Source organism: Polaromonas sp. P1_H6, from assembly GCF_056405195.1.
The window spans coordinates 109,947-160,613 of the sequence record NZ_JBFUCN010000008.1 but is presented as its reverse complement, the minus strand read 5'-3'; the positions used below and the strand labels follow the sequence as shown (position 1 = coordinate 160,613).

The following is a 50,667-nucleotide window of genomic DNA, read 5'->3' as shown; positions in this document are numbered from 1 at the left end:
GTCCTGGCTGGGCCGAGGAGCGCAGACGTAGGCGGATCAGGGATCGCGCTTGTTTGAGCGAAGCGAGTTTGCGCGAGACCCCGCCGTAGTCGAGCACCGCAGGTTGCCCGTAGCGAAGCGTAGGGACCCAGACTGCGGGTCGCCTTTTCTTTGGTGACTTTCTTTTGGCGAAGCAAAAGAAAGTTACTTGCCGCCGGGCAACCCCGGCCAGCCGCCCTCAGCAGAGACCGCCCAGCTGGATAGCAAAAAGAGGCTTTCACGCAAGAACCTCTTTCTTGCGCCCAAACCTCCGCCCCAACCGATCAAACCCAAGATAAATAACCGGCGTCGTAAACAGCGTCAACATCTGGCTGACAATCAAGCCGCCAAAAATCGACAACCCCAGCGGCTGCCGCAATTCAGCCCCCTCACCAAACCCCATCATCAAGGGCACAGCGGCGAACAGCGCCGCCAGCGTCGTCATGAGGATAGGCCGGAAGCGCAGCAGGGCCGCCTGATGGATGGCCTCTTGCGGAGACTTGCCTTCGTTGCGTTCGGCGTCGATGGCGAAGTCGATCATCATGATGGCGTTTTTCTTCACGATGCCTATCAGCAGGATGATGCCGATGATGCCGATCACCCCGAGGTCGGAGCCGCTGATCATCAGCGCGAGCAGCGCACCCACGCCGGCCGAGGGCAGGGTGGAGAGAATCGTTAGCGGGTGGATGTAGCTTTCGTACAGCACGCCGAGCACGATGTAGACGCAGATCACGGCGGCCAGGATCAGCCACAGCTGGTTGGACAGCGAGGCCTGGTAGGCGCCGGCGGCGCCCAGGAAGTTCAGGGTCACGCTGCCGGGCAGGGCGATGTCTTTGGCGGCCTGGCGGATTTCGTCGACGGCACGGCCCAGCGACATGCCGGGTGCAGTGTCGAAGCCCAGCGTCGTGGCCGGGTACTGGGCAACGCGGGTTATCTGCAGCGGCGCGGGCTGCTCGCGGATGCTGGCAATGGCTGAGAGCGGCGTGGTGCTGCCGGAGCCGGTTTTCAGCTGCAGCGCGCCCAGCGACGCCGGCGTGGCGAGCGGGTCGGGCATGGCCTCGAGGATCACGCGGTACTGGTTGGTCTCGGTGAAGATGGTGGAGACGATGCGCTGGCCGAAGGCGCTGTAGAGCGCGTCGTCGATCGAGGACGTGGTGACCGACAGCCGCGAGGCGGTGTCGCGATCGACGTTGATATACGCCGATGCGCCGCTGGAGCCGGCGTCGGAGGCGACGTTGCGCACGCCGGGCAGCTGCCGCATGCGCTCGGCGAGCTTGTTGGCCCAGAGCACCACGGTGGCGTTGTCCGAGCCTTCGAGCGAGACGCGGAACTGCGTGGGGCCGGTTTCGGCGTCGATGGTCAAATCTTGCGTCGGCTGCAGGTAGAGCGTCACGCCGGCCACCTTGCCGACGCGCTCCTTGAGCCTGTCCATGGTCTCCTGCTGGCTGCCGCTGCGGCTGGACTTGAGGTTGATCAGCATGCGGCCGGTGTGCAGCATGGTGTTGTTGGCCGCGTCCACGCCGATGAAGGAGCTCAGCGTTTCGACGTCCGGGTCTTCGAGGATGGCCTTGGCGGCCGCCTGCTGCAGGCCGGCCATGCGGGCATAAGACACCGACTGCGCGGTTTCGATGCGGGCCTGCAGCTGGCCGGTGTCCTGCGTCGGGAAAAGCCCCTTGGGGATCAGCACGTACAGCAGCACCGTGAGCAGCAGCGTGGCCAGCGCCACCAGCAGCGTGAGGCCCTGGCGATTCAGCACCCAGGTCAGCCAGCGGTCGTAGTGGTGGATAACCTTGTCGAAAAAGCGCTGCATGGACTGGCCGAAGCGGCCGCCTTCGGCCTCGCCTTCGGGGTGGCGCGTGAGCCACCTGGCCGACATCATGGGCACCAGCGTGAGCGACACCACGGCGGAGATCAGGATGGTGATGGCCAGCGTGACGGCGAACTCGCGGAACAGCCGGCCCACCACGTCGCCCATGAAGAGCAGCGGGATCAGCACGGCGATCAGCGACACCGTCAGCGAGATGATGGTGAAGCCGATCTGCGTCGCACCCTTGAGGGCGGCGGCCATGGGTGCCTCGCCTTCCTCGATGTAGCGCGAGATGTTTTCGATCATCACGATGGCGTCGTCGACCACAAAGCCGGTGGCAATGGTGAGTGCCATCAGGCTCAGGTTGTTCAGGCTGTAGCCCAGCAGGTACATCGCGCCGCAGGTGCCGATCAGCGAGATCGGCACGGCCAGGCTGGCGATCACGGTGGCGCGCAGGCTGTGCAGAAACGCAAAAATCACCAGCACCACCAGCAGCACGGCCAGCACCAGTTCTATCTCGACGTGCAGCACCGAGGCGCGTATGCCGGTGGTGCGGTCGCTCAGCACGTCGACCTTGAGCGCGGTCGGCAAGCCGGCCTGCAGCTCGGGCAGGCGCGCCTTGATGGCGTCCACCGTGGCAATCACGTTGGCGCCGGGCTGGCGCTGCACGTTGAGGATGATGGCCGGCTTCAAGCCTGACCAGGCGCCGAGCTTGATGTTCTCGGCGCTGTCCACGACCTGCGCGACGTCCGACACGCGAATGGCGCCGCCGTTGCGGTAGGCAATGATGAGGCGCTGGTAGTCCGCTGCCGCCACCAGCTGGTCGTTGGAGTTGATCGAATAGGAGCGCGTGGGTCCGTCAATGCTGCCTTTGGCGCCGTTGGCATTGGCGGCGGTGATGGCGGTGCGCAGTGAATCCAGGCCCAGGCCGTAGGAGGCGAGGGCGCGCGTGTCGGCCTGTATGCGCACGGCGGGGCGCTGCCCGCCGCTCAGTGACACCAGGCCCACGCCGTTGACCTGGCTGATCTTGAGCGCCAGGCGGGTGTTGACGATGTTCTGCACTTCGGTGAGCGGCAGCGTGTCGGAGGTGATGGCCAGCGTCAGCACGGGCGCATCGGCCGGGTTGACCTTGGCATACACCGGCGGCGCGGGCAGGTCGGCGGGCAGCAGAGAGCCGCCGGCGTTGATGGCGGCCTGCACTTCCTGCTCGGCCACGTCGAGCGTGATGCCCAGACCGAACTGCAGCGTGACGATGGACACGCCGGCCGCGCTGGTGGAACTCAGGCGCTGCAGGCCCGACATCTGGCCGAACTGGCGCTCCAGCGGCGCGGTGACGGTCTGGGCCATGACCTCGGGGCTGGCGCCGGGGTACAGCGTCTGCACCTGGATGGTCGGGTAGTCGACCTGCGGCAGGGCCGACAGCGGCAAAAACTTGAAACCCACCAGGCCGGCCAGCACGATGGCCACCATCAGCAGCGAGGTGGCGACCGGTCGCAGGATAAAGGGACGTGAGGGGCTCATGCGGGGAAATCCCTGTTCGTCATTGCGCCGGCCGTTCGCCGCCCTGGCGTTTCTCCCTCATGCTGCGCCAGCGCTCCAGCGCGGCGGGGTCGCCGGCGTCGAGCGCCGCGAGGAAGCGCTGGCGGCGCTCCAGGGCCGCCGGGTCGTCCTTGACCTGGTCCAGCATGCGTTTGCGCTGCTCGGCGGTGGGGCCTTCGCTGGCGGCTGCTGTAGCCGCTGCCGGGGCAGAGGCGCCTGACGCGGGTGCGGCAGCTGCCGGTGCGGAAGACCCCGCGCCCGGTGCGGAGGCCGCGCCGCGTTGCCGCTTGCCGCCGCCGGGTCCGCGCGGGCCGCCGGCGGGCGCATCGCCGGGCAGCACGATGGACGCGCCGTCCTTGAGGCGGTCGGCGCCTTCGGTGATGACGCGCTCGCCGGCTTCCAGGCCGGAGGCGATCACGACCTTGTCGACCGTGGCCTGGCCGCGTTTGACGGGGCGCAGCGACACCGTGCGTTCCTTTTCGTTCACCACATAGACATAGTCGCCGCTGCTGCCCATGCGCAGGGCCGTCACCGGCACCACGATGGCGTTGTCGATGGTGCGCACCTGCAGGCGCACGTTGACGAACTGGCTGGGGTACAGATTGAGCTGGCTGTTGTTGAAGCGGGCCTTGGCCTTCACGGTGCCGGTGGTGATGTCGACCTGGTTGTCCAGCGAGGCGAAGCTGCCGGTGTCCAGCGTGACGGCGCGGGTCCTGTCGAGCGCGGTGACCTGCATGGCGACGCCTTTGGCGGCGTTCTGCTGCAGCTCGCCGACCTGGTCCTGCGGGATCGCGAAGACCACGTCGATGGGCGTGATCTGGGTGATCAGGGCGATGCCGTTGGCGTCGCCGTTACTCACCACATTGCCGATGTCCACGGTGCGCAGGCCGACGCGGCCGCTCACCGGCGCGACCACGCGGGTGTAACCGAGGTTGAGGCGGGCAGCGCCTTCGTTGGCCTTGTCGACAACGACCGTGCCCTCGAGCTGCTTGACCAGGGCAGCCTGGGTGTCGACCTCCTGGCGGGCGATGGAGTCCTGTTCCAGCAGGGTCTTGAAGCGCTGCAGCTGCACGCGCGCGCTGTCGAGCTGGGCCTCGTCGCGCTGGCGCTGGCCGCTGGCCTGCATCAGCGCCATTTCAAACTGGCGCGGGTCTATGGTGGCCAGCAGTTCGCCGGCCTTGACCATCTGGCCTTCCTTGAAGAGAACTTTTTCCATCACGCCCGTAACCTGCGGCCTGACCCTGACGGTGGCCTGCGGGGTGACGGTGCCCAGGGCGTCCAGGACGATGGGGATGCTGGCCCGCTCGGCGGTGGCCACGCCGACCGTGGTGGCCGGTGCGCCGCGCCTGCCGCCCATAAAACCGCCCGCGGTGGCGTCGGCGGAGGGGTGCGTGAGGTGCCAGGCCAGCCAGCCTATGCCGGCGAGGGCGACCAGGGCAATGACGCTGCCGATGATGGACGCGCGGCGGCTGATGCGTTTGCGGGTTGGAGTTTCGGCGCCGGTCTGCGGCGTGTCGGCTTTCGGGTCCATCGGCTGTCCTTGGGTGCCCGCCGCGCCCGCCGGGGAGGCGGATGCGGCATTTTTTTGTGTTGGATGCGGGTCTTGGCCGCTGTTGGTGCCAAGCCCTGGGGCCTGTTCAAACAGCGCTCAGGAATTATCACTGCAAGCCTGTGGGCGCAGGTATACGGCCCGAAAGAGGCCGGTAAACGTACGGTAAAGCGGCGCCCGGCCTACACCGCGGCGGGCATCATGTCGTGGCGGTTTTGCGGACTATTGTTTTGATAGCGCCGCGACTTCGGCGTGGCGCGGGATGCCGTCGATAGCGCCGTGCCGCGTCACGGAGAGCGCCGCCGCCGCGTTGGCCCATTGCATGGCGATGCGCAGGTCCTCGCCGCGTGCCAGCGCGGCGGCGAGCGCGCCGGTGAAGGTGTCGCCCGCGCCTATGGTGTCGCGCACGGCCATGGGGCGGCCCGGTATCGAATGCGGTGCTTGCCCCGCCTGGTAGAGGCGGCAACCGGCCGCGCCCAGCGTGACCAGCACGGCGCGGGCGCCTCGGCTGAGCAGGCGTGCGGCGGCCTGGTCGGCCGAGCCGGCATGCGCCTGGCCGGCCAGCAAATAGAGTTCACTCTCGTTGGGCGTGAGCACGTCCACCAGCGCGAGCAACTCGTCGCTGAGCGGGCGCGCGGGCGCGGGATTGAGCAGGGTCAGGGCGCCGGCCGCGCGGGCCAGGCGAAAGGCCTCAAGCGTGGCTTCGGCCGGCACTTCGCAGGAGGCCATCACGACACGGCAGCCGGCCAGCAGCCCGGTAGCGGCCTGTGCGTGGCGCGCGCCCAGGCCGGCGCCGGCGCCGGGGTAGACGGCGATGCTGTTGTCGCCGTCTTCATAGACCAGGATTTGCGCGACGCCGCTGCGCTCGCCGGCGACTTGCTCGACATGCTGGGTGGCTATGCCCTCGGTTTTCCAGAGTTCCATGCCCATGCGACCGAAGTCGTCGTCGCCGATGCGGGCGATCAGCGCCACGCGCGCACCCTGGCGCGCGGCGGCCACCGCGGCATTGCTGCCCTTGCCGCCCGGGCCGATGCTGAAATCGGAGGCCATCAGCGTCTCGCCGCGGGCAACCGGACGCGCCACCTTGGAGATCAGGTCGGCGTTCCAGCTGGCGACGCAGACAACGTCGGCGGCTTCCGAGGCCTTGGCACTCATTTACTTCGCTCCATAGCCCATGGTTTGCGGCAGCCAGAGGACGATCTGCGGAAAGCATGTCATGGCCAGCAAGAGCAGCAGCAGCATGACCAGGAAGGGCCAGCCTTCCTTCATCATCTCGCCGATGGGAATGCCGGTGAGCGCCTTGGTCACGAACAGCAGCATGCCGAAGGGCGGGTGGATCAGGCCGATCATCATGTTGAGCACCACCAGCACGCCGAAGTGCACCAGGTCCACGCCGAGCAGCTTGGCCGCGGGCAGCAGCATGGGCACAAAGACCAGCAGCAGCACCGAGACGTCGAGGAAACAGCCCAGCACCAGGAACATCACGTTCACCATCAGCAGGAAGCCGATCTGCGAGAAATGCATGCTGTCGACCCAGGTGGCCATGGCCTGGGGCACACCTTCGGCGGTGAAGGCGTAGTTGAGCATGAAGGAGCCGGCCAGGATCATGGTGATCACGGCGCTGGCGCGTGTCGATTCCATGACCACGCCCCAGAAGCTGCGCCAGGTCAGGGCCCGGAACACCAGGGCCGCGAGGATGAGCGCGTGCAGCGCGGCCACGGCGGCGGCCTCGGTCGGCGTGAAGATGCCCGAATAGATGCCGCCCAGCAGCACGATGGGCATGGACAGCGGCAGGGCGCCGCGGAAGATCAGGCCGGCCCACTCGGAGCGCGGCACGGGTTCGTCGCGCGGCATGTTGCGTTTTTTGGCGATGACGGCCACCACGCCCATCATGAGCCCGGCCATCAGGAAGCCCGGCACCACGCCGCCCAGGAACAGCGCGCCCACCGAGGCGCCGGAGACCAGCGCGTAGATCACCATCGGGATCGAGGGCGGGATGATGGGGCCCAGCGTGGCGCTGGCCACCACCACGGCGCCGGCAAAGCCGCGTGTGTATTCGGGCTTCTTGAGCATCTGGCGAATCGTGACCAGGCCGGGGCCGGCCGCGTCGGCGATGGCGCTGCCGCTCATGCCCGAGAAGATCACGCTGACCAGGATGTCGACCTGCGCCAGCCCGCCGCGCATGCGGCCCACCAGGATGCGGCAGAAGTCGAAAATGCGCTCGCTGACCGTGCCCGCGTTCATGATGTTGGCGGCGAACACAAACAGCGGTACGGCCAGCAGCACATAGCTGTTGTAGAGGCCGTTGCCGATCTGCTCGGCCACCAGGCCGACGTCCTGGCCCTTGGCCACGAGGTAGCCGATGCCGGCCGCGACCATCGAAAAACCGATGGGCATGCGCAGCAGCATGCCGCCCGCCAGTACCCCCACCAATACCCAGATACCGCTTGTCATATGCGCAACTCCGCTTCAAGACCCTTGCCACGGATCGCGTTCCAGATCGCCCAGGCCGAGCGCAGCGCCAGGGCGGCGAGCAGCAGCACAAAAGGCATGAAGACCCACTGGAAGGACATGCCCAGCACGGGCGTTCCCTCGCGGGCCATGAAATGCACGTAGTCCCAGCAACCCGGGATGCCCCAGGCCGCCAGGCCGCCGACCAGCAGGTTGCCGACGATGGCCATGGCCTGGCGCACGCGGTAAGGCATGTTGTTCCAGACCAGATCGAACACCACATGCTCGCGCTCGGGCACGACCACGGCGGCGGCCCACAGGATGACCCAGACATACAGGATCACCGCGGCCTCATCCGTCCAGGCCAAGGGCTTGTTGAAGAAAAACCGCGCCGTGATCTGGATCACGAAGACGATGAACAGGGTCAGGAAGAGTCCGCCGCCAATCACATTGGCGGCTTTCTGGGGCCAGCTTTTCATGGGAATTGTGGTGCTTGCCGCCGGACTTACTTCGTCGCGTTGATGCGCTCGAGCAGGCCCTTGGGCCAGACTTTTGCGTACTCGGAGTTCAGGTAAGTTGTCTGCACGGTTTTGCGGAAGGCGTCCACGTCGGGCGTGGTGACCTGCAGGCCTTCCTTCTTGAAGAAGTCGACCAGCTGGCCTTCTTCCTTGATGCGGTTTTCATTGTTGTAGACGGCCGCGGCCTGCGCCGCCGCTTTGACCTTGGTCTTTTGCGCCGGGTTCATGGCGTTCCAGGCCTTGTTGGAAATGGAGATGAAGATGCCGTCCACCAGGTGGCTGGTCATGACGATCTGTTTGGTCACCTCGTAGAACTTGGCGGCGCGCACCGAGGGCAGGGGGTTGTCCTGGCCGTCGATGGTGCCGGTCTTCAAGCCCAGGTAGACCTCGCCGAAAGCCAGCGGCGTGGGCGTGGCGCCCAGCGCCTCGCCAAGGAACAGCCATTCCTTGGAGCCGGGCATGCGCAGCTTCACGCCTTTGAGGTCGGCCGGCACCTTGACGTTGCGGGCTTCGCGCAGGTTGACCTGGCGCGTGCCGAGGTAGACGGTGGACAGCGGCGTGACTTCCATCTTTTCGGCCACGGTCTTGAACATTTCGGTGCCTATGGGGCCGGAAAACACCTTTTGCTGATGGTCCGGGTCGCGCACGATGTAGCCGGCGGTGAAGATCGAGAACTCGGGCACCAGCTTGGCGATGTCAAAGGCCGAGATGGAGGAGAGCTCGAGATTGCCGCGCGCCATGGCGGTGGGCTCGGTGCCCTGCTTGAACAGCGAGGCGTTCAGGTTGATCTGCACGTCGAATTCGCCGGGCGCGCTTTTTTCGAGGTTTTCCTTGAAGACCGTCCACATCTTGGCGTGCCAGTCGTCGGGCACCGCGGGCGTCGAAACGCGCAGCACCATCTTGTTCTGGGCCTGGGCCGCGGGCAGCAGCGCGCCCATCAGCAAGGTGGCGGATGCGGCGGCCAGCAGGCTGCGGCGAAGGGTGGACGAGAGGGAAGTCTTCATGGTTGTCTCCTTTTTTAGGTCAATCGTTTTTGGGGGTGGTGCCCCGGGTCAGCGTTCAGCGGTCATTCAGCAATCACTCGGATTTTGTATCAATCGCGAAAGCGCCGATGGTTTTTTCCAGCGCCTTGTATTCGGAGTCGGTCAGGGCCACCAGCGGCGCGCGCACGCGCAGCCAGGCGGCATCGCCGCTCAGCATGGCCATGATGCCCTTGAGCGCGGGCATCAGCGAATAGCCGTCCAGCAGGCCGATCAGCTTGACCACGCGTTCGCGCTCGGCGGGTGTGGCCGCAGCGCCGGGCTCGGTCACCAGGCGCTTGACGAGGCGCGGCATGAAGTTGGCCAGGCCGCTGATGGCGCCGGTGCTGCCGCGTTTGCCCATCTCCGGCAGGTCGGGTTCAAAACCGACGTAGACCGTCATGTCCTTCATGAAGGCATTGGCCAGGCCCACCGAGTGTTCGGTGCTGCAGGCGCTGTCCTTGATGCCGACGATGGTGTCGGGGTATTGCTTCTTGAGCGTGGCGATCACGTGGTGCGACAGCGGCACGCCGGTGACCTGGGGGATGTGGTACAGGTAGAGCTTGAAGGGCGTGCCGGCCATGCCGTCGATGACGTAGCGGTAGCTGTCAATGATGCCCTGGTCGGACACACCCTTGAGGAAAAACGGCGGCAGCATCAGGCAGCCGTGCACGCCGGCTTTCACGGCGTGGCGCGTGAGCTCCAGGGTCTCGGGCAAGGCGGCGCAGCTGGTGGAGACCATGATCTGCGCGGCGGGGATGCCGTTCTTGATGAGCTGGTCGATGGCTTCCTTGCGCTCGGCCAGCGAGAAGGACGGGCCTTCGCCCGTGGTGCCGAAGGCCGTCACGCCGGGGCAACCGCTGGCGATCAGCGATTTGCAGTGGGCGGCGAACTTGGCGTGGTCTATGTCCAGGCCGGCCGTGAGCGGCGTCAGCAGGGCGGGCCAGATGCCGCGAAACGATTTTTCGGCGGCGGGAAAGGAACTCGTCATTCAGGGATCTCCAAAGACCACGGCATCTCGGGCCGCGGCAGGCCGAGCACGCGGCGGTGCGCGCTCTCGATGTGATGGCCCAGGCGGTCGACCACGGCTTGTGCGTCGCGCCGCTTGAGGGCATCGATGAACCAGAGGTGCTCTTCCATTGCGGGAATCAGCACATCCGGGGAAAGGGATGAGGCTTCGAGCTTGATCAGGCGCACCCGCAGGCTGTTGATGCGGTAGACCTCGGAAATCAGCTCGTTGCCCAGCGTGTCGATCATGAGGTCGTGCAGGCCCCAGTCCACCGTGGTGGCGTCTTCGAGCAGCGCGTCGTCGATGGCTTTTTTGCGCGCACGCTTCACGATATTCAGGTGGGCCTGCTCGATGGCGGCCAGGTCGGCGTCGGACACCGTGGTGACGAAGCGGCTGGCGGCTTCGCGCTCGAGCAGGCCGCGCAGCTGGAAGGCGTTGTTGATCAGCTTGAGGTCCACATGGGCCACCTGCAGGCCGCGCTGCGGCACCGTCTTGACCAGGCCCTCGGCCTCCAGCCGCGGGATCAACTCGCGCACCGCGCCCAGCGGCATGCCCAGCAGCTGCATGAGTTCGCGCTGCGAGACAAACTGCCCGGGCCGGATGTTGGCGTCGACGATCTGCTGCTGAAAACTCTCGTAGGCTTGCGCGCGCAGGCTGATGGGAGCGGAATGGGCGGCCGTGCTCATGGGCTCAGGCGGGGTCGCAGGCGATGACGCCCTTGCGCAGCAGGATGTTGCCGTACTTGCGCCGCTCGCCGGTCTGCAGGATCAGGAAGGCCGCCTGCGCGCGTTCGTAAAACTCGAAACGCTCCAGCGAGGCCGCGGGGCGCTCCCCCGCCTGGTGCAGCACGGTGGCGAACTCGGCAACCGGCGGCGGAACGGCGGAGGCGTCGCCCACTACCTGCATGGTCCAGGCGGCGTCGGGTACATAGTCGTCGAGCGGCAGCAGCCGCAGCACGGCCGCCAGCGCCTGTGGCGCGGTCGCGCCCGCCAGCTGCACCAGCTGGGCGCCGCTTTTGCGGGCCACCTGGGCCGCCGGGAAATTGGCATCGACAATCGCCACGTCATCGCCATGGCCCATGCTGGCCAGGGCATGCAGGGCGTCGGGCGTGATCAGCGGTGGGATGTTCTTCAGCATATATAAAGGAGTGGCGGCAGCCGGGAGCCTGGTTTTCCTGGTTTTTGCAAAACCTCGGGATTTCCCGCTGTCAATGACTGACATGTTAGTCATAACATGGCTAAACTTTTATCAGGATTAACCCTGAAACGAACCGAATATGACGACGACCGTGGACATGGCCCCTGTTTTTGCCGCCTGTGAAGAAAGCGGCCTGCGGCTGGGCCTGGGTGGCGCGCCGCTGGGCAACCTGTTTTCCGCCGTCAGCGACGCCGAGGCCCGGGCGCTGGTGGATGCCGCCTGGGCCGACGGCTGCCGGACCTTTGACACCGCCCCGCATTACGGCCACGGCCTGTCGGAGCGGCGCCTGGGCGACGCGCTGCGCGGCCATCCACGGAACAGCTATGTGCTGTCGAGCAAGGTCGGCCGGCTGCTGCGGCCCGATGCGAATGCGGCGCGCGCCCAGCACGGCTATGTGGACATCCTGCCCTTCAACCAGGCCTGGGATTTCAGCGCGGCCGGCACCCGCCGCAGCGTGGAGGACAGCCTGCAGCGCCTGGGCCTGCCGCGGCTGGACGTGGTCTATGTGCACGACCCGGATGTGGCCTCGCACGGCGAGCGCGCGCCAGCCGTGCTGCGGCAATTGCTCGATGAAACCCTGCCCGCGCTGCGCGAGATGAAGCACGAAGGGCTGATACGCGCCATCGGCCTGGGCACCAACGATGTGGACGTGGTGTTGCAGGTGCTGCGCGAAGCCGGGCTGGACGTGCTAATGCTGGCCGGGCGCTACAGCCTGCTGGACCACAGCGCGCTGCCGGCGCTGCTGCCGCAATGCGCGGCGCGCGGCGTGCGCATCGCGCTGGGCGGCGTGTTCAATTCGGGCATCCTGGCGACCGGCGCGCGCGGCGGCACGGCCAGCTTCAACTATGCGCCGGCGGCCCGCGAGTGGCTGGAGCGCACGGCCCGCATCGAGTCGGTGTGCGCGGCGCACGGCGTGCCGCTGCGCGCGGCGGCGCTGCAGTTTCCGCTGGCCCACCAGGCCGTCGACATCGTGATGCTGGGCGCGCGCAAAGTCGCCGAATGGGCCGACGCGGTGGCGATGATGCAGCACATAATTCCAGCGGCCTTCTGGGCGGATTTGCGCGCCCAGGGCCTTTTGCCAGCGGATGCACCCACACCATGATGAAGATTGACGCGCACTTTCACTGCTGGGAACTGGCGCGCGGCGACTATGGCTGGCTCACGCCGGCCCTGGCGCCCATTTACCGCGACGTGGCCGTGGCCGACTGGCAGGCGCAGTCACGCCCGCACGGCGTGCGCGGCGGTGTGCTGGTACAGGCCGCGCCCACCGAGGCGGAAACCCGGTTCCTGCTGGAGCAAGCTGATGCCAACCCGGCCGTGCTGGGCGTGGTCGGCTGGGTGGATTTCCTGGCGCCCGACGCGCCGGCCCGTATCGAAGCGCTGGCCCGGCACCCGCGGCTCAAGGGCTTGCGGCCCATGCTGCAGGACATCGCCGACCCCGAATGGATATTGCAGCCCGCGGCGGCCCCGGCCCTGCGCGCCATGGCCGCTTGCGGCCTGGTTTTCGATGCGCTGGTCAAGTCCGCGCACCTGCCGCACATCCTGACCCTGGCTGGCCGCCACCCTGAACTGCGCATGGTGATAGACCATGGCGCCAAGCCCGACATCGCGGCGGGCGAGTGGCAGCCCTGGGCCGACGCCATCACGCGCATCGCCACGGACACCCAGGCCATGTGCAAGCTCTCCGGCCTGTTGACCGAAGCCGGCCCGCACCCGGCGCCGGGCGCGGTACGGCGCTGGTGCGAGCATGTGCTGCAAAGCTTTGGCGCCGATCGTGTCGTCTGGGGCAGCGATTGGCCGGTGCTGGAACTCGCCGCTCCCTACGCGCTGTGGTGGCTGACCTCGCGGCAGTTGCTGGAGGGGCTGGACGAGCCGGCCCAGGCGGCGGTGATGGGCGGCAATGCGGTAAGGCTTTATGGGCTTCACCTGCCTCAAAGAGCCGGTGTTCCTAAAATCGCCCGATGACTGAACCTATTTCTGTTTCTTCCTCCCTGAACGTCTGCCGCGCCGACTACGCCAACCCGGTCCACGCGCGCGCCATCGTGCAACTGCTCGACAGCTACGCGCAGGATCCGGCCGGCGGCGGCAAGCCGCTCGGCGACTTCGCCAAAACCCATCTCGTCAAGGAACTCGCCGCGCGCCCGCAGGCTTTCAGCGTGCTCGCCTTCGACGGCGACAAAGCGGTGGGCCTGGTCAACTGCATCGAAGGTTTTTCGACCTTCGCCTGCCGCCCGCTGGTCAACATCCACGACGTGGCCGTGCTGCCCGGCCATCGCGGCCAGCGCATCGGCGAAAAAATGCTGGCACTGGTGGACGAGATCTCGCGCGAACGCGGCGCCTGCAAACTGACGCTGGAAGCGCTGCAGGGCAATGCGAGCGCCATCAAGCTGTACGAGCGCATCGGCTTTGCCGGCTACCAGCTGGACCCGGCCATGGGGCAGGCGCGGTTTTTTCAGAAGTGGCTGGACTGAAGCCTGGCCGAAGCAGGGTCGTGCAGCAGCATCAAGGCCGCAAACGCCACCAGCCCCAGCGCCGCTGAAAACCACAACGCACCCGCGCCGAAGCGGTCAATCGCCAGGCCGAACAGCCAGGGCGCCGTGGCCTGTGCAAAGCGCGCCGGCACCATCAAGAGGCCCTGGCGCGCGCCGTAGTCGCGCACACCGAACAGCACCAGCGGCAGCGTGCCCTTGGCAATCGTCAGCACGCCGTTGCCGGCGCCGTGCAGCAAGGTGAACACCGCGCCGGCCGGGACCCCGAAGAACAGGAAGGCCATCGCGCCCAGGGTGTGCAGGCTGCCGGCCACGCGCGCCGAGACCAGCGGATGGATGTTGCGCAGCAGGCCGTATTCAAGCAGCCTGCCTGCCACTTGGGCGGGGCCGACCAGGCCGGCGAATACCAGCGCGGTGGCCAGCGGCACGCCGTGGGCCTGCAGCAGGCGCGGCAGATGCGAGGCCATGGCGGTGCTGATAAACCAGGTCACGGCGAACACCAGCGCGAGCAGCACCGCCGTGCGGGTGGCGCTGTGTGATGGCGTGGAGGCGGCAGTGTCAGGCGGGGCTGCATCCGCATGGGTTTCGGCGAGCACTGGCGCTACAGGTGAAGCAGGCAAGCGCCAGTTGAGTGGCAAGCCCAGCAGCAAATGCAGCGCCGCCCAGGCCATGCAGGTGGCGCGCCAGCCCCATTCAAGCTCCAGCCAGGCCGACAGCGGCCAGCCCACGGTGCTGGCAAAACCGGCGAACAGCGTGATGCCGGTGATGGCGCCGCGTGCGTCCTTTCCGTACAGGTGCACCAGCGCAGCAAAACCTGCTTCATACAGGCCGGCGGCCATGGCCACGCCCAGGATCACCCAGCCGGCGAACAAGCCCACCGGCCCTTGGGCCAGTGCCAGCACGACGAGGCCGGCGGCAAACACGAGGCTGTTGGCGGCCAGCACCGGCCGGCCGCCATGCCGGTCTATGGCCTTGCCCGCGGCCGGCCCGAGCAGCGCGGACACCACCAGCGCGGCCGAAAACGCGGCAAACACTGTGGGCGTGCTGACGCCCAGGTCGCGCGCCATGGGCACGGCGAGGATGGCGGGCAGGTAGTAGCTGGAGGCCCAGGCCAGGGTCTGGGCGATGCCCAGTTGGACGATGGTGGCGGTGCGGCTTGAAACGGTCACGGTCGCAAGCGTAGCAAAGCTTTAGCCCTTGTCGCTCGCGGCCTGCGGCCCGCCCAAGGCGCGGTGCAGCGCCACGCCCGCGAGTGCGCCCACAGCTTGTGCCGCCACAAAGCCCACCGCACTGGCCGGCGCGATGCCGGCAAAGCTGTCCGAGAGCATGCGGCCCAGCACGGCCGCCGGATTGGCGAACGAGGTGCTGGCGGTGAACCAGTAGGCCGCGCCTATGTAGCAGGCGACCATGGCCGGCGCCTTGGCCGCGGGCGCGCGCAGTACGACAAGGATTAGCCCGGCGGTCGCGACGGCCTCGGCCAGCCACTGGCCGCTGCCGCTGCGGATCTTGTGGCTGAACTGCAGCAGGTTCATGTCAAACATCGCATGGGCCAGCCAGGCGCCGACCACCGCGCCCAGCAGCTGGCTTGCGATAAACAGAAAGGTTCTTCGCGTGCGCTTGCCGGAGGCCGTGGCTTGAGACCCGAGCACCAGGGTCACCAGCGGATTGAAGTGCGCGCCGCTGAGCGGGCCCAGCAGTTCGATCAGGACATACAGCGCGAACACCGTGGCCAGCGTATTGGCCAGCAGGGCCACACCCATGTTGCCGGCCGAAAGGCGCTCGGCCATGATGCCAGAGCCTATGACGGCGCAGAGCAGGGCGGCTGTGCCCGCGAACTCCGCGAGCGCCTGGCGCGCCAGCGACGGCACGCCGGGGCTTGCGTCGCGCTCGGTCGTGGTGCGGCTTAACAGCACGCCGGAGCCGCGCGCGATGCCTTGCTGTCCGCCGCGGCGCAGCAGGCCGAAGCGCTGGCCGACTTTGCCTCGCTGAACACCGGGATGTTGCCCAGCGTGTGGAACTGTTCCCAGGCGATGCCTTGCGGGTCTGTGAGCCAGTATTTGTCGCTGCGGGCATAGCAGCAGGTCGTGGAGCCTTCGTCGAGCAAGGTCATGTCGGCGCGGGTCGCATTGGCCTTCAGGGCCTCCAGCTCTTCGGCTTGGTCGACCTGTATGCCCAGGTGGTCCACGCCGGGCGCGTCACCGCGCGTGGAGATGGCGAAGTTGACCGGCGGGTCGCTCAGCATCCATTTGGCGTAGTCGGCTTCAGTGCGCGCGGGCTGCTGGTCGAACATGGCCGAATAAAAGGCGATGTTTTTTTCGAGGTCTTTGACGTGGACGTGGACATGGAAGCGTTTCATGGAGCTCTCCTGTGGGGTGTGGTGTGACGGGGATGTGGTCAGCAGGCCGCGCAGCCGGACTGCGGATCGACTTCGCAGGCGCCGCCTTCGCAGCAGTGCTCGGTCAGATAGCCGAGCAGGGCGTTCATCTGGCCGAAGTTGGCACGGTAGATCAGGTTGCGGCCGCGCGCTTCGCTGCTGGCCAAGCCTGCGTTGGAGAGTTCCTTGAGGTGAAACGACAGTGCGCTGGGCGCGATGCCTAGCTGTTCGGCGATGGCGCCTGGCGTCAGTCCCTCGGGGCCGGCGACCACCAGGGCGCGAAAAGCGCGCAGGCGCTGGGCCTGGGCCAGGGCGGCCAGCGCCTTGACGGCGGCGCCTTCATCGAGGGTGGTGGCTAGGGGGGCTTGTATTGAGGATTCCATGATTCAAATATAATTGAATTATTGAATTGATGCAAACTACGCCCTTCAAACTGCACTCACCAGGAGTCAAACCCCATGCCATCCGCCCCCAAGGTCACGATCTACCACAACCCCCAATGCGGCACCTCGCGCAATGTGCTGGCGCTGATCCGCAATGCCGGCATTGAGCCGGACATCATTGAATACCTCAAGACCCCGCCCACGCGCGAAACGCTGCGAGAGCTGATTGCGCAGATAGGCGTGCCGGTCCGTGACGTGGTGCGGCAAAAGGAAGCTGTCTATCAGGAGCTCGGCCTGGACGGGCAGGGCGATGAGGCGCTGGTGGACGCCATGCTGGCCCACCCCATCCTGATCAACCGGCCTATCGTGGTCACGCCGCTGGCCACGCGCCTGTGCCGTCCTTCGGAGGCGGTGCTCGACATCCTGCCGCTGCCGCAGCGCAGCGCCTTCAGCAAGGAAGACGGCGAACAGGTCATCAATGAGCGCGGCGAGCGCATCACGCGGCCTTAGTCCCGACCGTTATTGCCTTGCCCCAGCGCGCGGGCCCGCGCGCTGTTGTTTCCCCACGGATTTCCCTTCCGTTTCCTCCCCGGCCTGTGGCTTTCCAGCCACTTCTCCAGGCCTGCCGCGGCGTGTCACACAACTGCCATTGAACTGACACGAACGCGTCACCCCCCACTCCCAGAATCTCGTCATGACCAGCATGACTGAGCACCCGATGGGACTCCACTCACAGACACATGACAGGCAGGACGCCAGCGCGGCCCGCAGCCTGGGCGCCGGCATCCAGGATTTGAACAAGCAGTGCCTGCGCATCCTGCGCTGCACGGCCCAGGCCCTGGCCAACAGTCCCGGCGGCCTGCGCTTCAAGGCCGGCACCCGGCCCTGGCTGGAAGGGTTGTCGAACGCGCGGCCGGCGTTGATGGCCGGGCTGGGGCGGCGCGGCAAGGCGGTTTCGCTGGCCGCTGGTGATTGAGTGTCGAAGCCCCTTGATGGGGCTTTTTTACAGGCGGAAAAACCGCGAGTCCGAGTGAGTAAGTGAGTAAGTGAGTGAGCTTGCTGAAGCTGGTCAAAACCGAAGTTGTCGAGACACAGGAAACAAGGAGTTAGCCATGAAAGAACTGCCCAATCCCACCTTTGCATTGTCGCCCGTCGCAATGCCACGGGGGTCACTTCATCAAAGCGGTCATGCTGTCGGTCCAGCCGCTGTTCAAAGGGCTCCCGTGGGGAAAATCTCGGTCAGCTGGGCCCGGCACCAGGACGAGGTCCGGCAGGCGCAACGCCTGAGGTACCAGGTCTTCGCGCTCGAGATGGGCGCCACGCTGTCCAAGACGCTGCCCGGCCACGACGTGGACCTGTTTGACGACTACTGCGAACACCTGCTGGTGCGCGATGCCGACAGCCAGGAAGTCATAGGCACCTACCGCGTGCTCACGCCGACCCAGGCCAAGCGCGTGGGCAGCACCTACAGCGACACCGAATTCGACCTGACGCGGCTGCGCGCGCTGCGCGAGCGCATGGTCGAGCTGGGTCGCAGCTGCGTGCACGCCGACCACCGCCACGGCGGCGTCATCCTGGCGTTGTGGGGCGCGCTGGCCGAGTTCATGTCGCGCAACCAGCTTGACACCATGATCGGCTGCGCCAGTATCCCGATGCAGCACAACGGCGTGTCCAACGGCCACGCGGCCGCCAGCATCTGGCGCCAGGTGCGCGAGACGCACCTGGCCGCCATCGAGTACCGCGTCACGCCGCGCCTGGCCCTGCCCGTGGAGAAGCTCGACGACACGCTGGACGTGGAGCCGCCCGCGCTGATCAAGGGTTACCTTCGCCTGGGCGCCAAGGTGCTGGGCGCGCCGGCCTGGGATCCTGATTTCAACTCGGCCGACCTGCCCATGATGATGCGCATCGCGGACCTGCCGCCGCGCTACCTCAAGCATTTCTCCGGCAAACCGCTGCCGGGCAACGCCACGGAGGCCTGATGCGAAGCATGTTTGACGCCATGGGGGCGCTGGGCAACGGGTTCGGCGGGGGCGGTGACGACCACGACGATGACGACTCGCTGCGCAAGCGCTACCGCACCATCTTCATCTCCGACATCCACCTGGGCACGCCCGGCTGCCAGGCGGCGGCCCTGCTGGATTTCCTCAAGGCCCATCCCAGCGACAACCTCTACCTGGTGGGCGACATCGTGGACGGCTGGCAGCTGCGCCGCCGCTGGTACTGGCCGCAATCGCACAACGACGTGGTGCAGAAGCTGCTGCGCCGCGCCCGCAAGGGCTGCCGCATCATCTACGTGCCTGGCAACCACGATGAGTTTGCGCGTGAATTTATCGGCAACCAGTTCGGCGGCATCGAGGTCATCGATGAAGCCGTGCACACCACCGCCGACGGCCGCCAGTTGTGGATCATCCACGGCGACTACTTCGACGCGGTGGTGCAGTGCGCCAAGTGGCTCGCCTACGTGGGCGACAACCTGTATGAATTCACGCTCAAACTCAACCGCCACCTGAACAGCCTGCGCGCCCGCATGGGGCTGCCCTACTGGTCGCTGTCGGCCTACCTGAAACAAAAGGTCAAGAGCGCGCTCAACTACGTCACCGACTTTGAAGAAGCGGTCGCCAACGAGGCGCGCCGGCGCGGCCACCAGGGCGTGGTCTGCGGCCATATCCACCGCGCCGAGATGCGCGACATCAACGGCGTGCTGTATTGCAACGACGGCGACTGGGTGGAAAGCCGCACCGCGCTGGTCGAAAACTTCGACGGCACGCTGGAGCTGGTGCACTGGGCGCCGGCCCACGAAACGCAGGGCCGCGGCCACGCCGCTTCCACGGTGGTCGCATGAGGATCGCCCTGGTCACCGACGCCTGGCAACCGCAGGTCAACGGCGTCGTCACCACGCTGGTGGAATTGGTGCGCGAGCTCGCGGAACTCGGCCACCAGGTGGAGGTGATACACCCCAACCTCTTCAAGACACGGCCTTGCCCGGGTTATGCCGGCATCGACCTGGCGGTGCGCCCCAAGCGGGGGCTGACCGAAAAGCTCGACGCTTTCCAGCCCGAAGCCATCCACATTGCGACCGAGGGCCCGCTGGGCTGGGCGGCGCGCGGCTATTGCCTCAAGCGCGGCCTGCGTTTCACCACGGCCTTCCACACCAAATTCCCCGAAATCCTGCATGCGGCGCTCAAGATCCCGCTGTCCTGGGGTTACGCGCTGTTCCGCCATTTCCACAGACCTTCGTCGGGCGTGATGGTGCCCACCCAGGGCGTGCTGCGCATGCTGGAAGAACGCGGCTTCAAGAACCTGCGCGGCTGGACGCACGGCGTGGACACGGATCTCTTCAGCTTCGAACCGCAGCCGCGCCTGCACCCGCCCATGGGCACGCTGCTGCGTCCGGTGTCGCTGTTTGTGGGCCGGGTGTCGTATGAGAAAAACATCGAGTCCTTCCTCAAGCTGGACATCCCGGGCACCAAGGTGGTGTGCGGCGTGGGCCCGCTCGAAGAGTCGCTCAAGCAGCGTTATCCCCAGGTCCGCTGGATGGGCGTGCTGGCCCGGGACGAACTGGCCAAGGTCTACGCCGCGGCTGACGTGTTTGTGTTTCCCAGCCGGTCGGAAACCTTCGGCCTGGTGATGCTCGAAGCCATGGCCGCCGGCACGCCGGTGGCGGCCTATCCGGTCGACGGCCCGCTGGAAGTGCTGGGAAAAACCGACGGAAGCTGTCACGGCGGTGTCATGAACGAAGATTTGCAACAAGCTTGTTACGGTGCGCTGGCCGTGCCGCGCCATGAAGCGCGGCAGCGCGCGCTGGACTTCAGCTGGAGCCATGCGGCGCAATTGTTCGAGTCTTTCCTGGTAATTGCGGGTAAAAACAGCGCCCAACTCAACCCCGACATCAGCAAGGGCAGTACTTGCCAGCCTTTTCAGGCCGGTGCACCATCAGTCAAAAGTACTGTCACGCCACTGTCATGAAACACGTCAACACTGTGACTTGTTACTAATGACACGTAAATGCCTTGTTGATGCCCACTTCACCCGCCTCGGTGGCCGCTGCCGCGCCAAGCGTCCAGTTCCTGGACCGCGACCACAGCATTCTTGCTTTCAATGAGCGGGTGCTGGACTGGGCCAAGCGCCCCGACGTGCCGCTACTGGAGCGGCTGCGGTTTTTGTGCATTGTGTCGTCCAACCTCGACGAGTTTTTTGAAGTCCGCACCGCACCCCACCTGACGGCGGCGCAGGCCGGTGAGCAAAAAGCGCCTTATTCGGTGCAGTCTTTCAAGGCCTTGTCGGCCGCCGCGCACGACATGGTGGCGCGCCAGTACTCCCTCTATAACGATGACCTGCTGCCGGCCTTTGAGCGCCAGGGCATACGCGTGGTCTCGCACGGTGAGCGCAACCCGGCCCAGCGGCGCTGGGTGAAGGAGTATTTCGAGCGGGAAGTGCGGCCGCTGCTGATCCCGGTCGGGCTGGATCCGTCGCACCCGTTCCCGCAGGTGGCCAACAAGTCGCTCAACTTCATCGTGCGCCTGGGCGGCCACGACGCTTTCGGCCGCGAGAACGACATCGCCATCGTCAAGGTGCCGCGGGTGTTGCCGCGGCTGATCCACATGCCGACGCGCGGCCACCACAAGGAAGACCGCCTGTTCGTGTCGCTCTCCAGCGTGATACGCGCGCACCTGGCCGAGCTGTTTCCCGGCCGCGAGGTCGGGCAGTTTTCGCAGTTCCGCGTCACCCGCCATTCCGACCTGGCGGTCGACGAGGACGACGTCAAGAACCTGCGCACCGCCCTGCGCCAGGGCCTGGAGCAGCGCCACTACGGCCAGGCCGTGCGCCTGGAGGTGTCGGCGGGCTGCTCGGAATACCTGGCCAACTTCCTGCTGAAGCAGTTCAACCTGCCTTCACTGGCGCTGTACCGCGTGCACGGCCCGGTAAACCTGGTGCGGCTGACGCAACTGGTGGACCTGGTCAACGACCCCAAGCTGCTGTTCCCCAGTTATCGCCCCTGCTACCCGACGCAGTTGCTGCCCGGCCAGTCCTTCTTTGAGCGGCTCAAGCAGGGCGACGTGTCCATCCACCAGCCCTTCGAGAGTTTTGAGGGCGTGCTCGCCTTCCTGCGCGAGGCCGTCAACGATCCGCAGGTGCTGGCGATCAAGCAGACGATTTACCGCACCGGTGCCGATTCGGAACTCATGGTGCTGCTGCGCGAAGCCGTGCGGCGCGGCAAGGAAGTGACTGTGGTGGTGGAGCTCAAGGCGCGCTTTGACGAAGAGGCCAACATCAACTGGGCGGAGATGCTGGAATCGATAGGCGCGCAGGTGGTCTACGGCGTGGTGGGCCTGAAGACCCACGCCAAGATGCTGCTGGTGACGCGCCGCGAAGGCCGGCACCTGGTACGTTATGCGCATCTTTCCACCGGCAATTACAACCCGCGCACGGCGCGCCTCTACACCGACCTGAGCTACCTGACGGCCGACCCGCTGACGACGGCCGACATCGACAACGTCTTCGTGCACCTGGCCAGCCAGAGCCGCCTGCCCAAGCTGCACCACCTGCTGCTGGCCCCGTTCCAGTTGCACCACAAGCTGATCGCCAAAATCGACGCGCTGGGTGAAGCCGCTCTGCAGGGCAAGGACACGCGCCTGGTCGCCAAGATGAACGCATTGACCGACGAGGACCTGATGCTGGCGCTGGTGAGGGCAGGGCAGCGCGGCGTGAAGATAGACCTGATCGTGCGCGGCGCCTGCATGCTGCCGGCGCAAGTCCCCGGCGTGACCGACAACATCCGCGTGCGTTCCGTCATCGGCCGCTTTCTCGAGCATTCGCGCGTCTTCTACTTCCGCTGCGCGGAGGAGGAAACGCTGCTGCTCTCCAGCGCCGACTGGATGAACCGCAACATGCTGCGCCGGGTGGAGCTGGCCTGGCCGGTGACCGACCCGGTGCTGCGCCGGCGCATCATCGACGAATGCCTGGTGGCCTACCTGCACGACGGGCGCGATGCCTGGGACCTGCAGCCCGACGGCAGCTACCTGCGCGTGAGCCCGCAGGGCGACCTGCCGCGCCACGGCGCGCAAGCGGCCCTGATGGCCCGCTACACCGCCCCCCAACACCAGGACAAATGACATGGACCTCATCTTGTGGCGTCATGCGGAAGCGGAAGACTGGCCAGAAGGTGATCCACAGGCAGGCAGCGACCTGGAGCGCTCGCTCACGGCACGCGGCGAGAAGCAGGCGGCCCGCATGGCCAACTGGCTGGACCGCCAGCTGCCCGAAGGCGCGCGCATCTTCGTGAGCCCGGCGCGCCGCTGCGAGCAGACCGCGCTGGCGCTGGGGCGCAAATACAAGATCAGGAACGAACTCGCGCCCGATGCCACGGCCGCGCAGTTGCTGGAACTGGTGCAGTGGCCGACCGCCAAGTCGCCCATCCTGGTGGTGGGCCACCAGCCCATCCTCGGCGAAACCATCGCGCAGCTGCTGGGCCTGCAGGCCAGCGATTGTCCCGTCAAGAAGGGTGCGCTCTGGTGGCTGCGCAGCCGCGACCGCGAGGGCCACAACCAGACCGTGGTGGTGACGGTGCAGTCGCCGGAAGTGCTCTGAACTGGCGTGCGGGCCGGCATCGCGAGGAAAGCATCTCCCTCGCGCTCGCTCTTGTCTCGCGGATGCATCATGTGGCCGTTGCGACCATGCCGGCGGACAAAAAACCGACCCGGGATAGCCAAATTCTCTTGATGCCAAGGCTATAGTGCAAGTACCGAACCCGCTCCCCGGCCTGGTCCAGCAAGCGGAAACCTGATAGCGCCGCTCAAGTCAAACGTTAAGGAGCATTCCTCAATGTCGATCGTCACGCCTCGTATTCCGTTGTTCGCTGTAGCCGCCGCGCTCTTTTGGAATGCGGCCCACGCGCAGGCTGACTGCGAAGCCGCGTGGCAGGAGGCGAAGTCACTGCCAAACTCTGCATCCGCTGCGCGCCTTGAGCAGTCGCGACGGAACTGCCTTCGGGATACGACCTATCTATCTCGCCTTGGCAGAAAGTACTTTGAGTTGGGTGACGTAGAAAAGGCGCGCGCAATTACTACCGCCGGGCTCCAAATCGATCCACGTCACGAAGGCCTGCTGTTCGGCCTGGGTGACATCCACCTTCGACAGTCTCGGCTGGGGGACGCCAAAGCAGTCGCAACGCGCCTCATTGAGTTTCATCCGAACTCTCACGGCGGGCCGTATCTTATGCAGCGGGTCTTGATGGATTCGAAGCAATTTTCGGAGGCCATCAAATACGGCGACCTGGCGATTTCCAAATCAAACGGGCAGATAGTTGTGCTCTACCTGAACAATGCTGTCGCTGCCTACCATGCCGCGCAAGATGCACTTTGCGTTCGGTATGCGCAGGAGGCGATTGATCGCGATCCGGCTGTACTGCGCCAAGCTTGGGGAATGAATGAAGCGATATACGCCCTGGATAGATCAAAGCGCTTTCCGGAGGCGCTCGCTCTCGCCAAGCGACGGAAGGCTGCTGACCCAAGGTGGTCGGAGGATGAGGCATTTGTCAAGATTCTCCGGGTCATGGGAGTTGCCCAATGAAGTACGCCGACGTGCCTTTTAACTTGTCAATCGACGCAGGCCCACAACCGCAGGCTGCGGCTTCGCCGCGTGTATTGGTGGTCCGGCCATCTTCACGTTAGACGCCGATGAGCGACGACATTGCAGAATTACTGGCTCAAGAGGATCTTCGGGGCTGCCGTCGGTGCCGGCAGTTCTTTGGTCCGATGTATGGTTCGCTCAAGCGCGAGAGCGCCGACTCGCTGTTCTCGCCAAGATCAGTTCGGGTCATGGTCGATCGTATCGCCGGTGAGGATGCCGGCACCTACTTCGAATGCTATGAGTGCGAAAGCAAACGCCGGCGTAAGCGAGTGGTGTTCTATTCGGTCCTCGCCGCCATCGTGGCTATCGCACTGCTATTCCGAGAGTTCAGCTCGGGCCGCTTGGGAGTGCCATGGTGAGCAGCGCTGAGTCGGAGGGCGTTCCCCGGTAAGGCGGGTCATGCCTCCCCTTATCTCAAACGTCAGGTCGTAAACTCGTCACACAATGATCGTTCCTCATCGAAAACCCCAGGTTTGCGTACTCGGCAGCGCCGAGCCCGGTTCCAGCGCCTACGAGCTCGCCGGCGAGGCCGGCGAGGCGCTGGCCAAACTGGCCATCACCGTGGTGAGCGGATGCGGCAGCCCCGCAACCCGGGTTGCTGCCGAGCGCGCCATTCAGGCGAACGGCCTGGTGCTCAGCATCGTGCCTCCAGATGAGATGCCTGGGCCGGATTGGCCCGCCACGGTGGTGCTGCCCTGTGGCATGGGGGACGCCCGCAATCTGTTGATGGCCCTTGCCGGCGATGCCTGTATCGTCATCGGCGGCCGCGCGGGCACCAAATCCGAGGTTCACCTGGCCTGGCTGCACAAACGGCCGCTGCTTCCGCTGGTCGGCTGCGGCGGGTGGTCCGATGAACTGCCGTCCAACCCTCCCGACGAGCGAGCGAACTCCCCGATCCTGCCGTGGAGCACCATCGCTGAGTTGCAGGAAAATCTGCGCAGTCTTGGATTGGTCAAGAGTGCGGCTTGACTTGGGGAACTGGTCCGCCAAGCGGGAGGCGGACTGCAAGGGAGCATTGCGGGGTTTCAACTGCAGGAGCTAGCTTCGCTGCAGAATGTCGTGATCCGGGTCATTTACACTTTAGGCGCCGCCAGGAGTGCCCATGCCAGATCAAAAGCTTGAAGGTGGTTGCCAATGCGGAGCAGTCCGCTACCGCATCTCAGGGAATCCGGTGATGGCTGCATTCTGCCACTGCACCATGTGCCGGCGAGCCAATGCGGCGCCGGCAGTCGCCTGGGCAATGTATGAGCTCTCCCAGGTCTCGTTTCTCGCGACGCCACCCACGATCTATGAATCATCGCCGGGTGCAAAGCGCGGTTTCTGCGCTCACTGCGGGACGCAGATCTGCTTCACGGCAGAGTACATCCCAGGGCTCATCGACCTGACGATCGGCAGCCTCGATGAACCAAGCCTGGTTCCTCCCACTTTTCACTACTGGGAGTCCAAGCGCTTGCCCTGGCTTCACGTCGCGGACCAATTGCCTCGCTATCCTGAGTTTCCTCCCCAATGAGCAGGCGCTAAGCAGAATGACGTCAGCCACAACATGAAGATCGGTCAAGCCATCATTCGCGTGATCCTATGGCTCTCAGGTGCAGGTGCACTTGCCCTGATTGTCGCCACCGGCTATTACGCCAACGAAGTCAGGGTTGCGAGAGCTGCGACACCGTCTCTGGTTTCCGAAACCTGGAAGCGCTTTGGGGCTCAACTGAAACTTGCTGATTTATCCAAGGAGAGGCAAGCCATGTTGTTGGCGATCGAAGATCCGGCGTTCATTCGGCATCACGGCGTCGATCTTGAAACTCCCGGCGCAGGAATGACGACCATTACCCAAGGTTTGGTCAAGCTCATTTTTTTCCCCGATGGGTTCAAGCAAGGCATCGCCAAAGTTCGCCAAACGTTGATTGCGCAATACGCCTTGGATTCGCTGGTTTCCAAGAATGATCAATTGCAGTTGTTCCTGAATATCTGCTACCTGGGCAACAAGAATGGCCAGCCTGTTCATGGCTATGCGGCCGCCGCGCGGGCATATTTCGGAAAGACCTTTGCGGAACTCACCGACGAAGAGTTCCTGTCGCTCGTGGCAATGCACATAGCTCCCGATAACCTGAAACCTGGGACGCTTGAAAACACGCAACGCGTCCAACGTATTCGCGCATACCTCTCTGGCAAGTATCAGCCCGCGAGCTTGCTGGATGTTGATTACAACGGAAAGCAACACGGAACACTGGCAGAAGAGGCCCTCATGTCATTCTTGCGGCTTGTTACTGACGCAAGGCCAGAAAAACCCTAGCGGCAAACGCCTGACATACCGTGCACCCAATCTCTTATTTGAGAGGGCGTGCCGGGGTAAGCCAGGTCCCAGATCTTTTCTCTTCTCCTCTAAGGCCATAGACCACATGATTCTCTTGCCTCGGTAACTGAACACATCTCGACTCAGGGCACCGTTGTACATTTAGTGCACTAGCCCTGCTTCAATTTCTTGCGACGTGGAGCGACCCATCCACCGGCAACCGGCTCCTTTCACCCTTAGGCCTTTATAGGCGGAGTTACATGAAAAACAATATTCGACAGGTTCTGACGCTCGCAGTCCTTGCCTGTGCACTGGGCAATGCGTCTGGCCAGCCCGCGGCCGCTGCAAATACTGCCCAAAAGTCAAACCAGTTCGTGGTTCAAGCCGAGGTCGCCTACAAAGGCATGCTCGAAGCGGAACGGGCTGGAAACCTCGCGTCCTATCGAAAGTTCAGGTCAAAGGCCGCTGTGAACGAGACCCTTGGGAATCTGCGCAAAGCCGGGACTCCCGAGAGCGAGGCCGGCGCCGCGTTGCAGCGGGTATCAAAGTACTCGACGAGCCTGGACGGCTTTGATTTTGTGAGGGCCGAAGGGCGGGCAAACGTCGGGCGGATCTTCTATCAAAAGCGCTGGAAGTCCAATGGCGAAGAAATGGTCGACTTCTTTGGCTACCTGATGCGGCTCGAGGACAACGCGTGGAAAGTTGATTGTGTTGTGAATTCGACTGGAACAAAGCTCGGCATGGGCAAGTCGCGCAAGATTGAAGAACGAACTATTGATGAACTTGCCGAGCATCAATGCTTGAAGATGAGCTGAGATCCAATCGCCAGGATATGCCGCAGGATTTGCGGCATACGCCAGGTCAGGCATAACAAGAAAAAATTCGTCATGCGTTACACCATCATCCTGTCCACACTGCTTCTTTGCTCCGCCTGCAGCGAAACATCGTCGCAACCTGCTGCCGTCATTCCGCCCGCAGCGCAAGCCGGCACACCCGCTTTGCCCGACACAAAAGAGGCCACCCAGGCGCTCCTTGAGATGCTGGATATGAAAGAGTACAAAAATGCCGAAGCCAAGCTGGGCACCTGCATCCCGGCTGTTGAGGCCAAATACCCAGGGCAAGTCGCTTGCACGGTGGCCTTGAAGATAGGTGCGGGAAGTTCGGAAACCCAAGCCGATTTTTATCGCCGTAGTGGCAAATGGGTAGCCCAGCCGAGCAGCTCGCAGGACAAGCTGCCATTTCCAGACCCCAAGCTTTGAACGCTGTGCCTGCAAAAATCGTTCAACACCGGCAATTCGGCCTGGGATTGAATCACGGCTTTGTCGCGCCTCTCATCTTGAACCCTGGAACACCATGAAAGCTGCACTTTTTATCATCATCGGGTATTTGCTGGCGAGCTTGCTTGCTGCCGCTTTCTCGCTGGTGTTGCAGCCGCCGCACGCGCATTTCCCGGTGCTGGTTGCGCTCGCGTTCTTTCCTCTATACCCGCCGCGGTGGGTGGGCATGGTATTTGACGGGACGGCGACCCCCGTGGAGGCGATGGCACTCGCCTTGTTTGTCTTGGTGATGGGGACGAGCATCTACCTGGCGCTCAAAGCCCAGCGCAAGGCGGCCCAGTGAGCAATCCAGCACTCTTGCGAGCGCTGGAAGTTGCCTTTGCGTTGCTGCTTAAGAACCGAGCGTAGGCCGACCGGTCTTGATCGCGGGAACCTGCTCCAGCGCGGTCAGGAAAGCTGCGTCGGAGATACCGGCCAGCAGTTTGATGCCGGCGCGCAGCAGTTCGCTTTTCTTCGCGGGGCGGGTCAGCCTGGCGGCGCGCTGCTTGAGCTCGTCGAGCACCACATATTCGGCCTTGGGAATGGTGAAGCTGTCGCGCACCAGTTTGGGCTTTTTGGTTTTCTCGGGTTTCGCGGCCTTCACGGGCTTGGCGCTTGCCTGCGGCTTGGCGGCTGGCTTTTTAGCGCCGGCTTTTTTCACCAGGGCTTTCTTGACCGCGCCTTTGCCGGCCGGGGCCTTGGCGGGGGATGCCTTTTTCGGGGCTGGCTTGGCCGCGGTTTTCACGGGAGCCTTGGGGGTTGCTGGAGCCGGTGCAGCGGGTTTCGCAGTTGCTTTTTTGCGGGTTGCCATGGATTGATCCTTTTTCCTGTTGAGTGAGCGGTCGAATAAACCGTATATACAGTTTATACGGTTTGATCAAAAGCGGTCAAGCCGCGGCCAGGCGGCAGCGAAGGGCAGGGCTCAGGGGCCGGGCACGACTAGCGTCCACGGCGTCTTCTGCCAGGCCAGCACTTCTTCTTGTAGCAGGTGGGCCGATTGCGGAAAGGCCTGCGCCCAGCCGGCGCGGCAGTTCAGCACAAAGATGCGGCCGGGCTCGGCGCCGCACTCGAGCTGCAGGCCCTTGAGGTCAGGGTCTCGGCGGGCGTGGCACAGGATGACGGCCAGGCGCAGGCACAGCAGCTGCTGGATGAACACGCGGTCTTCGAAGTTGACCTCGAGCTTGCGCAGCTTGCCGCGGTGGCCCAGCACCAGCAGGCTGATGCGGTGCAGTTCGGGCAGGGCAAAACCCGGCGCGTCGGCATTGTCCAGGATGTAGGCGCCGTGCTTGTGGTAGTCGCTGTGGGAGATCTGGCTGCCGATTTCATGCAGTTGCGCGGCCCACTCGAGCTTGCGCTGGAAGCGCGCGGAATCGGCGGCAGGCAGGCCGGCGCCGGCCATCACGAACAAGTGCCGCGCGACCTTGCTGACGCGCTGGGCCTGCACGGCATCGGCGCTGAATTTGCTGGCCAGGCGCTGCACCGTGGTGGAGCGCAGGTCCGTCAGGTCGTGTTCGCGGTCCACGAGGTCGTAAAGCACGCCGTGGCGCAGGGCGCCTTGGGCGGCTTCCATCTGCGAAATACCGAGCAGGTCGAACACGGCGCGCAGCACGCTGACGCCGCCGCCTATGACGGCGCGCCTGTCGTCCTTCATGCCGTCCAGCTTCAGGCGATCCGCGCTTTGCGCCTTGAGCAGGCGGTCCAGCAGCCAGTCCAGGCCGTCGCGCGTGACGAGGCCCGCGGGCCAGCCCGCGGCCGTCAGCACGTCGCTGACCGCGCCTATGGTACCGGACGACCCATAGGCCGCGTCCCAGGCGCCGGCGCGGTAGGCATTGACGGCTTCGTCGAGCACCGCCTTGGCGGCCACCTCGGCGGTCGTGAAGGCACGCGGGGTGAATTGGCCTTCGGGGAAATACTTCATCGACCACGCCACGCTGCCGACGCGATAAGACTCCATGGTGCGGGCTTCCAGGCCCTTGCCGAGGATCATTTCGGTGGAGCGCCCGCCTATGTCCACCACCAGCCGGCGTTCGTCGGATTGCGGCAACAGGTGCGCCACGCCCTGGTAGATCAGCCGGGCCTCTTCGCGGCCGGGGATGACGTCGATGGGGAAGCCGAGGATCTTGTGGGCGCGCGCGAGGAATTCCTCGCGATTGCGCGCCTCGCGCAAGGTCTGGGTGGCGACCGCGCGGACCTGGTGTTTCTTGAAGCCCGCCAGGCGTTCCCCGAAGCGCGCCAGGCAGTCCCAGCCGCGCTGCATGGCGTCCGGGGTCAGGTTGCGGTCGGCGTCCAGCCCGTTGCCCTGGCGGACGGTTTCCTTGAGGTATTCGGTGCGGTGTATGCGGCCGTGGTCAAAGCGGCCGATTTCGAGGCGAAAGCTGTTGGACCCCAGGTCCACAGCCGCGAGCAGCGTTCCATTTTGCATGCCTGAGTTTAAGGTCTCGGCATGGTGTTCGCGCAGGACCCGCATGAGCATTTCGGGCCGCCTAGCCGATCAGGCGGCCGTCGACCGTCATCATGCTCTGGGTGACGTAGGTGCTGCTGCGGCGCTGGGGGCTGAAGCTCACGCTGAAGCCGCCCATGTTCATGGCGGCGCGGCGCTGGAAAGCGCCCAGGACGTTCTGGCGGTTCAATGCGCCGTCCACTTCGTTGAGCACTTCATAGGTGTAGCGCGCGGCGATGAAACCGGCCAGGCTCAGCGGCGCGGGCGGCTCGTCAAACAGGCGCGCCAGCGTTTCGCGGTAGCTCCTGACAATCGGCAGGCTGGCGTTGACCAGGGGCACGGGCTGGGTGGCGATCACCGGGGTGTTGCGCGCCGCGCCCATCTGCAGCATGGTCTGCAGGTTGACGTCGGCCAGGGCCACGATGTAGCGCTGACGGGACTGCTTTTCGAGGCCCTGGGTGAATTCGGCCAGTTCGGGCGTCCCGCCGACAAAGAGCAGCACGGCGGGCGTGCGGGGCGTGAGCTTCTGCCCCAGCGCGCGCAGGTCGTCGGAGCCCTTGAAGGACTGCAGCTTGAGCGTCAGGGCCGCGGTGATGCGCTCGACGTCGGCGTGGTAGGCGCTGTAGTCCCGGGCCGTGGCGTAAATCGCGCCCAGTTCCTTCAGGCCCATGGTCGAGAGGCTTTTGAGCGCGTAGGCCATCTGTTCCTGGCGTGCCGCAAAAATCGGGAAGGTCTTGTCGTCGATCTCGAGGCTGGAGTTCTGCAGCCAGGGCGCCACGTGGGCCATGGGCAGGCCGCCCTTGTGGGAAAGGTCGACGATCTGGCTGGCCATGAGGTCGCCGACACTGCCGGAAAGGGCCACGCAGGCGGGGTTGTCCCGGACCGAGTCCAGGGCCGTCTTGAGGCTGGCCGGCGTGCCGTCGGTTTCCAGCGTCTGGTGCTCGACGCGGCGTCCGCGAATGCCGCCTTTGGCATTGATGTCCTGCCAGGCGGCGCGCGAGCCGATCAAAAAATCCTTGGAAACGTCTTGTTGCGCTTGCGAAAAGTCCACGACCTGCGCCACGACGAGGCTGCGCGAGGCGGATTTGCTGGGTTGTGCCCACGCGGGCGCGGCAACACCGGCCGCCAGCAGGCCGGCATGTTGCAGCAGGCGGCGGCGGTTGGAGAGAGGTTGGGGCAGGGACATGGCGGGGCTCCTGGCGGTGTGTCCGCCGTCAGGTGTCGGGATGGGGCAGGGGTGAAACTGTCAAGGCCCCTGCTTTCGGGGAAAACCAGGGGCCTGAAGCGAACTGAAGTAAAGGGAAGCAAGGCGCGCGGCCTTGCGGAGGTATCGGTATCAGCGTGCGGGCGGGACCAGGACGGCGTCCACCACGTGCACCACGCCGTTGGTGGCGGAAATGTCGGCGGTCTGGACCATGGCGTCCTCGACGGTGACGAACTCACCGGCCTTGGAGAGCGCCACATTGGCGCCGTTGACGGTCTTGCTGTTGCCGTTCTTGACGTCGGCGGCCATGAGCTTGCCGGGAATCAGGTGGTAGGTCAGGACGGCCTTGAGTTTGGCCGGGTCCCTGGCCAGCTCGTCCATGGTCTTGGCGGGCACTTTGGCGAAAGCCTCGTTGGTGGGGGCGAACACGGTGTAAGGGCCGGTTCCTTTGAGGGTGTCGGTCAGCCCGGCCTTGGCCACCAGGCCGTTGAGCGTGCTCAGCTGGGACTGGGAGGCAATGGTGTCGGCCACAGAGACCGGGGTGGATTGGGTGGCGCAGCCGGCGAGGGCGGCGACTGCGGCGGTGAGGACCAGAAAGCGGCGGTTCAGCATGGGAAGTTCTCCTGATTAATCCTGATAAAGACGAGGCCAAGCGTAGGAGCACCCGGTGACAGATTCGTGACGGAAATTTGAAGCTTTTGTGACGCTCCCCAGGGGCGGATGCCCCCTGGGAGGCTGTCATATTTGTCACAAGCTTGTCACACAAGCTTCCTACAGTCGACGCATCTCCTTAGCAGTCCCAAGCAATCCCAACTATTTCCAACCCAGAGGTGTTCTGATGAACCTGACTTTCAAAGCTTCCCTGACGGCCGCGATGGGCCTTGCCTTCGCCTCTTTTGCGAACCTGGCCAGCGCCCAGGACGTGACCGGCGCCGGCGCCAGCTTCCCGGCCCCCCTGTATTCCAAGTGGGCCGCTGATTACAACAAAGCCACCAGCGTCAAGATCAACTACCAGTCGGTGGGTTCCGGTGCCGGTTTGCGCCAGATTGAAGCCAAGACCGTCGATTTCGGCGCATCCGACGCCCCCCTGAAAGACGAAGAACTGGCCAAAAAAGGCCTGATGCAGTTCCCCACCGTGATCGGCGGCGTGATCCCTGTGGTGAACATCAAGGGCATCACCCCCGGCCAGCTCAAGCTGAGTGGCCAGGTGCTGGGCGACATCTACCTCGGCAAGATCACCAAGTGGACCGACCCGGCCATCAAGGCGCTGAACCCCACGCTGCCCCTGCCTGACGCGGCCATCGCACCGGTTCGCCGCGCCGATGGTTCCGGCACCAGCTTCATCTTCACGAACTACCTGAGCAAGGTCAACGCCGAGTGGAAGTCCAAAGTGGGCGAGGGCACTGCAGTGAACTGGCCTGTGGGCGCGGGCGGCAAGGGCAATGAAGGCGTGGCGGCATTCGTCGGCCGCCTGCCCAACTCGATCGGCTACGTGGAATACGCCTACGTCAAGCAAAACAAGATGACCTTTGCCCAACTGAAGAACGCGGCCGGCAACTTCGTGTCGCCTGAAGACGGCGCTTTCAAGGCCGCCGCGGCCGGTGCCGAGTGGTCCAAGAGCTTCTACCAGATCCTGACCGAGCAGCCCGGCAAGGATTCGTGGCCCATCACCGGCGCTACCTTCATCCTGATGCAAAAAGTCCAGGACAAGCCCGCCCAGGCCGCCGCTTCGCTCAAGTTCTTTGAGTGGGCCTACAAAAACGGCGACAAGACCGCCGACGACCTGGACTACGTGCCCATGCCCGCGGCAGTGAAGACCATCATCGAAAAAGCCTGGGGCGACATCAAGGATGCATCCGGCAAGACGGTTGCCTATAAATAAGCACGGCCAGCTGATTTCCGCAGTCTTTACAAAACACAGGGGTTTCTCACGTGTCCTCTACACTTCCGGCTAGCCGGGCCGCTTTTGACCACCCGGCCAAAGCGACCGGACGCGACATGACCAATCCTCCCCCCGGCAATGCCGTGCGCAGAAGTCCCCTGGCGGACCGGCTGTTCGGCTGGGCCGCGCAAGGCGCGGCCTGGCTGACGCTGGCCCTGCTGGCCGGCATCCTGGTGTCGCTGGTGATCGGGGCCTGGCCCGCGATCAGCAAATACGGCCTCGGCTTCCTGACCAGCAGCGTCTGGGACCCCGTCAAGGGCGAGTACGGCGGCCTGGTCATGATTTACGGCACCCTCGCGACCTCGCTGATCGCACTGCTCATCGCGGTGCCGGTGAGCTTCGGCATCGCGCTGTTCCTGACGGAGCTGTCGCCCGCATGGCTCAAAAGGCCGCTGGGCACCGCCATCGAACTGCTCGCCGCCGTGCCGTCCATCGTCTATGGCATGTGGGGCTTGCTGGTGTTCGGCCCCATCCTGGCCACCTACGTGCAGCAGCCGTTGCAAAGTCTGTTGACCGGTATTCCCTACCTGGGCGCGCTGGTGTCCGGCCCTCCGGTAGGCATAGGTATTTTGTCGGCCGGCATCATCCTGGCCATCATGATCATTCCCTTCATCGCCTCGGTGATGCGGGATGTGTTCGAGGTCACGCCGGTGCTGCTCAAGGAATCGGCCTACGGCCTGGGTTCCACCACCTGGGAAGTCGTCTCCAAAGTCGTGCTGCCCTACACCAAAGCCGGTGTGGTCGGCGGCATCATGCTGGGACTGGGACGCGCACTGGGCGAGACCATGGCGGTCACCTTTGTCATCGGCAATTTCAACCAGCTCGATTCGTTGAGCCTGTTCCAGGCGGCCAACAGCATCACCTCGGCGCTGGCCAACGAGTTCGCCGAAGCGGGCGAGGGCCTGCACCAGGCCGCGCTGATTTACCTGGGCCTGGTGCTGTTCTTCATCACCTTTGTGGTGCTGTCGCTGTCCAAGCTGCTGCTGGCCCAGCTGCGAAAGAGTGAAGGGGTTAAAACATGAGCGCCGTGATGCAAGAAGACGCACGCCTGGCAAAGTTCGCCCGGCGCAAGCGGGTCAACCGGATCGCACTGGTCCTCTCGCTGGCAGCCATGTCTTTCGGCCTCTTCTGGCTGGCATGGATTCTGTGGGAGACCATACGCCTGGGCGTGGGCGGCCTCTCGCTGGCCACGCTGACGCAGATGACGCCGGCGCCCAATGAAGAGGGCGGTATCGCCAACGCGATTTACGGATCCTTCCTGATGGTGCTGCTGGCCACTTTTGTGGGCACGCCTATCGGCATCATGGCCGGCATCTACCTGGCCGAATACAACACCAAGGGCATGCTGGCGTCGGTGACGCGCTTCGTCAACGACATCCTGCTGTCCGCGCCGTCCATCGTGATCGGCCTGTTCGTCTACACCGTCGTGGTGTCGCAGTTCAAGTCCTATTCGGGCTGGGCCGGCGTCCTGGCGCTCGCGCTGATCGTGATTCCCGTGGTCATCCGCACCACGGAAAACATGCTGCAACTGGTGCCGCCGGGCCTGCGTGAAGCCGCTTACGCCCTGGGCGCGCCCAAGTGGAAGGTCATCACCAGCATCACGCTGCGCGCGGCGCGCGCCGGTGTGACGACCGGCATCCTGCTGGCCGTCGCCCGGATCGCCGGTGAAACGGCGCCGCTGTTGTTCACGGCGCTGAACAACCAGTTCTGGACCTCGGACCTGAACCAGCCCATGGCCAGCCTGCCCGTGACGATCTTCAAGTTCGCGCTGAGCCCTTATGAGAACTGGCAGCAACTGGCATGGGCGGGCGTGTTCCTGATCACCATGGCCGTGCTGGGCCTGAACATCCTGGCGCGCGTGCTGACGCGCGCCAAAAACTGACAGCCACACAACACAACAAGGTCAAAGATGGACACCATCACCGCACAACGCGAGCAATCGAAAATTTCGGTCAAGAACCTCGACTTCTATTACGGCAAGTTCCACGCCCTCAAGGGCATCAACCTGGAAATCCCGGAAAAGAAGGTCACCGCCTTCATCGGCCCCTCGGGCTGCGGCAAGTCCACGCTGCTGCGCATCTTCAACCGCATGTATGAGCTTTACCCCGAGCAGCGCGCCGAAGGCGAGATCATGTTCGACGGCGAGAACCTGCTGACGTCCAAAAAAGACGTGGCGCTGATCCGCTCCAAGGTCGGCATGGTGTTCCAGAAGCCGACGCCGTTCCCGATGTCGATCTACGACAACATCGCCTTTGGCGTGAAGCTGTTTGAAAGCCTGAACGCCTCGGACATGGACGAGCGCGTGGAATGGGCGCTGCGCAAGGCCGCGCTGTGGACCGAAGTCAAGGACAAGCTCAACCAGAGCGGCTCCAGCCTCTCCGGCGGCCAGCAGCAGCGCCTGTGCATTGCCCGCGGCATCGCCATCAAGCCTGAAGTGCTGCTGCTGGACGAGCCCTGCTCGGCGCTGGACCCGATCTCGACCGCCAAGGTGGAAGAGCTGATCGCCGAGTTGAAGAACGAATACACCGTGGTCATCGTGACGCACAACATGCAGCAGGCCGCCCGCTGCAGCGATTACACGGCCTATATGTACCTGGGCGACCTGGTTGAATTCGGCGCCACCGAAGACCTGTTCTTCAAGCCAAAACGTAAAGAAACCGAAGACTACATCACCGGCCGTTTCGGCTGAATACGGATTAGGGAGCACACATGCCTGATAAACACCTATCGACGCAGTTTGACAGCGAACTCAACGGCGTCTCCTCGCGCGTCATGGAACTCGGCGGCCTCGTCGAGTCGCAGATTCGCCTGGCCATCTACGCGCTGTCCCAGTTCAGCGCCGAAAGCGCCAACCAGGTCATCGAAACCGAATCGCGCGTCAATGCGATGGAAATCGACATCGACCGCGAGCTGTCGTCCATCATCGCGCGGCGCCAGCCCACGGCCCGCGACCTGCGCCTGCTGATCGCGATTTCCAAGACCACGGCCAACCTTGAGCGCGCCGGCGACGAAGCCGAGAAGATCGCGCGCATGGTCAAGTCCATCATCGAAAGCGGCTCGGCCCGGGCCCTGCCTTCGTCCGACCTGCGCATCGCGGCGGAGCTGGCTTCCGGCCTGCTGCGCAAGGCGCTGGACGCCTTTGCCCGGCTGGACACCGCGGTGGCGGTTTCCATCCTCAAAGAGGACGACCAGATCGACCAGGAATTCGACGGTTTTGTGCGCAAGCTCATCACCTACATGATGGAAGATCCCCGCACCATCTCGCCGAGCCTGGACCTGCTGTTCGTGGCCAAGGCCATTGAGCGCGTGGGCGACCATGCCAAGAACATCGCGGAGTTCATCATCTACATCGTCAAAGGGGCTGATGTACGGCATACCCCTATGGAACAGATCGAATCCGCCGTAAAGTAAAACCGGAATGAAACACCTGCCACGCATACTGATCGTTGAAGACGAGCCGGCCATCGCCGAGTTGATTGCCGTCAACCTGCGGCATGGCGGCTTCGACCCCGTGGTGGCGGAAGACAGCGTGTCGGCCCAGCGCGAACTCGACGCCGTGCTGCCCGACGCCATCCTGCTCGACTGGATGCTGCCGGGGCAAAGCGGCCTGGCCCTGGCCCGCCACTGGCGCAAGCAGGCGCGCACCAAGAGCATTCCCATCCTGATGCTGACGGCGCGCGGCGACGAACCCGACAAGGTGGCCGGGCTGGATGCCGGCGCCGACGACTACATCACCAAGCCCTTTTCCACCCAGGAACTGCTGGCGCGCATACGCGCCGTGCTGCGCCGCCGCGCGCCCGAGTCGGTGAACGACAGCGTGACGGTGGGCGGGCTGGTCCTGGACGCAGCCACGCACCGCATTTCCTACTTGGGCCAGGAGCTCAAGCTAGGCCCGACGGAGTTCAAGCTGCTGCACTACCTTATGAAGCACGCCGAACGCGTGCACAGCCGCAGCTCCCTGCTGGACAAGGTCTGGGGCGACCACGTCTTCATTGAAGAACGCACCGTCGACGTCCACGTCAAGCGCCTGCGCGAGGCCCTGGGCGCGGCGGGCACCATGGTGGAAACCGTGCGCGGCGCCGGTTACCGGCTGACCGCGATGGCTGCCAACAACCCGGTCGCTGCGGCACAATCCAGCGCATGATCAACCGCTGGATAGTTTTTGCCGCCTGCATGATTGTTGGCGGTGGCTTGGGCTTTTGGGCGCGCACCGTCAATGGCCTGAGCTTCGGGCTGGGCATAGGCCTGGCGGTGGGCGCCATGGTCTGGCTGGTGATCGACAGCTTCTTCATCAACCGTCTGCTGCGCTGGCTGCGCACCGAACAGAACAACGACACCCCGGCCGTGATGGCGGGCAGCGCCCCCAGCATGCCCGGCGTCTGGGGTGAGGTCGCGGACCGGACCCGCCGGCTGCTCAAGAACCGCGACCAGCAATACCAGGAAAGCCAGGCCCGCCTCGACGAATTCCTGGCGGCCATGCAGGCCTCGCCCAGCGGCGTAGTGCTGCTCGATGCGCAGGGCCGCATCGAGTGGTGCAACCAGATGGCCAGCCAGCATTTCGGCTTCGACGCCCAGCGCGACGTGCTGCAGCACATCGCCAACCTGGTGCGCGACCCGGCCTTCAAGGCCTACGTGGCGGCGGGAAACTTCAAGCACGACGTGGTGATTCCGGGCAGCGCCAGCACGCCGGCGCGCCCGGTGAAGCTGTCGGTCCATGTGCACTCCTACGGCAAGGACCGCAAGCTGCTGCTGTCGCGCGACATCACGGCCGTGGAGTTGGCGGAAGCCATGCGCCGCGATTTCGTGGCCAATGTGTCGCATGAGATCCGTACGCCGCTGACGGTGCTGTCCGGCTTCATCGAAACCCTGCAGACCCTGCCGCTCAAGGAACCCGAACGCGCCCGCTACCTGGCGCTGATGTCGCAGCAGTCGCAACGCATGCAGACGCTGGTCAGCGATCTGCTGACCTTGTCTCGCCTGGAAGGCAGCCCTTTCCCGGGCGCCACCGACTGGATGACGCTGGGCGCGCTGCTGGCCCAGTGCGAGCAGGAGGCCAGGGCTTTGTCGGCTGTAATTGCGCCGCAAGGGCACAGGCTGGAATTCGATACCGGCCCGGCGTCGGAAATCGCCGGCGTGCAGACCGAGCTTTACAGCGCCATGTCCAACCTTGTGACCAATGCGGTGCGTTACACCCCCGAGGGCGGCACAGTGCGCGTGAGCTGGACGCTGCTGGAGGACGGCCGTGGTGAATTCAAGGTCAAGGACAGCGGCCCCGGCATCGCACCCGAACACCTGCCGCGCCTGACGGAGCGTTTTTACCGCATAGACCGCAGCCGTTCACGCGAGACCGGCGGCACCGGCCTGGGCCTGGCCATCGTCAAGCACGTGGCGCAGCGCCACGGCGCCGAATTGCAGATTGAAAGTGAGCCGGGACAAGGCTCGTGCTTTTCCATCGTCTTTCCGGCCGCGCGCGTGCGCCGGGTTCAGGTGGCCCAGGCCGTTCAGACCGCCTGAGCCGCCGGCGTCGTCCGCAGGCTGCGCCTGACGGCGTGCCACAGCAAACCGAGGAAACAGGCCGCCACGAGCGCGATAGCTACCGTGCTGGCGGCCCAGAAGCTGGCCGCCGATTGCGTGGCCGGATGGCCGGCGATGCCCTCATAGGCCAGGCGGTAGCCGCCCAGCAAGCCCAGGCCCCACAGCAGCACGCCATAAAGCGCCAGCGGCACGATGGTGATGCGGTAGCAGCGCAGCAAAAATGCGGTCAGCGCCTGCGTCGCGTCAGCCACATGGTAGAAGGCCACCCACACCAGCAACGACGAAGCCAGCGCGACGATCTCGGGGCTGCCCGAGTACCAGCTCGCCAGCAGGGGCCCGGCCATGGAGACAAACGCCGCCAGCGTGAGCGCCGCCACCCCGGTGAGCTTGAGGCCCAGCAGCACCACGCGTTTGGCGTAGTCCGGGCGGCCCGCGCCTATCCAGAAGGACACGCGCGCGCTGCAGGCGATGGCCATCGACAGCGGCATCATGTAGAGCACCGCCGCCACACTCGACGCGATCTGGTGGCTGGCCGATGCGACCGTGCCCAGCCGCGCGATGAACAGGGCCATCAGCGTGAAAGAGGTCACCTCGACCAGGTAGGCCAGCCCGCCCGGGATGCCCAGCCGCGCGAAATTGCCGATCTGCGACCAGTCGGGACGCTCCATGCGTTCCCAGAGGCGGTAAGGCGTATACAGGGGCCGTGTGCGCAGCATCAGCACGGCCAGCACCAGCAGCAGGTAGTTCACGATCAGCGTGGCCCAGGCGCAGCCCACGGCGCCCATGGGCTCCACGCCGGCGCCGCCGGCCACCAGCCAGATCGACAGCGGGATCTTGACCAGCAGGGCGCCGACCTGCAGCCAGGTGACCAGCAGCGGCTTGCCCAGCGCCTGGTTGAAGGTGCTGTAGATGCGAAACAGCAGTGAGGGCGCAAACGCGAAAGCCAGCACCGCCAGGTAGTGCTGGACTTCATCGCGCATCAGCTCGGGCACCTGGGCCCAGCGCAGCAGCGCGCCGGGAAACAGCATCGCGGCCATGCCCGCTGCCACGATGAAGCCGCACAAGTACATGCTTTGCCGCACGGAAGCACCTACGGCTTCATGGCGCCGCGCGCCCAGCATCTCGGACCAGATGGGCAGCAGCGCCTGCACGATACCGATCAGCCCGACATACACACTGATATAGAGGGCCGAGCCCACCGACAGCGCGGCCAGCGCCTGGTCGCTGTAGCGGCCCGCGATCACGGTGTCGGCCACGCCGAAGGCCATGATGGCCAGTTGCCCGACCAGCACCGTGCCCGCGTGCCGGCTGATGACCTTGAGTTCGCTCAAGGCCTGGCTTTGCCGTTGGCGCGGCGGGAAGGGGGCGGTGTTTTGGCCGGGGTGTCCTGGCTGATCCGCTTGTAGAGCAGCACATTCTCGGTCTTGTCGGTGGGCCGGCGCACCGTCGCCTGGAAAGCCCAGTCGGGCAGGTTGACCGTGTTGCTGAGTGTGGGCTGGGCTTCGACGTCGACGATCAGGTAGGGGCAACTGGCCTGCGCGCCGGCTTGGCGCAACTCAAGCTTGCCGTGGTATTGCAGGGCGGCGGCCTGGGCGCTGCCGATGCCGTAGATTTCGACGCAGGCGTTTTTGTCCACCAGGCTGGCGATCTGGCGCGACAGGGGCGCGAAGCTGCGCGCATAGTCGAGCAGCGGCATCCAGAGCGTCATCAGCAGCAGCCAGCACAGGGTGGCGCCGCCGGCCGGCAGCACCAGCGATTTCCAGACGGCCGCGCGTTGTGCCCCGGCGCGCCATTTGACGAGCCAGGTCCAGGCCAGGGTGGCGGCCAGCGCGAAAAGAAAGGCCAGCCAGGAAAAGCTGGGCTCGAAACCGGGCGCGAGTTTGGCCACGTTGGCGGCGGGCTGGCGCGGCACGCCGGTCTGCATGGCGATCCAGACCACCCAGATGATGATGCCGCAGCCGGTGAAAAACAGCAGCGTGAACCAGTCGATCAGCGAAGCCACGCTGCGCTTGAGTGTGGGCAGTGCGAAGGCGGCCAGCGCTGCCAGCGGGGGCAGGCTCAGCAGCAGGCTGCGATCGGAGGCTGTGGTGGTCAGTGTGGCGGCCACAGCCATGGCGGCAAACCACAGCGGCAGGGCGACATGGCGGCTGGCCAGCTGCCGGCGCCAGCGGTAGAGCGTCCACATCGCCAGCGGCCAGGCCGGCCAGGTGAACCACAGCAGCAGGCGCCCCAGGCTGCGCCAGTCCCGCCAGGCGGTGGCGTCGTCAGAGCCGGGCAGGTGGATGCGCCAGCGCCAGAGGTCCAGTCCATAGGCCAGCAGCGAGACACCCAGCGTGATACCAGTGATCAGCAGCACCCAGTGCCAGGACTGTTGTTTGGCCGCAGGGTCTTTCTGGTCGGTGCCCCAGTGCATGTGGATCCATTCGACCAGCGCGCCGCCCGCGCCCAGCAGCAGGGCCAGCGTGGGGGCACCGCTCAGGGTAAGCCCGGCCAAGCCGACCAGCAGGCCGAAGGCCGGCCCGAAGATTTTGGTGGCGCGGCGATAGGGGCTGGCCGCCATGGCGTAGAAGGCCAGGGCCGTGAAGCCCAGTTGCGCCAGCGCCGGCGTGGTTTCGTGGGAGAGCTGTGCCAGGCCCAGGCTGGCAATCAACGCCAGCAGGCCGGCGTCGGCGATCGCCCGGGCGTAGTCCACCGGGCCGGCCTCGCCGCCAAAGGCGAAAGCGACCGGCTGGGCCAGCGGGCTGCGGGCCAGGTAATAAACGGCATACCAGGTGGCCAGCAAGGTCAGCACCAGCAGGCCCACAAACGGCACCCGCACTGCCAGGGCCGGGTCCAGGAAAGGCAGCCATTTGATCGCGATCGCGCCCAGCCAGTAGGGGGCCAGCGCGTCAAATTCGGTGGCCCGGCCCAGCAGCTGCGGCTGCAGCCAGTTGGCCACCGTGGAGGCCAGTTCGCGCATCACGCCGAAGGCGGCGATGTCTTCGTTTTTCCAGGGCCCGCGCCCCAGAAAGCCCGGCAGCACATAGGCCGCGCAGAACAGCAGCAGCGCAAGCCGCGGCAGGCGGCGCACGGCGGACTGGGCAATGATGGCGGGGGAAGGTTTGTTCAAAACGGTTGGGGATCGGCGAAAGGCGAGAGTGGTGGGAGTGGCCGTCAGTCCGGCATCCCGGGCCAGCGCTGATTTTGCGTCAAACCGGGCTGCGAGGCTTTGCAGTTCCGGGCAAATTTTGCCGAAAAAAAAGCAGCCTGAAATTCAGGCTGCTTTTTGCAGGCTGGCGAAAGAATTCGCAGCTTACTTCGCAGCTTCGGGCGCGGCCTCTTTGGCGGCGGCGGTGGTCTTGCCGAAACGGTTGCGGAATTTCTCGACGCGGCCGCCCATGTTGTCCACGGATTTTTGCGTGCCGGTGTAGAAGGGGTGCGATTCGCTGGACGTATCGAGCTTGTACAGGGGCAGTTCGCGGCCGTCATCCATTTTCACCATCTCTTTGGTGTTCACGCAGGAGCGGGTGACGAACTTGAAGTTGTTGGACAGGTCCAGGAAACAAACTTCGCGGTAATTGGGGTGAATGCCTTCTTTCATGATCTTTCCTTGTTCGATGCGGGAGCCACACAAGCCAGTCCTGGGCACTTTCCGCTAAGCCGCACATTATCGCATAAAAGCGGGGGCACCAGCAAGGTGCTGATTTGGCGCCCGGCAAAGGCGTTTTGCCCGGCGCCAGCACCCAGGGCGGCTCCGGGGCTATTCGGTGCTCTGGTAAAACGAGCTGACTGCCGTGAAATCCCCGCCGTTTTGTTCGACATCCACCTGAAATGGCACGCTTTCCCCCGGCGCGATGGCCGGCAGGTTGTCGACCCGCCTGAAACCCGTCAGCCGGCCGTCGCGGTCGCGCAAGCTGATCCAGACCCGCGGCTTGCGCACAATGGCGGTCCCGGCGTTTTTGACGCTCCCTTTGACCTCGACATATTTGTAGCTGAAGCGCTGGCTGAAATTGAGCAGCACGCTGCCGGTTTGCGCGCGCGTTCCTTCGACCTGGACCACCAGGGGCGTGCGTGAGCCCGGCAGTGCGGCCCGGCGCGAAGGCTTCCATTCAACGCGGGTTTGCGTGATCTGGCCGGTTTTTTGGGGTTCCAGCCGGATGGGAAGGCGTTCGCCGGGATACAGGTAGGCGATCTCTTCCATGGAAACGGAGCCGCCAGCTTGGCTGCCGTCGTACTGCGAGATGACACCGCCGGGTGTTATGGCGATCATGTCCTTGCTGCGGTTCACCACCTCGGTCAGGTACAGGGGCCGCTGGATCTGGCTCCGGCCCGCCACAAGCGGCAGCAATTCAAGCTGGCTCAGGTCAAAACGCTCGCTGTCTTCGGCCAGCGGGTCCTCGGTGCTCATCCGCAAGCCGGCGCCAAAAGTCTCGGGTGCGCCGTTGGTGCGTATCACCCGATCGGCGCTGATGACCGGTGTGCGGCTGCTTTCGTCGGTCTTGACGGCATAGCTGATGCGGTAATCCCAGGCGGCAACGGCGGCGGCGCTGCCGCCAAAACGCGGGATACGCACATCCACGGCCGTGCGCTCACCCGGTTTGACTTCGCCGGATTGCGCGTAGCCGCGGCCAAATCCGATGAGGGCCCCGGTGTCGTCGTAGGCCGTCACGAGCACTTCGCACGCCACCAGCGTCACGTCCTTGCGCGTGTTGACGATGCGGCCCGCCAAGCGCAGGTCGCTTTTTCCGTCCTGCACGAGCCGGACGCGCGAAAACGCCAGGCGCGGCCCCTCGACCGAGCGATGGGGAGTGCTCAGGCGCTGCACCTGCAACTCGTGGCGGGTGACTGTTTTGTCGCCCGGAAGATCAACCAGCACCGGTGCGGTTTCGCCCGCGGCGAGCAGGCTCGCGGGCAAGGTTTCGCTGGCGGTGCCGAGCTTGTTGCCGCCTTCGGAATAAAGAACCGCCGTGATACCGGGGCGCTCGAGCGGCTTGCCGGTCTCGTTGCGGGCGATCACCAGCAGCTTGGCTTTTGCTGAGCTGCCGCTTCCGACCAGCACCTGGCGCCCTTCGTCGAGCTTCAGGCCGTCGACGGGAATGGCACTGTCCGGCTTCGGGAGGCTGGCGCGCGAACCGTCGGCGAGTTGTTCCTTCGTGCTGAAATGGTTCAGGGCGGCGAAAAGCAGGCCCAAGACCACGACCACCGCGGCCGTGATCAAACCATATTGAAAGAGTTTCTCGGCCGATATCCTGAGGTTGCGCGACTGCTCTGCCGCCAGGCGTTCGGCTGCGGCGTCCTTGACCTGTTCAAGGACGCGGTCCAAACGGTCGGAAACGCCGTCCTCGATGACCGACCGCGCGCCGCAGTGTTCGCAGACGTATTGGTTCAGACCGGTGCGCCGCAATGCACCGCTACCGCATTCCGAGCATTTCAGCGTTTGGAGAACAGTGGTCATGGCGTGGCCTTGCAAGCCGGAATTGATGAAACGGCCCGCGAACCCGGCAGGCTACTGGCGGGCGCCGGGCGGATGCCGCAATGGCATGCCCCGCGCCAGGCTGTTTAGCCGCCCCGGCGCATCATGTCGAAGAACTCGTGGTTGTTCTTGGTGGCCTTCATGTTCTTGAGCATGAGCTCCATGGACTCGATTTCGTCCATGTTGTACATGAATTGGCGCAAAATCCGCGATTTTTGGAGGATTTCGGGGGCCAGCAGCAGCTCTTCCTTGCGGGTGCCGCTGCGGTTGAGGTGGATGGCCGGGAACACGCGCTTTTCGTAAAGGCGGCGGTCCAGGTGGATTTCGCAGTTGCCGGTGCCCTTGAATTCTTCAAAGATCACCTCGTCCATGCGGGAGCCGGTATCGACCAGGGCCGTGCCGATGATGGTCAGGCTGCCGCCTTCTTCAATGTTGCGGGCTGCGCCGAAAAAGCGCTTGGGGCGCTGCAGCGCGTTGGCGTCCACACCGCCGGTCAGCACCTTGCCGGAGGAGGGCAGCACGTTGTTGTAGGCACGGGCCAGGCGGGTGATGGAATCCAGCAGGATGACAACATCCTTGCCGAGTTCAACCAGGCGCTTGGCGCGCTCGATGACCATTTCGGCCACGTGCACGTGGCGCGCGGCGGGTTCGTCGAAGGTTGAAGAGATCACCTCACCGCGCACGCTGCGCTGCATTTCGGTCACTTCTTCGGGGCGCTCATCCACCAGCAGCACCATCATGACCACTTCGGGGTAGTTGGCGGTGATGGCATGGGCGATGTTCTGCATCATCACGGTCTTGCCGGACTTGGGCGGCGCCACCAGCAGGGCGCGCTGGCCTTTGCCGATGGGCGAGACGATGTCGATGATGCGGCTGGTCAGGTTTTCTTCGCCCTTGATGTCGCGCTCGAGCTTGAACTGCTCGCGCGGAAACAGCGGGGTCAAGTTCTCGAACATGACCTTGTGCTTGTTGTCTTCGGGCAGGCCGTCGTTGACCTTGTCGAGCTTGTTCAGCGCAAAGTAGCGTTCGCCGTCTTTGGGGGTGCGCACTTCGCCTTCGATCATGTCGCCGGTGTGCAAGTTGAAGCGGCGGATCTGGCTGGGGCTGATGTAGATGTCGTCGGTGGACGCGGTGTAGCTCGAATCAGGGGCGCGCAGGAAGCCGAAGCCGTCGGGCAGCACTTCCAGCACGCCGTCGGCCACGATGGTCTCGCCGGTTTTTGCACGCTTTTTGATGATGGCGAACATCAGCTCCTGCTTGCGCATGCGGCCGACGTTTTCGATCTCAAGGGCTTCGGCCTGCTTGAGGACTTCAGACACGTGCAGTGCCTTGAGTTCGTTTAAGTGCATGGAATTACTCCTTGCGGAGTTCATTGATGGAAAACGGGGGAGGTTTGAAAAGAAGCCGCAGAAGATGGCTTACAAACCGGGAACTCGAACCGGGCGGCGAGGGGCCGACCGGTGAATAAAGCACATTATGACAGGAAATTCAGGCGGGAAATCACGGCTGTTTTCCGGTGCCCGGACCCCGGCCGGCGGGGCTGCGCGGATCGGGAAGCGGCCTGGGCCGTGCTTCCCGGTCAGCGCGTCAACGTTCAGGCCAGTTGCTGGTCGATGAACGCGGTCAGCTGGGCCTTGCTCATGGCGCCGACCTTGGTGGCGGCCAGCTGGCCGTCCTTGAACAGCATCAGCGTGGGGATGCCGCGGATGCCGAACTTGGCGGGGATGTCGCGGTTTTCGTCGACGTTCATCTTGGCGATCTGCAGCTTGCCGTCGTAGCCGGTCGCCACTTCGTCAAGAATCGGAGCGATCATCTTGCACGGACCGCACCATTCGGCCCAGTAGTCCACCAGCACGGGTTTGGAGGATTGCAGCACATCGGCTTCGAAGGTGGCATCGGTGGTATGTTTGATCAGTTCGCTCGCCATGGCGGCTCCTTTGTCTGGTTAGGATGGTTACGATACGGTACGGGGCTAAAGTTGCAGTCATTGTGGCAGAAAGCAAGTAGCCGGGTCGGGCGGGCAGGGGCTATCACCCTGATAGCCATCCGCTCAATCCGCATGCGGCCCGCCCCGACTTTCCCCTCTTGCCCGTCGCAAAACTCTGCCCATGCCACCTGCCCACACCGACGCCCCCGCCTCTTTGCCTGATGCGCTCTGCTGGCGCCAGGCCATGGCCCGGCTGGCCGAAGCGATCGCGGCGCGCGGCGTGCACCCGGCCGAAGCCGTCGTGCTGCTGCCCTATGCCCAGCTGATCCAGCAGGCGCGCCAGGCCTGGGCCGCGCAGGCCGGTGACACCTTTTTTGTCCCGCGCTTTGAGACCACCATGAACTGGGCCGGCGGCCTGGGCGGCACGCTGGGCCTGTTCACGCCCTCGGGCGACGATTTGCGCATGGACGTGGCCATCGACATGCTGACCGCTGCCTCTCTGCTGGACCGGGCCGGGCTGGGCGGCCAGCAGGATGCGCTGGCCGGCCGCCTGGTCGAGGCCGCCTGGAGCCTGGCCGGCGTCGCTTCCGCCGTCATGCCGGCACGGCGTCGGGCCTGGAGCGAACGGCTCGCGCTGGCCCTGGGTGCGGGCCTGGATTCCCCGGTGCTGGCCCTCGAGGCCGCCGTGGGCCGCATCGCCCTGGCCTGGGCCGCGGCCTCTGCCTATCCCACGGACCGCCTGTTCCAGGCCCAACCCTCGCTTTTCGCCGTCCTCGAGGGCTTTCAGGCCGACCCGCTGACCGAGGCGCTCAAGGTGCATTTCGGCGAACGCTCGCTGTCCATCCCCTTGTGCATTGCCTTTGAGGCCAGCCCACCGCCCGCGCTGCACGCCGCCCAGGACGCCGAAGACGAAGCCGGCCGCGCCGCCGCTTGCGTGCTGGCCCACCTGGCGCAAGGGCGCAGCCCGGTCGCCCTGATCGCGCAGGACCGCCAGCTCACGCGCCGCGTCGGCGCCATGCTGGCCGAACGCGGCATCGCCATGCGCGACGAAACCGGCTGGAAGCTTTCCACCACGCGCGCCGCCGCCGGCCTCATGAGCCTGCTGCGCGCCTTGCCCTGGGACGCGTCCACCGACGCCGTGCTGGATTGGCTCAAGAACGCGCCGGCCTTTGAACCCATGCTGGTGACCGCCGCCGAGACCGAACTGCGCCGCGTCGGCGTGCGCGCCTGGCGCGACCTGCCGGCCTTCGCGGCCGAAGACATCGTGCCGCCGGCTTTTTTGGCCACCCAGCCGCTGGCCCTGCAGGCCAACGCGCTGCGCGCGCCCCTGGCCCGCGCCCGCCCGCTGGCCGTGTGGCTGCGCGACCTGCGCGCCGCGCTGCAGGCGGCCGGCCAGTGGGATGCGCTGGCCCAGGACGAGGCCGGCCAGGCCGTGCTCGAGGTGCTGCGGTTGTATGAAGGCGCCGAGGCTGAATTCCAGGCCTCGCCGGTGATGCGGCTCAACGATTTCACCCAGTGGGCCAACCAGGCGCTCGAAGGCGGCAAGTTCGCGCCGCCGCATCCGCCGGCCGAGCAGGTCGTGATCCTGCCGCTGCCGCAGTTGCTGGGCCGGCCCATGCGCGCCGTGGTGCTGCCCGGCTGCGACGAGATCCGCCTGCCGGTGTCGCCCGAACCCGCCGGCCCCTGGACACCTACCCAGCGCGAACTGCTGGGCCTGCCCTCGCGCGAAACCCTGGCCGCCGCGGCCCGCCAGGCTTGGCGCTACGCTTTGCAGGCGCCGCGGGTCGACGTGCTCTGGCGCACCAGTGAATCCGGTGAGCACCTGATCCCCAGCGGTTTTGTGCAGGAACTACTGCTGGCACGCGATGAGGCACCTCAAGAGACCGAGCTCGCCGCTGACCCGCGCAGCCTGCGCGCCGTGGAGATTGAGCCCACGCCACACCCCTTTCCGACTGGCGAGGCCTTGCCCCTCACGCGGCTCTCGGCCAGCGCTTATGAAGACCTGCGCCGCTGCCCCTACCGGTTTTTTGCGCTGCGCCAGCTCAAGCTGCAGGAGCCCGAGGAGCTTGAAAGCGAACTCGGCAAGCGCGACTTCGGCAACTGGCTGCACAGCCTGCTGCGGCATTTCCATGAGGCGCTCAAGACAGCGCCCACGGATGATCCAGCCGCTCGCGTCATCATGATCAATGCGGCGGCCGATCAGGCTGCACAGGAACTGGCGCTCGGCGAAAGCGAGTTCCTGCCCTTTGCCGCCGCCTGGCCCGGGGTGCGCGAGGGTTACCTGACGTGGCTGGCCGGGCATGAAGCGACCGGCGCCACCTTTGACGAAGCCGAGGTCTGGCGCGAAATGCCACTGGGTGAACTCACCTTGCTGGGCAAGCTGGACCGCATAGACCGACAGGCCGACGGCCATGCGCTGCTCATCGACTACAAGACCGAGCCGCGCGCCACCACGGCCGAGCGCATCAAGAACGGCCAGGAGGACACGCAACTGGCCTTCTACGCCGCGCTCATGAGCGACGACACCCTGGCCGCGGCTTACGTCAACCTCGGCGAAAAAGAGCCGACCAAAACCTATGAGCAAGCCGAGATCGTCGGCCTGCGCGATGAACTCATCGACAGCATCCTGACCGACATGGCCCGCATCGCGCGCGGCGCGGCCCTGCCGGCGCTGGGCGAAGGCAAGGCTTGCGATTACTGCGCCGCGCGCGGCCTCTGCCGCAAGGATTTCTGGAGCCTGGACGAAGAAGCCATGGCCGGGGAGGAGGGCGCATGACCTCACCACCCAACACCTTGATCGCCCACGCCGCCGCCTACGAATGCAACGGCGAGCCGGTCTCGGCCGATGCGTTTTACGCGATTGCCTGCGACCCGCGCCGCAGCGTTGCGGTCGAGGCCTGCGCCGGCGCCGGCAAGACCTGGATGCTGGTCTCGCGCATCGTGCGCGCCCTGCTGGACGGCGCCACCGCCGCGCCCGGGCAGCAGGTCTTGCCGCATGAGATCCTGGCTATCACCTTCACCAAAAAAGCCGCCGGCGAAATGCGTGAGCGCCTGGACGACTGGCTCAAGGCCTTCGCCCATGCCGACGACGCCACCCTGCAGCGCGAGCTTGAAATGCGCGGCGTACGGCTGGACATCGGCAGCGCCAAGGGCCGCAACGCCGCGCAGCAGCTGCGCGAGCAACTGTCCAGCCTCTACCGCTCCATTCTGGCCAGCGGGCGCTCCGTGCAGATACGCACCTTCCACAGCTGGTTCGCCGCCTTGCTGCGCAGCGCGCCGGTCGCGGTGCTGCAGCGGCTCGAGCTGCCCGTCAACTACGAACTGCTGGAAGACGACGCGCCCGCGCGCGCGTTGGTCTGGCGGCGGTTTTACGCGGCGGTCGCGGCCGATGCCGCGCTCAAGTCCGACTTCGAGGCCGTGGTGCTCGCGCACGGCCGCTTCCAGGCCGACAAGGCGCTGCAGGCCGCGCTCGATAAGCGCACCGAGTTCACGCTGGCCGATGAAAAAGGCGTGATCGCCGCCTCGGTGCAGCCCTTCACGGCGCAGTTCACCGAATTCGGCGGCCTCGACGAACCCGAAGAGCTGCTTAGCAGCAACCGTTTCCACCGGCAGACCTTGAGGGACGCCGCCATTGCGCTGGGCCGCGCCAGCGCGCCGACTTTTTCGGCCAAGGGGGTGGAGCTGGAGCAGGCGCTGACGGCGGGCGATATCCCGGCCGCCATCGCGGCCCTGCTGACCGAAAAAGGCACGCCGCGCAAGTTCGGCGAAAAAATCATCGGCATCGAACAGGTGCGCATCGCCCAGGACCTGGTGCTGCGCGTGGCCGCCGCCCGCCAGCAACACGACGCCTGGCAATACCAGCAGTGCCTGGCGCGCCTGACCCGCGTGTTGATCGCGCAGTTCACCGCCCTCAAGCGTGAACGCGGCTGGGTCGACATGAACGACGTCGAACGCGCCGCGCTGCTGATGCTGGCCGACCCTGTGCTGTCGGGCTGGGTGCAGGAGCGCCTGGACGCGCGCATACGCCACCTGATGATCGACGAGTTCCAGGACACCAACCCGCTGCAGTGGCAGGCCCTGTATGCCTGGCTCATCGGCTATTCGGGCGCGGGCACGGCCCCCAGCGTGTTCCTGGTGGGCGACCCGAAACAAAGCATTTACCGTTTCCGCCGCGCCGAGCCGCAGGTGTTCCGCGCCGCGCAGGCTTTTGTGGTGCACGGCCTGGGCGGTGATCTGCTCAGTTGCGACCACACGCGCCGCAACGCCGAAGCCGTCATAGACACCGTCAACGCCGCCATGGCCACGGCGCGCGAGGCCGACGGTTATGACGGTTTTCGCGAGCACACCACAGCCTCGGGCCTGGCCGGCGCCGTGGGCAGGTTGCCGGCTATCCCGCGCAACAAGGACGAAGAAGAAGCCTCGCCGCTGGCCGCCGGCTGGCGCGACAGCCTGACCATGCCGCGTGAACTGCCCGAAGAAACCCTGCGCACGCGGGAGGCCCGGCAGGCTGCAGCATGGATATCAGAGCAGATCGCCGGCGGGCTGCGGCCCCAGGACGTGATGGTGCTGTCGCGCAAAC

Annotated in this window: 50 protein-coding genes (1 of these 50 cut by a window edge); 27 read left to right on the top strand and 23 right to left on the bottom strand. The window is 65.2% G+C overall.

From position 1 onward, the window contains the following. Positions 1-256: 256 nt before the first annotated feature. The 9 genes from AC1D1F_RS10340 to AC1D1F_RS10300 all read right to left on the bottom strand — a co-directional run bounded on the left by AC1D1F_RS10340 (position 257) and on the right by AC1D1F_RS10300 (position 11,047). Positions 257-3,346 (bottom strand): efflux RND transporter permease subunit, encoded by a 3,090-nt coding sequence (locus tag AC1D1F_RS10340; RefSeq protein WP_477677498.1) that lies wholly within the window; start codon positions 3,344-3,346, stop codon positions 257-259. Positions 3,347-3,365: 19 nt separating this feature from the next. Next, the gene (locus tag AC1D1F_RS10335) at positions 3,366-4,895 is read right to left on the bottom strand and encodes an efflux RND transporter periplasmic adaptor subunit (RefSeq protein WP_477677497.1); all 1,530 of its coding nucleotides are present in this window, start codon (positions 4,893-4,895) and stop codon (positions 3,366-3,368) included. A 240-nt stretch (positions 4,896-5,135) separates the two neighbouring features. Further along, complete coding sequence (locus AC1D1F_RS10330) at positions 5,136-6,068, bottom strand: ribokinase (protein WP_477677496.1); 933 nt, start codon at positions 6,066-6,068, stop codon at positions 5,136-5,138. Further along, complete coding sequence (locus tag AC1D1F_RS10325; RefSeq protein WP_477677495.1) at positions 6,069-7,367, bottom strand: TRAP transporter large permease; 1,299 nt, start codon at positions 7,365-7,367, stop codon at positions 6,069-6,071. Further along, positions 7,364-7,843 carry a TRAP transporter small permease gene (locus tag AC1D1F_RS10320; RefSeq protein WP_477677494.1) on the bottom strand — a complete coding sequence of 160 codons (480 nt, stop codon included), beginning with the start codon at positions 7,841-7,843 and terminating at the stop codon, positions 7,364-7,366. The genes AC1D1F_RS10325 and AC1D1F_RS10320 overlap by 4 nt, the downstream gene beginning before the upstream one ends. Positions 7,844-7,869: 26 nt before the next feature. Next, positions 7,870-8,886, bottom strand: coding sequence for a sialic acid TRAP transporter substrate-binding protein SiaP (locus tag AC1D1F_RS10315; protein ID WP_477677493.1), 1,017 nt, complete (start codon positions 8,884-8,886; stop codon positions 7,870-7,872). A 73-nt stretch (positions 8,887-8,959) separates the two neighbouring features. Beyond that, entirely contained in the window at positions 8,960-9,892 is a 933-nt protein-coding gene (locus AC1D1F_RS10310) for a dihydrodipicolinate synthase family protein (RefSeq protein WP_477677492.1), read from the bottom strand. Then, positions 9,889-10,596 (bottom strand): GntR family transcriptional regulator, encoded by a 708-nt coding sequence (locus AC1D1F_RS10305; protein WP_477696174.1) that lies wholly within the window; start codon positions 10,594-10,596, stop codon positions 9,889-9,891. Before AC1D1F_RS10305 ends, AC1D1F_RS10310 begins: the two co-directional genes overlap by 4 nt. Positions 10,597-10,600: 4 nt before the next feature. Then, positions 10,601-11,047, bottom strand: coding sequence for an RbsD/FucU family protein (locus AC1D1F_RS10300; RefSeq protein ID WP_477696173.1), 447 nt, complete (start codon positions 11,045-11,047; stop codon positions 10,601-10,603). Positions 11,048-11,186: 139 nt separating this feature from the next. Between AC1D1F_RS10300 and AC1D1F_RS10295 the strand changes: the two genes are divergently transcribed. The 3 genes from AC1D1F_RS10295 to AC1D1F_RS10285 are packed head-to-tail and all read left to right on the top strand — an operon-like array spanning position 11,187 to position 13,578. Beyond that, positions 11,187-12,209: an aldo/keto reductase gene (locus AC1D1F_RS10295; protein WP_477678482.1), complete on the top strand. Its 1,023-nt coding sequence runs from the start codon at positions 11,187-11,189 to the stop codon at positions 12,207-12,209. After that, positions 12,209-13,072 carry an amidohydrolase family protein gene (locus AC1D1F_RS10290; RefSeq protein ID WP_477678487.1) on the top strand — a complete coding sequence of 288 codons (864 nt, stop codon included), beginning with the start codon at positions 12,209-12,211 and terminating at the stop codon, positions 13,070-13,072. Before AC1D1F_RS10295 ends, AC1D1F_RS10290 begins: the two co-directional genes overlap by 1 nt. Continuing rightward, on the top strand, positions 13,069-13,578 hold the full coding sequence (locus AC1D1F_RS10285; RefSeq protein WP_477678483.1) for a GNAT family N-acetyltransferase: 510 nt from the start codon (positions 13,069-13,071) through the stop codon (positions 13,576-13,578). The genes AC1D1F_RS10290 and AC1D1F_RS10285 overlap by 4 nt, the downstream gene beginning before the upstream one ends. On the opposite strand, the gene AC1D1F_RS10280 is transcribed toward AC1D1F_RS10285, so the two are convergent. From AC1D1F_RS10280 to AC1D1F_RS10265, 4 genes are read right to left on the bottom strand one after another with little or no spacing between them, the layout of a single operon-like run. Next, a complete protein-coding gene (locus AC1D1F_RS10280; RefSeq protein ID WP_477696172.1) occupies positions 13,560-14,765 on the bottom strand; it encodes an MFS transporter in 1,206 nt (401 codons plus the stop codon). The two genes, AC1D1F_RS10285 and AC1D1F_RS10280, sit on opposite strands and share 19 nt — an antisense overlap. Positions 14,766-14,786: 21 nt before the next feature. Then, entirely contained in the window at positions 14,787-15,464 is a 678-nt protein-coding gene (locus AC1D1F_RS10275) for an aquaporin (protein ID WP_477678488.1), read from the bottom strand. Positions 15,465-15,499: 35 nt separating this feature from the next. Continuing rightward, on the bottom strand, positions 15,500-15,952 hold the full coding sequence (locus AC1D1F_RS10270; RefSeq protein WP_477678485.1) for an ArsI/CadI family heavy metal resistance metalloenzyme: 453 nt from the start codon (positions 15,950-15,952) through the stop codon (positions 15,500-15,502). Between the two features lie 38 nt (positions 15,953-15,990). After that, entirely contained in the window at positions 15,991-16,353 is a 363-nt protein-coding gene (locus AC1D1F_RS10265) for an ArsR/SmtB family transcription factor (RefSeq protein WP_477678486.1), read from the bottom strand. 75 nt (positions 16,354-16,428) lie between these two features. Here AC1D1F_RS10265 and arsC point away from each other — a divergent pair, with 75 nt between their 5' ends. The 15 genes from arsC (at position 16,429) to AC1D1F_RS10190 (ending at position 27,892) form a co-directional block, all read left to right on the top strand. Further along, positions 16,429-16,863 (top strand): arsenate reductase (glutaredoxin), encoded by a 435-nt coding sequence (gene arsC, locus AC1D1F_RS10260; RefSeq protein ID WP_477677814.1) that lies wholly within the window; start codon positions 16,429-16,431, stop codon positions 16,861-16,863. A 184-nt stretch (positions 16,864-17,047) separates the two neighbouring features. Then, positions 17,048-17,329, top strand: coding sequence for a hypothetical protein (locus tag AC1D1F_RS10255; RefSeq protein ID WP_477700714.1), 282 nt, complete (start codon positions 17,048-17,050; stop codon positions 17,327-17,329). 136 nt (positions 17,330-17,465) lie between these two features. Next, complete coding sequence (locus AC1D1F_RS10250) at positions 17,466-18,332, top strand: GNAT family N-acetyltransferase (protein WP_477677812.1); 867 nt, start codon at positions 17,466-17,468, stop codon at positions 18,330-18,332. Beyond that, positions 18,332-19,195 (top strand): UDP-2,3-diacylglucosamine diphosphatase, encoded by an 864-nt coding sequence (locus AC1D1F_RS10245; RefSeq protein ID WP_477677811.1) that lies wholly within the window; start codon positions 18,332-18,334, stop codon positions 19,193-19,195. The genes AC1D1F_RS10250 and AC1D1F_RS10245 overlap by 1 nt, the downstream gene beginning before the upstream one ends. Further along, a complete protein-coding gene (locus tag AC1D1F_RS10240; protein WP_477677810.1) occupies positions 19,192-20,319 on the top strand; it encodes a glycosyltransferase family 4 protein in 1,128 nt (375 codons plus the stop codon). The genes AC1D1F_RS10245 and AC1D1F_RS10240 overlap by 4 nt, the downstream gene beginning before the upstream one ends. Positions 20,320-20,369: 50 nt before the next feature. Then, positions 20,370-22,466, top strand: a complete 2,097-nt coding sequence (gene ppk1 / locus AC1D1F_RS10235) for a polyphosphate kinase 1 (protein ID WP_477677809.1) — start codon at positions 20,370-20,372, stop codon at positions 22,464-22,466. Between the two features lies 1 nt (position 22,467). Beyond that, positions 22,468-22,941 carry a SixA phosphatase family protein gene (locus AC1D1F_RS10230; RefSeq protein WP_477696170.1) on the top strand — a complete coding sequence of 158 codons (474 nt, stop codon included), beginning with the start codon at positions 22,468-22,470 and terminating at the stop codon, positions 22,939-22,941. A 234-nt stretch (positions 22,942-23,175) separates the two neighbouring features. Then, positions 23,176-23,922 (top strand): tetratricopeptide repeat protein, encoded by a 747-nt coding sequence (locus AC1D1F_RS10225; protein ID WP_477677807.1) that lies wholly within the window; start codon positions 23,176-23,178, stop codon positions 23,920-23,922. Positions 23,923-24,029: 107 nt separating this feature from the next. Next, positions 24,030-24,341, top strand: a complete 312-nt coding sequence (locus tag AC1D1F_RS10220) for a hypothetical protein (RefSeq protein ID WP_477677806.1) — start codon at positions 24,030-24,032, stop codon at positions 24,339-24,341. An 85-nt stretch (positions 24,342-24,426) separates the two neighbouring features. Then, a complete protein-coding gene (locus AC1D1F_RS10215; RefSeq protein ID WP_477677805.1) occupies positions 24,427-24,951 on the top strand; it encodes an SLOG cluster 4 domain-containing protein in 525 nt (174 codons plus the stop codon). A 133-nt stretch (positions 24,952-25,084) separates the two neighbouring features. Next, the gene (locus tag AC1D1F_RS10210; protein ID WP_477696169.1) at positions 25,085-25,492 is read left to right on the top strand and encodes a GFA family protein; all 408 of its coding nucleotides are present in this window, start codon (positions 25,085-25,087) and stop codon (positions 25,490-25,492) included. A 33-nt stretch (positions 25,493-25,525) separates the two neighbouring features. After that, on the top strand, positions 25,526-26,272 hold the full coding sequence (locus AC1D1F_RS10205) for a transglycosylase domain-containing protein (protein ID WP_477696168.1): 747 nt from the start codon (positions 25,526-25,528) through the stop codon (positions 26,270-26,272). Positions 26,273-26,532: 260 nt separating this feature from the next. Then, positions 26,533-27,087: a hypothetical protein gene (locus AC1D1F_RS10200; protein ID WP_477679193.1), complete on the top strand. Its 555-nt coding sequence runs from the start codon at positions 26,533-26,535 to the stop codon at positions 27,085-27,087. Between the two features lie 72 nt (positions 27,088-27,159). After that, positions 27,160-27,531 carry a hypothetical protein gene (locus tag AC1D1F_RS10195; protein ID WP_477696167.1) on the top strand — a complete coding sequence of 124 codons (372 nt, stop codon included), beginning with the start codon at positions 27,160-27,162 and terminating at the stop codon, positions 27,529-27,531. 94 nt (positions 27,532-27,625) lie between these two features. Beyond that, positions 27,626-27,892, top strand: coding sequence for a hypothetical protein (locus AC1D1F_RS10190; protein WP_477679195.1), 267 nt, complete (start codon positions 27,626-27,628; stop codon positions 27,890-27,892). A gap of 48 nt (positions 27,893-27,940) precedes the next feature. Here AC1D1F_RS10190 and AC1D1F_RS10185 read toward each other — a convergent pair whose 3' ends face one another. The 4 genes from AC1D1F_RS10185 to AC1D1F_RS10170 all read right to left on the bottom strand — a co-directional run bounded on the left by AC1D1F_RS10185 (position 27,941) and on the right by AC1D1F_RS10170 (position 31,844). Beyond that, entirely contained in the window at positions 27,941-28,399 is a 459-nt protein-coding gene (locus AC1D1F_RS10185) for a hypothetical protein (RefSeq protein ID WP_477679196.1), read from the bottom strand. A gap of 111 nt (positions 28,400-28,510) precedes the next feature. After that, positions 28,511-30,010, bottom strand: a complete 1,500-nt coding sequence (gene ppx, locus AC1D1F_RS10180; RefSeq protein ID WP_477696166.1) for an exopolyphosphatase — start codon at positions 30,008-30,010, stop codon at positions 28,511-28,513. 61 nt (positions 30,011-30,071) lie between these two features. Next, entirely contained in the window at positions 30,072-31,214 is a 1,143-nt protein-coding gene (locus AC1D1F_RS10175; protein ID WP_477677129.1) for an ABC transporter substrate-binding protein, read from the bottom strand. A 150-nt stretch (positions 31,215-31,364) separates the two neighbouring features. Beyond that, entirely contained in the window at positions 31,365-31,844 is a 480-nt protein-coding gene (locus tag AC1D1F_RS10170) for a fasciclin domain-containing protein (protein ID WP_477677130.1), read from the bottom strand. Between the two features lie 226 nt (positions 31,845-32,070). Between AC1D1F_RS10170 and pstS the strand changes: the two genes are divergently transcribed. From pstS to phoR, 7 genes are all read left to right on the top strand, one after another. Then, complete coding sequence (gene pstS, locus AC1D1F_RS10165; RefSeq protein ID WP_477677131.1) at positions 32,071-33,114, top strand: phosphate ABC transporter substrate-binding protein PstS; 1,044 nt, start codon at positions 32,071-32,073, stop codon at positions 33,112-33,114. 116 nt (positions 33,115-33,230) lie between these two features. Further along, positions 33,231-34,196: a phosphate ABC transporter permease subunit PstC gene (gene pstC / locus AC1D1F_RS10160; RefSeq protein WP_477651549.1), complete on the top strand. Its 966-nt coding sequence runs from the start codon at positions 33,231-33,233 to the stop codon at positions 34,194-34,196. Next, on the top strand, positions 34,193-35,056 hold the full coding sequence (gene pstA, locus AC1D1F_RS10155; RefSeq protein ID WP_477696164.1) for a phosphate ABC transporter permease PstA: 864 nt from the start codon (positions 34,193-34,195) through the stop codon (positions 35,054-35,056). Before pstC ends, pstA begins: the two co-directional genes overlap by 4 nt. A gap of 27 nt (positions 35,057-35,083) precedes the next feature. Next, positions 35,084-35,863: a phosphate ABC transporter ATP-binding protein PstB gene (pstB, locus tag AC1D1F_RS10150; protein WP_007871927.1), complete on the top strand. Its 780-nt coding sequence runs from the start codon at positions 35,084-35,086 to the stop codon at positions 35,861-35,863. Between the two features lie 20 nt (positions 35,864-35,883). Then, positions 35,884-36,585, top strand: a complete 702-nt coding sequence (gene phoU, locus AC1D1F_RS10145; RefSeq protein ID WP_411879881.1) for a phosphate signaling complex protein PhoU — start codon at positions 35,884-35,886, stop codon at positions 36,583-36,585. Positions 36,586-36,592: 7 nt separating this feature from the next. Then, the gene (gene phoB, locus AC1D1F_RS10140; protein WP_431096707.1) at positions 36,593-37,318 is read left to right on the top strand and encodes a phosphate regulon transcriptional regulator PhoB; all 726 of its coding nucleotides are present in this window, start codon (positions 36,593-36,595) and stop codon (positions 37,316-37,318) included. After that, positions 37,315-38,688: a phosphate regulon sensor histidine kinase PhoR gene (gene phoR / locus AC1D1F_RS10135; RefSeq protein WP_477677134.1), complete on the top strand. Its 1,374-nt coding sequence runs from the start codon at positions 37,315-37,317 to the stop codon at positions 38,686-38,688. Before phoB ends, phoR begins: the two co-directional genes overlap by 4 nt. Here phoR and AC1D1F_RS10130 read toward each other — a convergent pair. The 6 genes from AC1D1F_RS10130 to trxA all read right to left on the bottom strand — a co-directional run bounded on the left by AC1D1F_RS10130 (position 38,676) and on the right by trxA (position 46,088). Continuing rightward, on the bottom strand, positions 38,676-40,040 hold the full coding sequence (locus tag AC1D1F_RS10130; protein ID WP_477696163.1) for an MATE family efflux transporter: 1,365 nt from the start codon (positions 40,038-40,040) through the stop codon (positions 38,676-38,678). The two genes, phoR and AC1D1F_RS10130, sit on opposite strands and share 13 nt — an antisense overlap. Then, complete coding sequence (locus tag AC1D1F_RS10125; RefSeq protein ID WP_477696162.1) at positions 40,037-41,818, bottom strand: hypothetical protein; 1,782 nt, start codon at positions 41,816-41,818, stop codon at positions 40,037-40,039. Before AC1D1F_RS10125 ends, AC1D1F_RS10130 begins: the two co-directional genes overlap by 4 nt. Before the next feature lie 183 nt (positions 41,819-42,001). Continuing rightward, entirely contained in the window at positions 42,002-42,289 is a 288-nt protein-coding gene (locus AC1D1F_RS10120) for a type B 50S ribosomal protein L31 (RefSeq protein ID WP_411879876.1), read from the bottom strand. A gap of 159 nt (positions 42,290-42,448) precedes the next feature. Then, positions 42,449-44,143, bottom strand: coding sequence for an FxLYD domain-containing protein (locus tag AC1D1F_RS10115; RefSeq protein ID WP_477696161.1), 1,695 nt, complete (start codon positions 44,141-44,143; stop codon positions 42,449-42,451). 104 nt (positions 44,144-44,247) lie between these two features. Further along, entirely contained in the window at positions 44,248-45,510 is a 1,263-nt protein-coding gene (gene rho / locus AC1D1F_RS10110; RefSeq protein ID WP_007875125.1) for a transcription termination factor Rho, read from the bottom strand. A gap of 245 nt (positions 45,511-45,755) precedes the next feature. Then, positions 45,756-46,088 (bottom strand): thioredoxin TrxA, encoded by a 333-nt coding sequence (gene trxA, locus AC1D1F_RS10105; RefSeq protein ID WP_007875124.1) that lies wholly within the window; start codon positions 46,086-46,088, stop codon positions 45,756-45,758. Between the two features lie 181 nt (positions 46,089-46,269). On the opposite strand from trxA, the gene AC1D1F_RS10100 reads away from it, so the two are divergent. After that, positions 46,270-48,864: a PD-(D/E)XK nuclease family protein gene (locus tag AC1D1F_RS10100; protein ID WP_477696159.1), complete on the top strand. Its 2,595-nt coding sequence runs from the start codon at positions 46,270-46,272 to the stop codon at positions 48,862-48,864. After that, positions 48,861-50,667 carry the 5' portion of a UvrD-helicase domain-containing protein gene (locus AC1D1F_RS10095; RefSeq protein WP_477678956.1) on the top strand. 1,496 nt of this gene lie beyond the right edge of the window, so the window shows 1,807 of its 3,303 coding nt (coding positions 1-1,807); it begins with the start codon at positions 48,861-48,863; its stop codon lies beyond the right edge, outside the window. Before AC1D1F_RS10100 ends, AC1D1F_RS10095 begins: the two co-directional genes overlap by 4 nt.

What these genes read in the sequence shown, in the direction of transcription:
- AC1D1F_RS10265 (WP_477678486.1), bottom strand. Translation starts at nt 16,353, where the DNA reads ATGGAATCCTCAATACAAGCCCCCCTAGCCACCACCCTCGATGAAGGC.
- AC1D1F_RS10330 (WP_477677496.1), bottom strand. Translation starts at nt 6,068, where the DNA reads ATGAGTGCCAAGGCCTCGGAAGCCGCCGACGTTGTCTGCGTCGCCAGC.
- pstS (WP_477677131.1), top strand. Translation starts at nt 32,071, where the DNA reads ATGAACCTGACTTTCAAAGCTTCCCTGACGGCCGCGATGGGCCTTGCC.
- AC1D1F_RS10195 (WP_477696167.1), top strand. Translation starts at nt 27,160, where the DNA reads ATGCGTTACACCATCATCCTGTCCACACTGCTTCTTTGCTCCGCCTGC.
- AC1D1F_RS10175 (WP_477677129.1), bottom strand. Translation starts at nt 31,214, where the DNA reads ATGTCCCTGCCCCAACCTCTCTCCAACCGCCGCCGCCTGCTGCAACAT.
- AC1D1F_RS10315 (WP_477677493.1), bottom strand. Translation starts at nt 8,886, where the DNA reads ATGAAGACTTCCCTCTCGTCCACCCTTCGCCGCAGCCTGCTGGCCGCC.
- AC1D1F_RS10225 (WP_477677807.1), top strand. Translation starts at nt 23,176, where the DNA reads ATGTCGATCGTCACGCCTCGTATTCCGTTGTTCGCTGTAGCCGCCGCG.
- phoR (WP_477677134.1), top strand. Translation starts at nt 37,315, where the DNA reads ATGATCAACCGCTGGATAGTTTTTGCCGCCTGCATGATTGTTGGCGGT.
- ppx (WP_477696166.1), bottom strand. Translation starts at nt 30,010, where the DNA reads ATGCAAAATGGAACGCTGCTCGCGGCTGTGGACCTGGGGTCCAACAGC.
- AC1D1F_RS10320 (WP_477677494.1), bottom strand. Translation starts at nt 7,843, where the DNA reads ATGAAAAGCTGGCCCCAGAAAGCCGCCAATGTGATTGGCGGCGGACTC.
- AC1D1F_RS10100 (WP_477696159.1), top strand. Translation starts at nt 46,270, where the DNA reads ATGCCACCTGCCCACACCGACGCCCCCGCCTCTTTGCCTGATGCGCTC.
- ppk1 (WP_477677809.1), top strand. Translation starts at nt 20,370, where the DNA reads ATGCCCACTTCACCCGCCTCGGTGGCCGCTGCCGCGCCAAGCGTCCAG.
- pstA (WP_477696164.1), top strand. Translation starts at nt 34,193, where the DNA reads ATGAGCGCCGTGATGCAAGAAGACGCACGCCTGGCAAAGTTCGCCCGG.
- AC1D1F_RS10215 (WP_477677805.1), top strand. Translation starts at nt 24,427, where the DNA reads ATGATCGTTCCTCATCGAAAACCCCAGGTTTGCGTACTCGGCAGCGCC.
- trxA (WP_007875124.1), bottom strand. Translation starts at nt 46,088, where the DNA reads ATGGCGAGCGAACTGATCAAACATACCACCGATGCCACCTTCGAAGCC.
- AC1D1F_RS10325 (WP_477677495.1), bottom strand. Translation starts at nt 7,367, where the DNA reads ATGACAAGCGGTATCTGGGTATTGGTGGGGGTACTGGCGGGCGGCATG.
- AC1D1F_RS10290 (WP_477678487.1), top strand. Translation starts at nt 12,209, where the DNA reads ATGAAGATTGACGCGCACTTTCACTGCTGGGAACTGGCGCGCGGCGAC.
- phoU (WP_411879881.1), top strand. Translation starts at nt 35,884, where the DNA reads ATGCCTGATAAACACCTATCGACGCAGTTTGACAGCGAACTCAACGGC.
- AC1D1F_RS10295 (WP_477678482.1), top strand. Translation starts at nt 11,187, where the DNA reads ATGACGACGACCGTGGACATGGCCCCTGTTTTTGCCGCCTGTGAAGAA.
- phoB (WP_431096707.1), top strand. Translation starts at nt 36,593, where the DNA reads ATGAAACACCTGCCACGCATACTGATCGTTGAAGACGAGCCGGCCATC.
- AC1D1F_RS10305 (WP_477696174.1), bottom strand. Translation starts at nt 10,596, where the DNA reads ATGAGCACGGCCGCCCATTCCGCTCCCATCAGCCTGCGCGCGCAAGCC.
- AC1D1F_RS10120 (WP_411879876.1), bottom strand. Translation starts at nt 42,289, where the DNA reads ATGAAAGAAGGCATTCACCCCAATTACCGCGAAGTTTGTTTCCTGGAC.
- AC1D1F_RS10310 (WP_477677492.1), bottom strand. Translation starts at nt 9,892, where the DNA reads ATGACGAGTTCCTTTCCCGCCGCCGAAAAATCGTTTCGCGGCATCTGG.
- AC1D1F_RS10250 (WP_477677812.1), top strand. Translation starts at nt 17,466, where the DNA reads ATGAAAGAACTGCCCAATCCCACCTTTGCATTGTCGCCCGTCGCAATG.
- AC1D1F_RS10285 (WP_477678483.1), top strand. Translation starts at nt 13,069, where the DNA reads ATGACTGAACCTATTTCTGTTTCTTCCTCCCTGAACGTCTGCCGCGCC.
- AC1D1F_RS10115 (WP_477696161.1), bottom strand. Translation starts at nt 44,143, where the DNA reads ATGACCACTGTTCTCCAAACGCTGAAATGCTCGGAATGCGGTAGCGGT.
- pstC (WP_477651549.1), top strand. Translation starts at nt 33,231, where the DNA reads ATGACCAATCCTCCCCCCGGCAATGCCGTGCGCAGAAGTCCCCTGGCG.
- AC1D1F_RS10210 (WP_477696169.1), top strand. Translation starts at nt 25,085, where the DNA reads ATGCCAGATCAAAAGCTTGAAGGTGGTTGCCAATGCGGAGCAGTCCGC.
- AC1D1F_RS10300 (WP_477696173.1), bottom strand. Translation starts at nt 11,047, where the DNA reads ATGCTGAAGAACATCCCACCGCTGATCACGCCCGACGCCCTGCATGCC.
- AC1D1F_RS10170 (WP_477677130.1), bottom strand. Translation starts at nt 31,844, where the DNA reads ATGCTGAACCGCCGCTTTCTGGTCCTCACCGCCGCAGTCGCCGCCCTC.
- AC1D1F_RS10205 (WP_477696168.1), top strand. Translation starts at nt 25,526, where the DNA reads ATGAAGATCGGTCAAGCCATCATTCGCGTGATCCTATGGCTCTCAGGT.
- AC1D1F_RS10245 (WP_477677811.1), top strand. Translation starts at nt 18,332, where the DNA reads ATGCGAAGCATGTTTGACGCCATGGGGGCGCTGGGCAACGGGTTCGGC.
- AC1D1F_RS10200 (WP_477679193.1), top strand. Translation starts at nt 26,533, where the DNA reads ATGAAAAACAATATTCGACAGGTTCTGACGCTCGCAGTCCTTGCCTGT.
- arsC (WP_477677814.1), top strand. Translation starts at nt 16,429, where the DNA reads ATGCCATCCGCCCCCAAGGTCACGATCTACCACAACCCCCAATGCGGC.
- AC1D1F_RS10255 (WP_477700714.1), top strand. Translation starts at nt 17,048, where the DNA reads ATGACCAGCATGACTGAGCACCCGATGGGACTCCACTCACAGACACAT.
- pstB (WP_007871927.1), top strand. Translation starts at nt 35,084, where the DNA reads ATGGACACCATCACCGCACAACGCGAGCAATCGAAAATTTCGGTCAAG.
- AC1D1F_RS10270 (WP_477678485.1), bottom strand. Translation starts at nt 15,952, where the DNA reads ATGAAACGCTTCCATGTCCACGTCCACGTCAAAGACCTCGAAAAAAAC.
- AC1D1F_RS10185 (WP_477679196.1), bottom strand. Translation starts at nt 28,399, where the DNA reads ATGGCAACCCGCAAAAAAGCAACTGCGAAACCCGCTGCACCGGCTCCA.
- AC1D1F_RS10220 (WP_477677806.1), top strand. Translation starts at nt 24,030, where the DNA reads ATGAGCGACGACATTGCAGAATTACTGGCTCAAGAGGATCTTCGGGGC.
- AC1D1F_RS10335 (WP_477677497.1), bottom strand. Translation starts at nt 4,895, where the DNA reads ATGGACCCGAAAGCCGACACGCCGCAGACCGGCGCCGAAACTCCAACC.
- AC1D1F_RS10340 (WP_477677498.1), bottom strand. Translation starts at nt 3,346, where the DNA reads ATGAGCCCCTCACGTCCCTTTATCCTGCGACCGGTCGCCACCTCGCTG.
- AC1D1F_RS10190 (WP_477679195.1), top strand. Translation starts at nt 27,626, where the DNA reads ATGAAAGCTGCACTTTTTATCATCATCGGGTATTTGCTGGCGAGCTTG.
- AC1D1F_RS10240 (WP_477677810.1), top strand. Translation starts at nt 19,192, where the DNA reads ATGAGGATCGCCCTGGTCACCGACGCCTGGCAACCGCAGGTCAACGGC.
- rho (WP_007875125.1), bottom strand. Translation starts at nt 45,510, where the DNA reads ATGCACTTAAACGAACTCAAGGCACTGCACGTGTCTGAAGTCCTCAAG.
- AC1D1F_RS10230 (WP_477696170.1), top strand. Translation starts at nt 22,468, where the DNA reads ATGGACCTCATCTTGTGGCGTCATGCGGAAGCGGAAGACTGGCCAGAA.